The sequence below is a fragment of the Rothia mucilaginosa ATCC 25296 genome, from assembly GCF_000175615.1.
GTDB lineage: Bacteria > Actinomycetota > Actinomycetes > Actinomycetales > Micrococcaceae > Rothia > Rothia mucilaginosa.
On record NZ_ACVO01000003.1, the window covers coordinates 1 to 57671 of the forward strand.

At 59.0% G+C, this 57671-nt stretch carries 37 protein-coding genes, 2 tRNA genes, 1 other RNA gene and 1 riboswitch; of the genes, 16 read left to right on the forward strand and 24 right to left on the reverse strand.

What is annotated here, in order from left to right; translation table 11 throughout:
- The 21 genes from ROTMU0001_RS00285 to ROTMU0001_RS00390 form a co-directional block, all read right to left on the reverse strand.
- On the reverse strand, positions 1–1104 hold a 1104-nt coding region (locus ROTMU0001_RS00285), incomplete at its 3' end, for a hypothetical protein (RefSeq protein WP_005507462.1).
- A 956-nt stretch (positions 1105–2060) separates the two neighbouring features.
- On the reverse strand, positions 2061–2876 hold the full coding sequence (gene trpC, locus ROTMU0001_RS00295; RefSeq protein ID WP_005507463.1) for an indole-3-glycerol phosphate synthase TrpC: 816 nt from the start codon (positions 2874–2876) through the stop codon (positions 2061–2063).
- 14 nt (positions 2877–2890) lie between these two features.
- On the reverse strand, positions 2891–4501 hold the full coding sequence (locus tag ROTMU0001_RS00300) for an anthranilate synthase component I (RefSeq protein ID WP_005507464.1): 1611 nt from the start codon (positions 4499–4501) through the stop codon (positions 2891–2893).
- Positions 4502–4785: 284 nt separating this feature from the next.
- On the reverse strand, positions 4786–5262 hold the full coding sequence (gene ribH / locus ROTMU0001_RS00305) for a 6,7-dimethyl-8-ribityllumazine synthase (RefSeq protein ID WP_005507468.1): 477 nt from the start codon (positions 5260–5262) through the stop codon (positions 4786–4788).
- Positions 5263–5319: 57 nt separating this feature from the next.
- A complete protein-coding gene (locus tag ROTMU0001_RS00310) occupies positions 5320–6105 on the reverse strand; it encodes a GTP cyclohydrolase II (protein WP_005507469.1) in 786 nt (261 codons plus the stop codon).
- Between the two features lie 8 nt (positions 6106–6113).
- Positions 6114–7406, reverse strand: coding sequence for a 3,4-dihydroxy-2-butanone-4-phosphate synthase (gene ribB / locus ROTMU0001_RS00315; protein WP_005507470.1), 1293 nt, complete (start codon positions 7404–7406; stop codon positions 6114–6116).
- Between the two features lie 251 nt (positions 7407–7657).
- Positions 7658–8968 (reverse strand): bifunctional diaminohydroxyphosphoribosylaminopyrimidine deaminase/5-amino-6-(5-phosphoribosylamino)uracil reductase RibD, encoded by a 1311-nt coding sequence (gene ribD, locus ROTMU0001_RS00320; protein WP_005507472.1) that lies wholly within the window; start codon positions 8966–8968, stop codon positions 7658–7660.
- Positions 8969–9700: a nicotinamide riboside transporter PnuC gene (gene pnuC, locus ROTMU0001_RS00325; protein ID WP_005507473.1), complete on the reverse strand. Its 732-nt coding sequence runs from the start codon at positions 9698–9700 to the stop codon at positions 8969–8971. It abuts the gene before it with no gap.
- 403 nt (positions 9701–10103) lie between these two features.
- A riboswitch (FMN riboswitch) is annotated at positions 10104–10302 on the reverse strand.
- 1275 nt (positions 10303–11577) lie between these two features.
- Positions 11578–12849 carry a beta-ketoacyl-ACP synthase II gene (gene fabF / locus ROTMU0001_RS00330; RefSeq protein WP_005507474.1) on the reverse strand — a complete coding sequence of 424 codons (1272 nt, stop codon included), beginning with the start codon at positions 12847–12849 and terminating at the stop codon, positions 11578–11580.
- 219 nt (positions 12850–13068) lie between these two features.
- Positions 13069–13311, reverse strand: coding sequence for an acyl carrier protein (locus ROTMU0001_RS00335; protein WP_005507475.1), 243 nt, complete (start codon positions 13309–13311; stop codon positions 13069–13071).
- A 204-nt stretch (positions 13312–13515) separates the two neighbouring features.
- The gene (locus tag ROTMU0001_RS00340) at positions 13516–14541 is read right to left on the reverse strand and encodes a beta-ketoacyl-ACP synthase III (RefSeq protein WP_005507476.1); all 1026 of its coding nucleotides are present in this window, start codon (positions 14539–14541) and stop codon (positions 13516–13518) included.
- A 116-nt stretch (positions 14542–14657) separates the two neighbouring features.
- Positions 14658–15557 (reverse strand): ACP S-malonyltransferase, encoded by a 900-nt coding sequence (locus ROTMU0001_RS00345; RefSeq protein WP_005507477.1) that lies wholly within the window; start codon positions 15555–15557, stop codon positions 14658–14660.
- 351 nt (positions 15558–15908) lie between these two features.
- Complete coding sequence (locus ROTMU0001_RS00350; protein WP_005507479.1) at positions 15909–16985, reverse strand: tyrosine recombinase XerC; 1077 nt, start codon at positions 16983–16985, stop codon at positions 15909–15911.
- A gap of 254 nt (positions 16986–17239) precedes the next feature.
- Positions 17240–18907, reverse strand: coding sequence for a DNA-processing protein DprA (gene dprA, locus ROTMU0001_RS00355; protein ID WP_245534261.1), 1668 nt, complete (start codon positions 18905–18907; stop codon positions 17240–17242).
- A gap of 178 nt (positions 18908–19085) precedes the next feature.
- Positions 19086–20624, reverse strand: coding sequence for a YifB family Mg chelatase-like AAA ATPase (locus tag ROTMU0001_RS00360; protein ID WP_005507481.1), 1539 nt, complete (start codon positions 20622–20624; stop codon positions 19086–19088).
- A complete protein-coding gene (locus ROTMU0001_RS00365) occupies positions 20624–21109 on the reverse strand; it encodes a YraN family protein (protein WP_005507482.1) in 486 nt (161 codons plus the stop codon). Before ROTMU0001_RS00365 ends, ROTMU0001_RS00360 begins: the two co-directional genes overlap by 1 nt.
- 307 nt (positions 21110–21416) lie before the next feature.
- Positions 21417–21743 (reverse strand): DUF2469 domain-containing protein, encoded by a 327-nt coding sequence (locus tag ROTMU0001_RS00370; protein WP_005506259.1) that lies wholly within the window; start codon positions 21741–21743, stop codon positions 21417–21419.
- Positions 21744–21841: 98 nt separating this feature from the next.
- Entirely contained in the window at positions 21842–22672 is an 831-nt protein-coding gene (locus ROTMU0001_RS00375; protein ID WP_005507483.1) for a ribonuclease HII, read from the reverse strand.
- 6 nt (positions 22673–22678) lie between these two features.
- The gene (gene lepB / locus ROTMU0001_RS00380) at positions 22679–23830 is read right to left on the reverse strand and encodes a signal peptidase I (protein ID WP_005507485.1); all 1152 of its coding nucleotides are present in this window, start codon (positions 23828–23830) and stop codon (positions 22679–22681) included.
- A gap of 209 nt (positions 23831–24039) precedes the next feature.
- The gene (gene rplS / locus ROTMU0001_RS00385) at positions 24040–24387 is read right to left on the reverse strand and encodes a 50S ribosomal protein L19 (protein WP_005507488.1); all 348 of its coding nucleotides are present in this window, start codon (positions 24385–24387) and stop codon (positions 24040–24042) included.
- A 217-nt stretch (positions 24388–24604) separates the two neighbouring features.
- The gene (locus ROTMU0001_RS00390) at positions 24605–25102 is read right to left on the reverse strand and encodes a single-stranded DNA-binding protein (protein ID WP_005507489.1); all 498 of its coding nucleotides are present in this window, start codon (positions 25100–25102) and stop codon (positions 24605–24607) included.
- Positions 25103–25448: 346 nt separating this feature from the next.
- On the opposite strand from ROTMU0001_RS00390, the gene ROTMU0001_RS00395 reads away from it, so the two are divergent.
- The gene (locus ROTMU0001_RS00395; protein ID WP_005507490.1) at positions 25449–26345 is read left to right on the forward strand and encodes an HNH endonuclease family protein; all 897 of its coding nucleotides are present in this window, start codon (positions 25449–25451) and stop codon (positions 26343–26345) included.
- Between the two features lie 95 nt (positions 26346–26440).
- Here ROTMU0001_RS00395 and ROTMU0001_RS00400 read toward each other — a convergent pair.
- A tRNA-Arg gene (locus ROTMU0001_RS00400) sits at positions 26441–26516 on the reverse strand.
- A gap of 110 nt (positions 26517–26626) precedes the next feature.
- Positions 26627–28300, reverse strand: a complete 1674-nt coding sequence (gene mptB / locus ROTMU0001_RS00405) for a polyprenol phosphomannose-dependent alpha 1,6 mannosyltransferase MptB (protein WP_005507491.1) — start codon at positions 28298–28300, stop codon at positions 26627–26629.
- Between the two features lie 238 nt (positions 28301–28538).
- On the opposite strand from mptB, the gene orn reads away from it, so the two are divergent.
- The 3 genes from orn to def all read left to right on the forward strand — a co-directional run bounded on the left by orn (position 28539) and on the right by def (position 30109).
- Positions 28539–29225 (forward strand): oligoribonuclease, encoded by a 687-nt coding sequence (gene orn, locus ROTMU0001_RS00410; RefSeq protein ID WP_005507492.1) that lies wholly within the window; start codon positions 28539–28541, stop codon positions 29223–29225.
- Positions 29226–29331: 106 nt separating this feature from the next.
- Positions 29332–29404 (forward strand) — tRNA-His (locus ROTMU0001_RS00415).
- A gap of 132 nt (positions 29405–29536) precedes the next feature.
- Positions 29537–30109, forward strand: coding sequence for a peptide deformylase (def, locus tag ROTMU0001_RS00420; protein WP_044141710.1), 573 nt, complete (start codon positions 29537–29539; stop codon positions 30107–30109).
- A 132-nt stretch (positions 30110–30241) separates the two neighbouring features.
- Here def and rnpB read toward each other — a convergent pair.
- Positions 30242–30647, reverse strand: an RNA gene (gene rnpB, locus ROTMU0001_RS08925) — RNase P RNA component class A.
- A gap of 160 nt (positions 30648–30807) precedes the next feature.
- Here rnpB and ROTMU0001_RS00425 point away from each other — a divergent pair.
- The 12 genes from ROTMU0001_RS00425 to ROTMU0001_RS00480 all read left to right on the forward strand — a co-directional run bounded on the left by ROTMU0001_RS00425 (position 30808) and on the right by ROTMU0001_RS00480 (position 57479).
- Positions 30808–31599: a YaaA family protein gene (locus ROTMU0001_RS00425; protein ID WP_005507494.1), complete on the forward strand. Its 792-nt coding sequence runs from the start codon at positions 30808–30810 to the stop codon at positions 31597–31599.
- 376 nt (positions 31600–31975) lie between these two features.
- Entirely contained in the window at positions 31976–33046 is a 1071-nt protein-coding gene (locus tag ROTMU0001_RS00430; RefSeq protein ID WP_005507495.1) for an S-layer homology domain-containing protein, read from the forward strand.
- Positions 33047–33529: 483 nt separating this feature from the next.
- On the forward strand, positions 33530–35518 hold the full coding sequence (locus ROTMU0001_RS00435; protein WP_245534262.1) for an S-layer homology domain-containing protein: 1989 nt from the start codon (positions 33530–33532) through the stop codon (positions 35516–35518).
- A gap of 237 nt (positions 35519–35755) precedes the next feature.
- A complete protein-coding gene (locus ROTMU0001_RS00440; RefSeq protein WP_005507499.1) occupies positions 35756–39010 on the forward strand; it encodes a hypothetical protein in 3255 nt (1084 codons plus the stop codon).
- 248 nt (positions 39011–39258) lie between these two features.
- Positions 39259–41361: a hypothetical protein gene (locus tag ROTMU0001_RS00445; RefSeq protein ID WP_005507500.1), complete on the forward strand. Its 2103-nt coding sequence runs from the start codon at positions 39259–39261 to the stop codon at positions 41359–41361.
- Between the two features lie 237 nt (positions 41362–41598).
- Complete coding sequence (locus ROTMU0001_RS00450; RefSeq protein WP_005507501.1) at positions 41599–44931, forward strand: S-layer homology domain-containing protein; 3333 nt, start codon at positions 41599–41601, stop codon at positions 44929–44931.
- A gap of 433 nt (positions 44932–45364) precedes the next feature.
- Entirely contained in the window at positions 45365–47374 is a 2010-nt protein-coding gene (locus ROTMU0001_RS00455) for a peptidase (RefSeq protein ID WP_245534263.1), read from the forward strand.
- Positions 47375–47793: 419 nt separating this feature from the next.
- Positions 47794–49626 carry an S-layer homology domain-containing protein gene (locus ROTMU0001_RS00460; RefSeq protein WP_044141693.1) on the forward strand — a complete coding sequence of 611 codons (1833 nt, stop codon included), beginning with the start codon at positions 47794–47796 and terminating at the stop codon, positions 49624–49626.
- Between the two features lie 473 nt (positions 49627–50099).
- The gene (locus ROTMU0001_RS00465) at positions 50100–50981 is read left to right on the forward strand and encodes an S-layer homology domain-containing protein (RefSeq protein WP_005507505.1); all 882 of its coding nucleotides are present in this window, start codon (positions 50100–50102) and stop codon (positions 50979–50981) included.
- Between the two features lie 370 nt (positions 50982–51351).
- Positions 51352–53298 (forward strand): hypothetical protein, encoded by a 1947-nt coding sequence (locus ROTMU0001_RS00470; protein ID WP_005507507.1) that lies wholly within the window; start codon positions 51352–51354, stop codon positions 53296–53298.
- 317 nt (positions 53299–53615) lie between these two features.
- Positions 53616–55580, forward strand: a complete 1965-nt coding sequence (locus ROTMU0001_RS00475) for a hypothetical protein (protein WP_005507508.1) — start codon at positions 53616–53618, stop codon at positions 55578–55580.
- Positions 55581–55943: 363 nt separating this feature from the next.
- On the forward strand, positions 55944–57479 hold the full coding sequence (locus ROTMU0001_RS00480) for an S-layer homology domain-containing protein (protein WP_005507509.1): 1536 nt from the start codon (positions 55944–55946) through the stop codon (positions 57477–57479).
- Positions 57480–57671: the final 192 nt, after the last annotated feature.

The following is a 57671-nucleotide window of genomic DNA, read 5'->3' on the forward strand; positions in this document are numbered from 1 at the left end:
GGGGTCTCCCCAGAGTAGTAGGACCCAAGGAATAGAAATCAGAATCCCAAATGCCACTAGCGAGGGGCGGTACCATCGGCTCTTCGGCAAATATGCCGCTACCAGCAACGCCAGAGGGAACAGTGGCAACAGAATACGATTCGTAGAAGAAATCGGGAGCCAGAAGACGAAGAGGTATCCCATGTAGCAAGCGGTCCACAGCCAGAGGGCGGGGTGGATGAGGGTGCGGCTGAATTTGCGGGAAATCCAGTAGTAGAAGCCCATCATTGCTACCACAAATAAGATTGCCACAACAATCTTAGGAATCATTCCGCCGAAGTAGTGATAATGCTGGTTGATCCACTGGATAATGTATTGGTGTCCTTCACTGGGTTTACGCTTAGACCAGCCCAGTTCTGTTGCGAAGTAGGCGTCTATACGACCCGTGTATAGGGCGGCATGCAGGGGGTGTACGAACGCGAAGGAACAGACGAGCAGAGCGCCCAGGAGCTGACCGAAACGACCGCGGAACGCAGCCCATGCATCCGATAGTACAGACTGTGAGGGTTCATCGGAGCGGCGGGCAAGATAGTCAGAGACAGTGCACCACAGCCACCACAGGCCGACAAACGCGCCGAGTGGCACACCCAGCGGACGGGATAGCGCCGCCAGAAGAGCTACGGGTAGGAGCAGGATGTAGCGTTCACGCGCCACACACCAGACGCTCAGGGCAAGGAGCAGAGTGGAAAGAGCCTCGGCGTAACCGGTGACGAAGATGGGGCTCGCGGGGCTGAATGCGTACACGGCGAGCGCCCACAGGGCGATGCGGTTTCGGCTTTCGTCGCCGACGAGGGCGCGAGTATCGAAGACACCGCGGTCACGCCAGTTCAGGCTACCGATGAAGAGGCGGTAGAGCACAACGGCCAGGGCGAGGCCTGCGGCGAGGCTGACTCCGACTGCGGCGAGGCGGTATTCGATACCGAAAATGTCAGCGACTTTGCCGCTGATTATTGAGTGGAGGGGCATGAAGGCCCAGGAGTTGAAGGATACGGACCCGTCGGCGCGCAGGGGTAGTTCGGTGGGGTACCACTCTTTATAGATGCCCTGGTACCAGCCGGCGTCCATATGTTGAGGTAGGAGAGGAGGCCGTTGTGGTTTTTGTTTTCGTGGCTGAGGGGGTTCCGCTGGTCTTCGGCGAGCGAGTATGCGAAGGTGCCGAGGTGGGTTGCGCAGGCTAGTGCCCAGATGATGAGGGCGGGGACCCAGGTGCGCCAAGCGGCCAGTTTCTGGGGGTTGGCGGCGGGTTCGGTATTACTCATCTTAGTTTTTGTGGAGGGGCGCTGCGCTTCGAGGGTAGGCACGGGACCGGTAGAGGAGCCGGATGAGAGGTCGCGTTCGATAAAGGACACAGGTTTTCCTGGGGATTGAGCCATAAGTATTCTCGCGAGTGTAGTGTGGACGCATGATGGACATTCTGGCGCCGTATCAGTTGAATCGTGTCTATTAGATGTGGCGGGTGGTGCAGTTTGGTGAAATATCCATGTGTAGACTATCAACGAACTGACTGCGTCTCAATGTGAACGCGCTATTCCTGCTGATTATGACGAAAGAGATGCGTGAAGCCGGTGCCTGCGAGGGAGCAAGCACCGGCTTTATCTCTATGTATCAGGTCTGTATCCGGGAAGTAGATAAAAATCCGACAGGATAAATAACCCCAGAATCAGGTGAGCTGACAGCAACACCCCGACCCCAGACTAGCCTCATATACCCCAACCCTAGGCAAGCTAACTGGAGAAGGCACCCACCCACCAAGCATCTATTTCAACCAACCCAAGGCAAGCCAACCGGAGAAGGTAACCCACCTACCAACCCCTATCTCAACAAACCCGAGGGATAGGCGACCTAGAGGGCGTACCGGACACGCGAAGCGGGGGCTCCGTCCTCAAGGCGCCCCAGCGCCGCAGAGGGGGCACTCCCCCGCGAGCGTTGTCCGATACGCCATCTCAAACAACTAACCCACGGAAGCCTCACTCCCCCGCGAGCGGCGTCCGATACGCCATCTCAAACAACTAACCCACAGGCTAGCGGGTCACCGGCACCTTGGAGAATTCGCGCACGGTACCTTCGGGGTCGCCGGAGCGTACCAGTGCTTCACCGATGAGTACCGCATCCGCACCGGCACCGGCGTAGGCGCGCACGTCCTCGATGCTGGCGACACCGGACTCAGCAACCTTAATAACCGAGTTGGGCAGGTGCGCTGCGAGGGATGCGTAGTGCTCGTTGTTGACTTCGAGGGTCTTGAGGTTACGCACGTTGATGCCCACGATCTTGGCGCCGATGCGCTGGGCGACCTCGATTTCTTCGGGAGTGTGGGTTTCGACGAGGGCGTTCATGCCGAGCGATTCGGTGAGTTCGAGGAACTCGCGCAGGGTCTGCTCGTCGAGGGCTGCAACAATCAGCAGGACCAGGTCGGCGCCGTGTGCGCGTGCTTCCCAGATTTGGTATTCGTCGACGGTGAAGTCCTTGCGGAGTACGGGGATGTTCACGGCGGCGCGTACTGCGTCGAGGTCGGCGAGGGAGCCGTTGAAGCGGCGCTGTTCGGTGAGTACGGAGATTGCTGCGGCGCCGCCTGCTTCGTAGCGTGCGGCGAGCGCGGCGGGGTCGGGGATTTCGCCGAGCGCACCCTTGGAGGGTGAGGAGCGCTTCACCTCGGAGATGATGCGTGCGGTCGTGCCGTTGCCGCCGCCGGGCACTTCACCGCGTAGGGAGGCGAGCGCGTCGCGGGCGGGTGCGGCTGCGAGGGCGCGCTTCTTCATTTCTTCGAGGGGAACCTGCTGTACGCGGGCGGCGAGGTCTTCGCGGACGCCGACGATGATCTCGTCGAGAACGGTGCTCATGGTGTCTCCTTGGGTTACTTGGTGGCGTTGACGGCTGCGTCTGCGTCCAGGGGTGCCAGGCCGGAGGCGGTCAGCACGGCGCGCAACGGGGCGGCGGACTTGTTGACGGTTTCGAGGGTTTCGGAGTCCGGGTTGGAGTCCATGACGAGGCCTGCACCTGCCTGTACGTAGGCGGTGCCTTCCTTGAGGACGGCGGTGCGGATGGCGATTGCCATGTCCATGTTGCCGGCGAAGTCGAAGTAGCCGCATACGCCGCCGTAGACGCCGCGGCGGGTGGGTTCGTATTCGTCGATGAGCTGCATGGCGCGCGGCTTGGGTGCACCGGAGAGGGTGCCTGCCGGGAAGGCGACGCGCAGCACGTCGTAGGCGCTGAACTGCGGGTCGAGTTCGGCGCTGACGGCGGAGGAAATGTGCATGATGTGGCTGAATCGCTCAATGATCATGAACTGGTCGACGGACACGGTGCCGGGCTTGGCGATGCGTGAGAGGTCGTTGCGTGCCAGGTCGACGAGCATGAGGTGTTCGGAGCGTTCCTTTTCGTCGGCGAGCAGTTCCTCGGCGAGTGCGAGGTCTTCTTCGCGGGTTGCGCCGCGCGGGCGGGAACCGGCGATGGGGTGGGTGCTGGCGATGCCGTCCTTGAGGGTGACGAGCGCCTCCGGGGAGGAGCCGACAATGTGGAAGGGGGTGCCGTTGCTGTCTTCGAAGTTGAAGAGGTACATGTACGGCGAGGGGTTGGACTGGCGCAGTACACGGTACACGTCGAGTGCCTTGGCGTTGGTTTCGGCTTCGAATCGGCGTGAGAGCACGATCTGGAAGACGTCGCCGTCGATGATGTTCTTCTTGGAGCGGTCGATGGCGTCCTTGAAGCCCTGTTCGCTCCAGGTGAGGGTGACGTCTTCGCGGACCTTACGGTCTACGTCTGCCACGCCGGAGAGAGTGGAGGTGGTTGCGGTGGCGCCGCGCTGCAGGCGGCGGAGCATGCTGTGCAGGCGCGCGATGGCATCCTCGTAGGCGCCGTCGACGTTTTCGCTGGTGCCGTTGAAGTTGATGGCGTTGGCGACGAGCAGGACGGTGCCGTCCTTGTTGTCGTGGATTGCCATGTCGGAGACCATGTTGAGCGCGAATTCGGGCAGGTTCACGTCGTCGGCGGGCGGGAAGGGCAGGTGCTCCCAGTGGCGCACGACGTCCCAGCCGAGGTAACCAACCAGGCCGGAGGTGAGCGGCGGCAGGGTCGGGTCGGGTTCGGTGTAGAGCATCTGCAGGGTCTTTGCGATGGCTTCTACGGGGTCGCCGTCGACGGGTGCGCCGGCGGGGGTGCGGCCCTGCCAGTAGACTGCGCCGTCAACGGTGGTGAGGGTGGAGCGGGAGGATGCACCGATGAAGGAGTAGCGGTCCCAGGCTGCGGATTCGCCTTCTGCAGAGATTTTGGCGGATTCGAGCAGGAAGGTGCCGTGGGCCGCTTCGACGGGTTCGCCCTGGTCGTTTTGGAGTACGAGGGATCGGTAGATGCCGATGGGGGTGAGTGAGTCGGCGAGGATTTTGATGTGTACGGGAATGACGCGGGTGCCGGCTGCGCGGGCGCGGAATTCTTCGAGGCTGGGGGTGATGGTGCCCAAATCCTGCATTGCTGTACTCCTTGGTGTTGGGTTGGGAGCGCGTCGGTGCGCTGTGTCCCTTAGCTGCCGCGCGGGGTTTTTACCGGTATATGGGGGGGGTACCGGGACATATGTGCCGGCGTGTATCTCTCTGGCGTATACCTGCCAGATCCATAGACGCCCGATAATGCCTGATAAATCCCGGTAAGCCCGGTGCGCGGGTTGTTTCAGTTTAACCGGTGCTGCGGCCCAGTTCCACGGTGAAGATTCAATAGTTCTCTTCGTGAAACTGAGCCGCGTACCGTTCAGCCGCGTTAGTTGCTGAACTGCTTGAGGGTTGCTGCGGTCTGCAGTGCCGCTGCGGTTGCCTCGTAGCCCTTGTCTTCGTTAGAGCCTTCCAGTCCTGCACGGTCGAGTGCCTGCTGCTCGTTGTCGCAGGTGAGCACGCCGAAGCCGATGGGGCGGCCGGTCAGCACGGACACGTCGGTCAGGCCGTTGGTTGCGCCCTGGCAGACGTAGTCGAAGTGGGGGGTGCCGCCGCGGATGACCACGCCGAGCGCGACAATTGCGTCGAACTTCTCAGCGAGGCGGGTTGCTACGACGGGCAGCTCGAAGGTGCCGGGTACGCGCACGAGGGTCGGCTCGATGCCTGCGTCGCGTGCTGCACGCTGCGCGCCGTCGATGAGGCCGTCCATGACCTGGGTGTGCCAGCTTGCCGCTACGATTGCGAGCTTGAAGCCCTTGTAGTCTTCGGGGTTGAGGGTGGTGTCTGCTGCGCCTACGCCGCTCATTGTGTTCTCCTTGTGGGTTTTGGGGTTTTGAAAAATTAGGGGTTTGCAGGGGTGCCGCTACGCGCTTTTGAGCACGTGGCGCATGCGCTCACGCTTAGTCTGCAGGTAGTGTGCGTTCTCGACTCGGGCGGGAATTTCATCCGGGATGAGTTCGGTGACCTGCAGGCCGAGGCTTTCGAGCGCCTCCTGCTTGGCGGGGTTGTTGGTCACGAGCCTCAGCTCGTTCACACCGAGTTCCTGCAGGATCAGTGCCGCCTGCGAGTAGTCGCGCATGTCGCCGTCCAGGCCGAGCGCCAGGTTCGCGTCGAGGGTGTCGAGCCCGGCATCCTGCAGCGCGTAGGCGCGGAGCTTGTTGACAAGGCCGATGCCGCGTCCTTCGTGGTTGCGCACGTAGATGAGGTACCCGCCGGTGCGGCCAATGATGCGCAGGCCGTTCTCCAGCTGGGGGCCGCAATCGCATCGGAAGGAACCGAAGATATCGCCGGTGGCGCATTCGGAGTGGATGCGCACCGCGGGCGCTCCCCCGTCCTCGGCGGGTACGGGGGTGCCGTCACGGTCGAGGGCGCGGGCGCTGATGTGCTCGGCACCGTCTGCGAATCGCCAGGCGCGCAGGCCGAACACACCCTGCGGGGTGGGTACGGCGACCTCTTCGGTGCTTTCGACCAGCAGCGGGCTGGGGTTGGGCACCATGTCGAGGGGGCTGACTCGGTAGCCTTCAGCGAGCTGGGAGGCGATGCGCAGGGATTCGGCGCTGAGCTCTTCAGCCTGCGCCTCAACCGGCTCGACCAAGGTGTCCGCTGCGGGGGTGCCCGGCGTTGCCTGGGTGTTAGGGGTTTCGCTCATGCGTTCTCCTACGCCTTAGCTACGTACTTGATGAGGTCTTCGATAGAGATCATGGGCAGGTCGTGCTCGGTGGCGAAGGCGCGCAGTGCGTCGAAACGCATCATGGAGCCGTCGTCGTGCACGACCTCGGCGATAACGCCCACGCCGGACAGGCCCGCCGCGAGGGAGAGTTCCACTGCGGCTTCGGTGTGGCCGGGGCGCTCCGCCACGCCGCCGTCAACAGCGCGCAGCGGGAAGATGTGGCCGGGGCGGGTGATGTCCGCCGGGGTCGAGGATGCATCCGCGAGGATCTGCACGGTGCGTGCGCGATCTGCCGCGGAGATGCCGGTGCTCACACCAGATGCCGCATCGCAGGAGACGGTGTATGCAGTGCCCTTGGGGTCCTCGTTGTTGGTGACCATGGGCGGCAGGTTCATCTCGTCGGCACGCTTGTTGCTCAGGGGTGCGCAGACCACGCCGGAGGTGTAGCGGATCATGAAGCCCATCAGCTCGGGGGTTGCGTGCTCGGCGGCGAAGATGATGTCGCCTTCGTTTTCGCGGTCTTCGTCGTCGACGACGACCACGGCGCGACCTGCTGCGATAGCGTCCACTGCGGTCTGCACGCTGTCGAGGACGCTTGCGGCGTCGGCGCGACGCGGTGCAACCTGCTCACCGGAGTGCGCAGAGTCAGTCTGGGGCACGCCTGCGAACGCGGTCAGACGCTGCACGTACTTAGCGAGCGCATCGGTCTCAAGGTTCACGCTGTCGCCAACCTTGAGGGCGCCGAGGTTGGTTGCCTTCAGGGTTTCGGGGATCAGGCCGACCTCGAACCATGCGGGGGTTTCGCCGGGCTCAGAAACGGCAGTGACGGTCAGGGACACGCCAGAAACAGCGATGGAGCCCTTCTCAGCGAGCAGGGGTGCCAGTTCGGTGGGCAGGTTGAAACGCAGGGTGCTCCACGCCTCGTGCGCGGTGACGGATGCGAGGGTACCGACCGCATCCACGTGGCCCTGCACGACGTGACCGTCGAGGCGGCCACCGGCAGGCAGGCAGCGCTCCAGGTTGACGGTGTCGCCGGGGTTCAGGTTGCCGAGGTTGGTGCGGCGCAGAGTCTCACCCATCGCGTAGGCGCGGAACTGGCCGGGCTGCAGCTGGTCGAGGTCGATAGCGGTGAGGCATACACCGTTGACGGCGAGGGATCCGCCGTGTTCGAGGTCGGCGACGATGTCACCGGCGTTGAGGGTCAGGTAGGCTGCGTCGCTACCTTCGATGGGGGTGATGGATTCTACGGTGCCGAGGGCGCCAATGATTCCGGTAAACATGTGTGCTTTCCTTTTCTCGCCGTGTCCGCCGGGGCGTCGTCGTTGAGGGCGACGGGCGGCGATGGTTTGTTCGTCGGTATAACTATACGTATTTTTCGAATATTCCCCGTGACGGGGAGCTTTTGTGCCAGCATGCGAACCAGCCGGCACAAACTAGCCGGGCGCCGGCGGGGGTTCCTTGAGGTACTACTCCCCCCGCCCGCACTCAACCCAGGCGGATGCTAGTCCAGCCGCGACTAGTCCAGCCTCGGCTAATCTAATCTCGGTTCGGGCGCGTGGCAGGCGTCCAGCTTCGGCAGGGTACGCCGCTCACCCGGTTCCTGCGCCGTTCCGCGAGGTGCCGGCACCAGATGCGTTGCGGTGTCATTGCCAAGCACGCGCACCGCCGGGAACATGCCCAGGTCGTCCAGTTGCAGGCGCGGCGCCTGCGCGAGGGTGTCCACGAGCAGACGGTACACGGCGCTCTTGCCCTGCCCCATGATCATGGGGGCGCGGTACCAGACCATCTCGTCGATGAGGTCTTCACCGGCGAAGAGGCCGACCATGCCGGGTCCGCCCTCAATCATGAGGTGCCGCACCCCGCGGGCGTACAGTTCGTCGAGCAGTTCACGCGGGTCGTGGGTGAAGACCTGCAGGAAGTTCTGCGGGTCCGCCTCCACGCCTTCGGGCGGGTTGAGGCCGCGCACGCGGTAGTTCTCGGTAATCTCGGTTTTGCCCATGACCACGCGCAGCGGCTGCTTCTCAAAGCGTTCCCCGTTGGCGTCGCGCGCGTCCAGGGTCGGGTCGTCCATGAGGGTGGTTCGGGTGCCGATCATGACGGCGTCGGCGCGGTGACGGATTAGGTGCCCGTCAATGCGCGCGGCGGGGCCGGTAATCCACTTGCTCGTGCCGTCAGCCGCCGCAATGAACCCGTCCAGGGTGGAGGCGCTCTTTGCGGTAATGAAGGGGCGGCGTTCGGCGGCGGCAATGAACCAGCGCTCGTTCAGCAGGTAGGATGCGTTCGCGAACTCCTCCATGGCGTGCACGGTGACGCCCTGTGAGCGCAGGTAGGCGGCGCCTCCGGCTGCGTTTTCGGTGTCGTCGCTGTAGGCGTAGTAGAGTTCGTTGATGCCCGCCTCGGCGACGGCGTGGGAGCAGGGGCCGGTGCGTCCGGTGTGGTTGCAGGGCTCGAGGCTCACGTACATGCGGGCGCCGGTGAGGTCGGTTCCCGCGGCTCGGGCGGCGGCGAGGGCGTCGGCTTCGGCGTGCGGGGTGCCTGCGCCTCGGTGGTAGCCCACGTGCAGCAGGTGCCCGTGCGCGTCAGTGATGACGGCGCCGACGAGGGGGTTCGCGCCGCGGATACCCTGGCGTGCCGCCTGCAGTGCCAGGGTCATGGCCTCCGCGTGGCTGAGCTCCTGCTCGGGGTCGGGCAGCTGGAGGGTGCGTGCGGCGGGCAGACCGGCGAGGTGACCGTACTCCGCGGCGGAGTAGTCCACATCGTTGCGCGGCGAAGATACGCTCGGGGCGGCAGTTACGGGCAGGTGCGCGCTCGCCAGCACCTGCAGCGAGGGGATCTGCGGCATTTATGCACGACCCTTCTTCACGTCGGTTACCTCAACGGTCACGTCGGGGAACTGGGTCTGTACCCGAGTCTTCTGCGCCTCCAGGTTGCGGGTGCGCCACCAGACGAAGAAGCCGACCAGGGTGAAGCATCCGTAGAACACGTACATGAGGGAGGTCGCGTAGTAGCCTGCGCTCCACAGCAGCGGCACGCCGACCAGGTCGACGGCAACCCAGATGAGCCAGAATTCAACCCAGCCGCGCGCCATGCCGTAGGTGGCGAGTAGCGAGCCGGTGAAGATCCAGGCGTCGGACCAGACCGGTTCATAGGAGCCGAGGGCACGGAAGATGGGGGTGAGCAGCAGGGTGCCCGCAACCATGGCGACAACCAGGCCTGCGCGTTCGGTGTTGGTAGCCCACTTGGGAATCACTGCGGCACCTTCGGAGGCGTCACCACCGGCGGCGCGGGTTGCACGCCAACGATGCCAGCCCCAGATGGACACGGCAATGAACATGATCTGGCGGCCTGCCTGGCCGAGCATGGTCACGGGGTGCGGGCTGCCGACGAGGGCGCCCAGGAAGACGGTGAGGAGCAGTAGATTGCCGAGAATGCCGACGGGCCACGCCCATACTTTGCGTCGCATGCCGCCGAGCGCCGATGCCAGGCCGAATGCGTTTCCGAGAACTTCGCGCACGAGGAGGGACTGGTCCCCCACGTGAATTTGTGCGTCGAAGAGCCACCGCAAAATGTCCATGTTTCTTTCCTCTCTGAGTTGGACCGTGTGTCGGATGCGCTGTGTGCGCATCTGCGGCGGCTCCGGGGAGAGGAACAGAAAAGGGCGGCTACCGCGGGCATCTTATGGAGTGCCCGGTATCCGCGGTGAGGCGGGAGCGGCGAATCAGCCAACCGTGACTGAAAACCGCAGCTGAGATCAGCCGGCTGCGGTCGAGGGGAATAACGTACCGGCACCTACGAAAGGTGCCTTTCCCCTGTCTCGCAAAAAGCCGTCTCGCAAAAAACCGCTGTGCTCTCGAGTAACAGCTTTTTCGAGCAACAGTTTTCGTGAGCAACAGTTTTCTCAAGCAATCGCGTCAGTGCACCCTGCATGCTATCCCGGTTTTCGGGAGGCTCGGCAGAGTGCGCTCCTGCCTTTTTCTGCTCGTGCTACCTTCCATCCAGACTGTACTGTCGGCACCGGATTTTCACCGGTTCGGCCTCTCTTGCGGGCGGGCTTCTCTAGCGGAGTCTTGGCGTCCTGTGCGGATGCGAAGATTCGTACGATTTTTACCTGCTTGCGAGAGCGGTTCGCGGGCTGTGACCGCCGGTTCGGAATTTCACCGACCCCGGAGCACGATGTTGATACTGATTATGCCACAGCGCACGCCGGGGGTTTAATTTGTTTTCTATGGGATAACTTCCATGACAAGATGACGTTTTATGACTGTACTCTCAGTGCGTCTTCAAGACCCTCTCAACAAGCCTCGCGGCAGCCACTTGCGGGACCGTTTTGGAACCCGATTCTTCAATTTTCGGGAATGATTTATCACGGTTTCATAACGGTGGAGAGCGCCAAACAGACCAAAGAGTTATGAGGGCCTCCAGGGGGCTACTCAGAGCACATTGAACACCCGTCAATACCTTTATGACAAGGAATTATAACAATAAGGTTAAATTATTGGTTTAAGGTTTACTCCAGGGGTGATTTAAGGTTATTCTTATCTACAGGAGCTCCCATCACCGATAAACCGGTTCCGTTGAGAGCAACATGATTCGGACCATCCGAGCACTCACATCAAACCCTTAAGCTTCTGCCATTTGAAGCTGGAAAACTGGCCCACGGACTGCATTCCTAAGGATGGTTTTCACGCAACATCTGCGCGTACTGGATTGCGCAGTATTGCGGCACACGATGTTGATGTGCTTCACCATCGGGAGGCAACCACACCGAATTGTTTTCTCAACGGAACCGGCGTGGGAGCTCTTCCGAATAAACTTCCGGAAGATCGCATGGCGTGCGCCTTTGTATACCTGTACGAGGGGGCGTTGTGCGTGTCAAACGGTCATAAGCTCCCGTTCTTCTGTCGTCGCCTACCGTGGTGCGCGATGGAGGTTACGGGAACCTTGCGGGATGGTTGATCCCGCGCGCTCTGCATTGTCTTGTGGAGTGTGGTGTGTTTGGGTGGCGTATTCGCAGTGCCGGAGCGAATACGCCACCCGTTTTTAACGTCTAAACCCTGCCCACCCCAAACTCGGGCAAGCTGCGCACGAAACTCAGCCCCAGACCAGCCCTACTCAATCCAAATTTTGGCGAGCTGACCGAATACCCTAACCCCGTACCAAGCATCTATATCTCCTCCCCCGAGGGATAGGCGACCTAGAGGGCGTACCGGACACGCGAAGCGGGGGCTCCGTCCTCGAAGCGCCCCCAGGCGCTGAAGAGGGGGCACTCCCCCGCGAGCGTTGTCTGATACGCCATCTCAAACAACTAACCCCCGGAAACCTTACTCCCCCGCGAGCGGCGTCCGGTATGCCGCTCTCTCGTAAACGCATTCAGAAAACGTAACGCTCCCCCAGCTACACGCGGTAGTTGAGGGAGCGTTATATCTATATAAGGCTAGAAGCCCTGAGGGATTAGTCCTCTACGGAACGGAATGCTACAACCGCGTTGTGGCCGCCGAAACCGAAGGAGTTCGACAGCGCCACAATCTCACCGGCGGGCAGCTCGCGTGCCTCGGTCACCACATCCAGGTCAATCTGGGGGTCCTTGTTGTCCAGGTTGATGGTGCAGGGTGCGGTGCGGTGGTGCAGTGCCAGTACGGTGAGTACGGCTTCGAGTGCGCCCGCGCCGCCGAGCAGGTGGCCGGTCATGGACTTGGTTGCGGAGACAGCAATGTTCTTGGTGTGCTCGCCGAAGGTTTCGTGCATTGCGGTTGCTTCGGGCAGGTCACCGGCGGGGGTGCTGGTGGCGTGCGCATTGATGTGCACGACGGTCTTCGGGTCGATGTTGCCGTCTTCGAGGGCTTCGCGCAGTGCGCGGGTTGCGCCGAGTGCTGCGGGGTCCGGTGCGGTGATGTGGTAGGAGTCGGCGGATACGCCGGTGCCTGCCAGTTCCGCGTAGACGCGTGCGCCGCGTGCCTTGGCGTGCTCTTCGGATTCGAGGATGAGTGCTGCTGCGCCTTCACCCATGACGAAGCCGTCGCGGTCGACGTCGTAGGGGCGGGATGCCTTTTCGGGTTCGTCGTTGCGGGAGGAGAGTGCCTGCATCTTGGCGAATGCTGCCATGGGAAGCGGGTGGATTGCTGCTTCGGCGCCGCCGACGATGACGACGTCTGCCTTGCCGCTGCGGATCATTTCAGCACCGAGCTGCATGGCTTCGGTGGAGGATGCGCATGCGGAGACGACGGTCTGTGCTGCGGCGCGTGCCTTGAGGTTCATGGAGACGGCTGCTGCGTTGCCGTTGGGCATGAGCATGGGAACGGTCATGGGGAGGACGCGGCGGGGGCCCTTTTCGCGGAGGGTGTCCCATGCGTCGAGGAGGGTCCACACGCCGCCGATACCGGTGCCGAAAGCTACGCCGGTGCGCTCGGGGTCGACTTCTTCTGCGGATTCGGCGTCGGGGCCGGAGAATCCTGCGTCTTCCCATGCTTCGCGTGCGGCGATGAGGGCGAGCTGGCCCGAGGGATCCAGGCGCTTTGCTTCTACCTTGGTGAGGCGGCCGGATTCGAGGGCGGGCACGGCGAGCTGGCCTGCAATGTATACGGGCAGGTCGTATTCCTTGACCCAGGGGTGGTCGAGGGTGGATACACCAGATACGCCCTTGGTTGCGTTTTCCCAGGTGGTGGGGACGTCGCCGCCAATGGGGGTGGTCGCGCCGAGGCCGGTCACCAGCACTTTTCGAGACATTGTGGCACTTTCTCTTCGGTGGTCGATTTGGTGGTTTATCCGGTGGTGTGTGGATAAAAACCTGTTGGGCCCGGGGTTTACAGTGGGCGTTTTCACGCCGTGGAGAGTGCAGTCATTGCACCCTGTGTGTTCCCGCGGGTGTGTTGGATTGAAAGCTGAGTGAATAGCGATGCGGCGCGGGCCGGTGAGAGCCCGCGCCGCCTCGTTATTGGTTATAGCTTAGGCAGCGTTCGCGATGAACTCGACTGCGTCGCCAACGGTCTTGAGGTTCTTGACCTCTTCGTCCGGGATGGTCACCTCGAACTTCTCCTCAGCGTTCACGACGATGGTCATCATCGAGATGGAGTCGATGTCCAGGTCCTCGGTGAAGGACTTGTCCAGCTGAACGTCCTCAACCTCAACGCCGGTCTCTTCGTTAACGATCTCTGCCAGACCTGCGAGGATCTCTTCCTTGTTAGCCATTCAGGGGCTCCTTTGTTTTTTCGATGGTCATCGCACCCGCCGGGTGGGGGTACGCGTGCATTACCGAGTTTATCGTGTCTGCGTGGTGTACGCATGCGTCAACTCGGAGTTTGTGGGGATGCTTTCCCGCTTTCTTTTCTTTCTCGCGCACCGGCGCTGTGCCGGTCGTGAGGGGCGGGGAGCATCGGGCTCTGGTGGTTTTCCTTAGGGAAGGACGACTACCTGAGCTGCGAATGCCAGGCCGGCACCGAAACCAATCTGCAGGGCGAGCTTGCCGGAGAGTTCCGGGTTCTCCTTGAGCAGGCGGTGCGCGGCGAGGGGGACCGATGCGGCGGAGGTGTTACCGGCATCGACGATGTCGCGTGCCACTGCCACCGTGTCGGGAAGTTTGAGGGTCTTGACCATCTGGTCAATGATGCGGGCGTTTGCCTGGTGCGGAATGAGCGCGCCGAGCTCGTCGGGGGTAATGCCGGCGGTTTCGAGTGCCTGCTTGGCGACCTTCGCCATTTCCCATACTGCCCAGCGGAAGACGGAGGGGCCGTCCTGACGCAGGGTGGGCCAAATCTTTTCGCCTTCTTCGACGGGGTTTGCGACGAAGTCGCGGTTGCGGATGTCCAGCAGGGAGTGGGTCATGCCGACGGTGCCCCAGCGGGAGCCGTCCGAACCCCATACGGTCGGGGCAATGCCGGGTTCGTCGGATACGCCTACGACTGCTGCGCCTGCGCCGTCGCCGAGCAGGAAGGAGATGGTGCGTTCGGTGTTGTCGATGAAGTCGGAGAGCTTCTCAACGCCGATGACCAGCACGTGCTTTGCGGTACCCGCGCGGACGAGGGCGTCTGCCTGGGCGATACCGTAGCAGAAACCTGCACACGCTGCGGAGATGTCATATGCGGGGCACTTGGAGCCGATTGCGTCGGCGACCAAGGTTGCCAGGGAGGGGGTTGCGTAGGGGTGCGAAATGGTCGAAATGATGACCGCCTCAATGTCCTCACCGGCTACACCGGACGCTTCGAGAGCATCCTTGGCGGCACCGATGGCAAGGTCTGCTACCGACTGGTTTTCGCTGGCGCGGTGGCGGGTTGCGATACCGGTGCGCTGCTTGATCCACTCGTCGGAGGAGTCGATTGCCTCAATGATGTCGTCGTTGGGGACGATGACCTCGCCGCGGGCTGCGCCGTAACCGAGGATGCGGGAGTAGCGGTTGATTTCGTACTGCTTGAGGGTAGTCACGTATTCAATCCTTAGTGCTGATGCTCGCAAGACACTGTGTGCCTCGCAGGTCTAAAGTGCATGTCTAGTATGAAGGGTTCCCAGTGCGGGGAGGGCGGGGTGCTCTCCCCCGGTGTTTAGCCCTTCAGCGAGGCGAGGTCCTCGGGAGTGTTGATGGAGGTGCCGGGCACGCCGCGCATCGCGCGCTTTGCCAGGCCGACCAGAGTGCCTGCGGGGGCGACCTCGATAATGCCGGCGACCTCACGCTCGAGCAGGGTTGCCATGCACAGATCCCAGCGGACGGGGCTGGTGACCTGGGAGACGAGGGTCTTGACGAACTCTTCACCGGATGCCACGGCGGAACCGTCGCGGTTGGTCAGCAGTGCGGAGGTCGGGTCGGAGACCTGCAGGGATGCGGCGAACTCTTCCAGGGCGGGCACGGCGGGTGCCATTGCCTCGGTGTGGAATGCGCCAGCGACCTTCAGGGGGATGACGCGAGCGCGTGCGGGCGGGTTCGCGGCGAATGCCTCGATGGCGGGGATGGGGCCTGCGGCTACGATCTGGCCGCCGCCGTTGGAGTTTGCTGCGACGAGGCCTGCTGCGTCGATGGCTTCGCGGACGTTTTCCTCAACGCCGCCGAGTACTGCAGCCATGCCGGTCGGGGAGGCGGCTGCCGCCTCCGCCATGCCGTTGGCGCGCACGCGCACGAAACGCATTGCGTCTTCGTCACTGAGTACGCCCGCGAGGGCTGCTGCGGTGATTTCGCCGACGGAGTGGCCCGCGAAGATAAGTTCTTCACCGTCGAGTTCGCGCAGTGCGAGGCGGCCGGTGACGATGCCTGCAGCCACGATGAGGGGCTGGGCGATTGCGGTGTCCTTGATGGTTTCTTCTTCGGCTTCGGTGCCGTAGTGAATCAGGTCGATGCCCGCCGCTTCGGAGAGTCGTTCCAGGTGCTCACGCACACCTTCAATCTCGAGCCAGGGGCTCAGGAAGCCCTTCTTCTGGGAGCCCTGTCCGGGGCAAACGAGTGCGCGCATGCGGTGCGACCTTTCTGGTTTTTAGTACTCGTACGCGGCGCCTCCGTAGAGACGGAGACCACGGTTAGTCTGTTACCTATGCTACCTTGTTCAGCCGCCCTGTATAAACATCACTGTGCAGAAACTTTGGGCTGCGCTGGGAGCTTAGACAGAGGTTGAACAGTGTATAGCTTAGAACGATTTCCCCCATTCGTACAGTTCAGCCGCACAAGGTTCAAATAGAGAGACATTAAACGGCGGCGCTCAGCGCACTATTCAAAGCACAGTCCAACCAGCCCCGCACGGCCCAACACGCTCCCCCGCACCGATGTACGACCTTAAGCACACGAACACCCTATGCCCCCGAACGCCCTATGCCCGCGGATGCGCCCGCGCGTACGTCTCCGCCAGACGCTTCATCGACACGTGCGTGTAAATCTGCGTGGTCGCCAACGACGAATGTCCCAACAGCTCCTGCACCGAACGAATATCGGCGCCACCATCCACCAGGTGAGTCGCCGCCGAATGACGCAAAACGTGCGCACCCGACGCCTGAGTATTCTCCACCGTGCGCAGCAGGCGGGTCAGGTCCTCACGAATCTGACGGGCATTCGCACGCCCGCCCCGAGGGCCAATAAACAGCGCCGTCACACCCTGCGCGCCCTCCGGGATCCACTGCGGACGACCATAGGACACCCAACGATTCAACGCCTTAAGCGCCGGGGTACCCAGCGGCACCACGCGCTCCTTATTGCCCTTACCCAGCACGCGTACCGTCTTATTCGCCCGGTCCACACTCTGCAAATCCAGGCCGGTCAGCTCAGAAATACGCATGCCCGAGGCGTACAGAACCTCAACCACAGCTTCCAGACGTAGCAGGCGCGCATCACGAGGATCCTGCGCCCGGCGCTCCTGCAGAGTAGTCAGCAGCTGGTTCATCTGCTCACGGCTCAGCACCGGCGGCAGGTGATTCTCCCGCTTGGGGGTGCGCATACCGCGGGTCGGGTTGGCGTGCACCAGCTCCTCCTCCTGAGCCCAGGTGAAGAACGTGCGCAGGGTCGAACCACGGCGCGCCACCGTAGAACGAGCCGCCTGCCGCAGATGCAACGAACCCAACCACTCACGAATCGGGGACGCATCAATGCTGTCCAGATGGCGCACGCCGCGGCGCGCCATGTAGCCGAAGAAGCCCTCCAAATCGGAGATATACGAGCGGATCGTCTCTTCGGAACGGTGCTTCTCGTAGCGCAGAAAACGCTCAAAACGGTCCAGGACGGGGCGGAACACCTCGCCGGAAACGCCCAGTGCCGATTCGGGCAGAGCAGAGCTCTCTACTTGCTCCGGCGCAAGCGTGCGGGTGTAGGTCACCGGCAGGGTCGTGGAGGGAGCCTCGTCCCGGTATTCTTCCCGGCTTTCAGCTGGGTTTTCGTGCTGGCGGGCGGGGGTCATGCGTCCCTCCTTTCGGGTTTCGGTCTTTCGACATTCTCTCCGCGCGTCTGTCGATAATGCGGCGGCGGGGGTAGGCTCCGCACCAGTACGCGCAAGCCTACCCCCAATTGTAGAGAGGTTCCACGCTCTCTACGTGCTGCCCTGTCATGACCGGCCGCCCCGTCATGACCCACCGCCGCAACCCGCTACTGCCTGGGTGTTCACTACGGGCGTTCAGCCAGGGTTTTCAGCGGGAGTGTTCAACGGGGGATCTTCTACGCCGCGGCAGCCGGGCGGACCTTCCTCCAGCTCGTTCCGCTGCTCTCCGCCAGACCGCAACGACCCAGGTGGAACAGGTCAGCCATCACGTCGCGAGCGCTCAACCCGAGGGCTGCGGCAATCTCATCCACGCCGCGGTAGGAACGCGGGCTCAAATCATCCCAGACCCTACCCTGTCGCTCGGTCAGCTCATCCAGCGCGCTGGAGGAGGCAACCCGATCCCACTCGCTCTCGTGCTCAGTGCCCAGCTCGAAACCCGCGGCGGCATCGTATTCGAGAATGTCGGCGGCCTCGGTGAGTGTTTGCGCTAGTCCATCGCGTAGCAGACGATTCGTGCCCACCGAGTTCGGCGAATTAATCTGCCCCGGAACCGCCCAGAGGGTACGCCCAATCTCCATCGCGTGACGGGCCGTGTTCAGGGCACCGGAACGCCAGCGCGCCTCCACCACAATGGTGTGCCGCGCCAACGCTGCAATCAGGCGGTTACGCTCCAGAAAACGCCAACGCGTCGGGGTGTTGCCCACGCTCACCTCGCTCATAATGAGCCCGCGATCGACAATCATGTTCAGCGCATCCGAGTTCTGCGCCGGGTACAGCCGATCCAGCCCACCCGCCATGAAGGCGATGGTCGGCAGGTCACTACCCTGCTGAGTCAGCGCCGCCCGATGCGCCGCAATATCAATGCCCATCGCACCGCCAGAAATCACCGTGTACCCGCGGCGCGCCAGCTCGGCGGCGAGGTGGGTCGTCGCCTCCGTACCGTAGATACTCGGGTCACGCGAACCGACCAACGCCACGCTCGGGGCAGACGCCACATCCAGCAAGTGCCGCGAATCGCCTCGGCACCACAGCCCGTACGGTCGGGCGGGCCCCAAATCGTTCAGCTGCCGCGGCCACAGCGGATCGGCGGGAGTGACCAGCCACGCCCCGCAGGTTGCCGCCATGTGCGCCTCCGTGTTCAGGGTGCGTTCCATGCGGCGGTTCCAGCGCAGACGGCGGGTCGCGAGCGCCTTGCCGAACTTATCGTGGCTCATCTGATGCTCACCCGGCGTGTAGTAGCCATTCGCGCTACACAACAGGGCGGACTCCCCTTCCGCGGGTGCGCCCACCGAACGCAGAAAATCGCTCAGCTGCGTATCCGGTTCGCCGTGCTCCCACGTGTGCTCATCCGGGATATGCCCGGTCAGCAGGTAGTGCAGGGTCAGCGGGGCGCCCAGGGTGGTGAGGGACTCGACCACGAGCTCATCGGCAGGTTCGGCGTAGCGCATCAGCTGGGCAGTGCAGCAGCGGATGTACTCGCGGCACGCCGCCTCAACCTCCTGAGCGCTGAGGGCGGGGTTAAACAGGGGTGCTGGATTGAGCAGGGGCACGGGGTCAGAACTGCTGGAGGCTGTGCCCGCCGCAGGTTCGGGGCGCTCGCCCTGACGCTCCTGCTGGTTCATCTCTTCCAGGCGCATCTCTTCTAAGTACACCGGGTTCAGGCAGGAGGCGAGGAACCCCGGCAACCGCGCCGCGTTATAGGGGCTCGGCGAGGGTTCCTGCCCCAGCGACAGAATATGCGCCACCCTCTCACGCACCAGGGCGTGCGCATCCAGGGTGCGGCCTGGCAGGCGGATCTGCAGTTCCTCCTGCACAAAATCCTCCGCCACGAGCTCTTCAGGCATGCTCACTTCAAGCACATGCTCTTCCGGCGCTGTTTCTCTCAGCCCATTGTCTTTCAATTCGGCCTCATCAGCTCGTTTTCTGAGCTTCTTCTCACTCATGATGTTCTTCTCCTCTCGTGAGTGATTCGTTCTATAAACCGGCACGCTATGTTCGCTGCCCCCTATTTCAGCTGGCACATTATTTCAATTGCCCCTGCTGCCGCAGAAAAAGCGCCACATCCAGGTGCTCCCGGCTCGGGTAGGCGGCACCCTCCAAATCGGCGAGAGTCCAGGCGATACGCAGCACCCGGTCGTAGCCGCGAGCCGTCAGCGTTCCGCGGTCCACGGCGGCGTTCAGTTCGCCGGTGAGCTTCGCATCCAAACGCAGCGGGCCGCGCAGAATCTTGCCGTTCATCTCCGCATTCGTCTTCAGTCCGTACGGCTCCAGGCGCTCACGCTGAGCCTGCCGCGCCGCCATGACGCGCTCACGAATCTGCGCCGAACTCTCGTTCACCTGACCGCCCGCAAGCTCCGTGGACGACACCTTCGGAACCGTCACATTCACATCAATGCGGTCCACCAGCGGGCCGGACAGACGCCCAAAATAGGCGCGACGCTCACGCGGGGCGCACGTGCACTCCGTACCGGTGCCCACGTTCATGCCGCAGGGGCACGGGTTCGCCGCCAGAATCAGCTGAAAACGCGCCGGGTACGTCGCCGACGCGCTCGAACGGTCCAGGGTCACGGTCCCCGACTCCAGGGGCTGACGGAGCGAATCGAGCACCGTGCGTTTGAACTCCGGCGCCTCGTCCAGAAAGAGCACGCCGCGGTGCGCTTTAGACACGCAGCCCGGGCGGGGAATACCGCTGCCGCCGCCCAGAATCGCCGGCGCGGAGGCGCTATGATGCGGCGCCTCAAACGGCGGCTGACGCACCAGCTCGCTCAGGTGCTCCCCCGCCGAGCAGAGGGAACGGATCGCGGTCACCTCCATCGCGGCATCGTTGTCGAGGGTCGGCAGGATGCTCGGCAGGCGCTCCGCCAGCATGGTTTTACCCGAACCGGGCGGGCCTGTCAGCAGCATGTGGTGACTACCCGCAGCGGCAATTTCCAGGGCGAAACGGCCCTGCGACTGACCGGCAACATCGCTCATATCCGAGGGAATTTCAGCCGGTCTCGCCACCGGTGCACTCGCCTCCGTCTGCGGGGCGGGCGGGTAGGTCAGCTTCTGGCTCTCAGCGCCGAGAGCGGCAAAAACCTCCGCCAGGCAGCGGAAACCGCTCACCTGCACGCCGGGAATGAGCGCCGCCTCCTCAGCATTTTCGGCGGGCACAATCACGCGGTGGTGTCCAGCGTCCACGGCGGCTTTGACCGCAGGCAGGATGCCCGGCACGGGGCGTAGCGTTCCGTCTAGCCCCAGCTCGCCCAGGAAGACGCTATCGCCGCTGGGGCGCAGTTTCTTCTCCGCCTGCAACGCCGCAACCACAATGGCAAGGTCGAACGCCGAGCCTCGTTTGGGCAGGGTCGCGGGGGTCAGGTTCACGGTGAGCCGGTGCTGAGTGAGGGTGATGCCGGTGTTCTTCGCCGCGGAGCGCACACGCTCTTTAGACTCGTTGAGGGCGGTATCGGGCAGACCCAGCAGAACGAAGCCGGGCAGGCCCTGCGAGATGTCAGCCTCGACGTCAACAATATGCCCGCGCAAGCCAACCAGCGCCACGGAATAGGTGCGTGCGAATCCCATTACGCCACCGCCTTCAGATGCTCAAAAGTGAAGGTTTCGCAGGTTCCGGTCACCGCAATAGCATCAATGCGAAAGCGCGGAAAATCCAGGTTCTCGCGCAGCCTGCACCAGAGAATCGCCAGCGAGCGCGTGCGGCGCGCCTTATCGCGGTCAATGGACGCGAACGGGTGCCCGAAGTCTTCGCTGCTGCGGGTCTTGACCTCAACGAAAACCAGTTCGTCCTCGGGGTCAATGGCGATCAGGTCGAGCTCGCCACGGATCTGTTCGTGTTCCAGCCCGGCGGGCGGTCGCCAATTCCTCTCCAGGATGCGGTAGCCGTTCGCTTCCAGGATGCGGGCGGTCAGCTCCTCGCCCCACCTGCCGACGCTGTGGGCGCGGGGCTGGGTTCGCTGGAGCTGGGTTCGCGGAGGCTGGGTGCTCTGGAGCAGAGGTCTGTTGGGTGCGCTTCGGGTTGCGGCGCGGGCTGTTATTCGGGCTGTTGTCATGGGTCTCTCCCCCGGTAGATAGCGGTAGTGCTTCTACTGTGCCCGCCGCGCGCGTGCCCGAACGCGGTTAACGAAAAACTGTGGATAACCTCGGCTCCTAGAAGGAATTAGAGGTTATCCACAGCCATTTATTTGAAATTTTGGGGCATATTTTTTAAAAACGCCGCTCGGGTGCCGATTCGACGCGTCATATTCGCGCGGTTTCATAACGCAGCTTCATCACGCGGTTTCAACACCCAGCTCTGCCGCCCAGCACCGGCGCGCCTACCCGTGCTTACCCCCGGCAAGGCGGTAAATCAGGCGTGAGCTAGGCGTTAAAGTCCGGCATTTCCGGCACGGTGAACTCCTGGTTGGGCAGGCGCTCCTCCACGTTCACGTCACGCACCGAGTAGGCGTGCACCTTCTTCACAAAGCGGTTGGAGCGGAATACATCCCACACCCACACGTCGCTCATGCTCACCTCAAAGTAGAGGGTGCCGTCCTGCACGTGCGGGGTGACGTCCACCTGGTTCGCCAGGTAGAAGCGTCGGTCGGTTTCTACCGCGTAGCTAAAGAGTGACATGACGTCTTTGTATTCGCGGTAGAGCGCCATTTGGGCGTCGGTCTCGTAGTTTTCGAGGTCTTCTGCGCTCACTACTCTTCCTTTCCTGGGCTTTTGTAGTACTGATTCAGCGGTGGCACGTTAGGCTTTCGCAGGCTTCCGAGGCGCGGTTTTCAGGAACACCACACGCTCTAGCCGCGCTGTGCCGCAGCCGCCTCAATCTGCTCGGCGGTCGCCGGAAGCGACCATGACAGTCGATGCTGCGGGCTGGGGCCCTGCACGCTAATCGCTTCGCGGTGCGCGGCAGATCCGTAGCCCTTGTTCTTTGCCCAGCCGTACCCCGGGTAGCGGATATCCAGCTGAACCATCAGCTCGTCACGTTCCACCTTCGCAACCACCGATGCGGCGGCGATGGAGGCGCACTTGTAGTCGCCCTTAATGACCATGGTCACCGGCATCTGCGCGGGCTCACCTGCACCGCCTGCGCCTTCCCACGCCTGGGCGAGCAGTGCGTTGTAGTGTGCCTGCGCCGGGTCCGGTGCCAGCGCACTGAACAGGTCCTCTTGCGGAGGGGTGAACCAGTCGTGCTTACCGTCCAGCAGGGCGGCGTCGGCACGGTATCCGCGGCGCGCCAGCTCGGCGAGCGCACGCTGGGCGGCAAGCCTCAGCGAGAGGGTCATGCCGAGCCGGTCAATATCTGCCGGTTCCACGTGCCCGACCGCCACGGCGCACCACTGGCGGATTTCGGGAACCATGGATTCGCGGCGTGCCGGTGAGAGCGCCTTGGAGTCGATCAGCCCGCCCACCTCGAGGGTGGCGTCCGGGGTGAGGATTGCGACGCCCACGGTGACCGGGCCCGCCATGGAGCCGCGGCCTACCTCGTCGATTCCGGCAACCGTGCGGGCGCCGGAGGCGAAGAGCTGCTGCTCATACTCGAGGTCGGCAGCTGGCGGGGTTGCTTTCGCGGGCTTAGCTTGAGCGGGTTTCGTTGTGCTCTTCTGGGCGCTCACCATCATTGCCACGCTCGCTTATTCGCTCGGGGTGGAGGTCGGTGCGGGAATCGAGGAGAACACCGAGCTCTGATCCTGCAGCAGACCGAAGTGGTTCAGCGGCCACGCCACCACGAACACGTTACCCTGCACGTCGTCCTTGGAGATGAACGCGGTGCCATCGCTAATGTGGTAGCGGGAGTCGGCGGAGTTGCTGCGGTGGTCACCCATGACGAAGTACTTGCCGGCGGGCACGGTCACCTTGAAGGGCATCTCCGAGGGCGGGTTGCCGGGGTACAGGTACGGTTCGGTAATCTCTACGCCGTTGACCTTGATCTTGCCGTTGCCGTCGCTTTCGACCACGTCACCGGGGGTGCCGATAACGCGCTTGACCAGGAAGTTCGAGGAGGTATCCGGCAGAATACCCGCGAAGGACAGGGCGTCCTTGAGCGGGCTGCTGGTCTTCTGGGTGGAGGGAATCCAGCCCTGAGAGTCCTTGAAGACGATGACGTCGCCGCGCTTAGGCTCGCTAAAGTAGGAGCCCGCCACGTTAATGAACACGCGGTCGTTGACCTGCAGGGTCTGCTCCATGGAGCCGGAGGGAATGTAGAAGCCGCGCAGCAGGAAGGTCTTGACCAGGAATGCGATGACCAGCGCGTAGAGGATGACGGTGCCGCCCTCACGTGCCTGCACCCAGAGCCATTCGCCGAGGCGGCCTTCTTTCTGCGCCTGGGAGTAGGTCAGCTCTGCCTGTTCGGCGCGCTTTGCCTTGCGGCGTTCCTTAGGGGTCATTTCGGAGAAGTCCTTGGTGGTTTCCACGTCTGCTGCAGTCTCCTCATCGGTGGTTTCTTCGCGCTTAGTGTTCTTCTCAGCGGAAGAAGTCGCAACGGCGGCATCTGCGGAGGCGGCGCTCGCCTCGGCGCTAGCTACCACCTCGTGATCACGCTCAGATGCACCCTTGGTATCGCTTTCGGTCGCCTCAGTAGCGCCCGCGGATGCCACCCAGGGGGTAGCCTTCTCGGTTGCAACCTTTTCAGCACCATCATTCTCTGCGGCGCTCTTTTCTGCAGCAGCCTTTTCGGCGGCGAGGCGCGCGAAGTATTCTTCCATTTCGCGGCGCTCGCGGCGGCTTTGAGGCTGGTATCCCTCAGGGAAGGGGCTGGTGTTCGCAGTGTTCTTGTCGTCTGCCATGCTGGAGTGAGCCTTTCGTTTGAGAGATACCTAGCTCGAGTGAAACGGTACCTAGCTATTGTATCGAGAGTGTTTGCGCTCTTGGGCTTTTATTTTCTGAGAGCGGCAAGGTTCTCAGAAAGCGAGGTCTCAGAATATGCAAAAACCGCTCCTCTCCCGCGGAATGCGGTTGGGGAGCGGTTTGCAACAGAATTCTGTATCTATAAAGATTAGAACTCGCGCTTCTCGCGGATACGAGCAGCCTTACCGTGGCGGTCGCGCATGTAGTACAGCTTTGCACGACGGACGTCACCGCGGGTCACAACCTCGATCTTCTCGATGGAGGGAGAGTGAACGGGGAAGGTACGCTCAACACCAACGCCGAAGGAAACCTTGCGGACGGTGAAGGTCTCGCGAACGCCTGCACCCTGGCGGCCAACGACGAAGCCCTTGAAGACCTGGATACGGTGGTTCTTACCTTCAACGATCTTAACGTGAACGTTCAGGGTGTCACCGGGGCCGAATGCGGGGACGTCGTCACGGAGGGACTTCTTGTCGAGGAAGTCAAGAGTCTGCATAGTTGTAGATCTCCAGAGTCATCTGCCGCAGGTCAAATAGACTCAGATTGCTCTGCCCCACTGCGGGACAGAAAACTTGATGCTTCGGACAGGATTGGTACCCGAAGGTTGACATCGTTGGTCGCTCTTCCCCCTGCGGCAGGGGCGTGCCCGATGTCAACACAATGCTCCATTATCCCAATGCGCCCGCGTTTATGCAAGCATCCGGGGAGCACTTTTAGAAGGGGGGTTCGTCACTCTGCGCTCCCCCGCTCTGGGATGCGCCGTCCTGTACCGGAGCACCCGGAGCGGTCATGCCCGGCGCCTCCGGGTTCTGCTGGGGTGCGCCTTGCAGGGAGCCTTCATTGACCGTACGCTTCTCCACGGTGCGGGCAAAGATGCTCGTACCGTAGTTCAGGTCGTGGCCAATGCCGAGGGCGTCCACTTCTACCGTGGTGCCCTGCGTGCCGTCTTCGCGGTTCCAGCGGCTAATGCGCTGGCGGCCGCTCACAACCAGCGGCTGCCCCTTCTCAATGGAGGTGGCGATGTTCTGCGCGAGGCGGCGGTAGGCTTTCACGGTGTACCAGTTGGTGGTGCCTTCTTTCCAGGTGCCGGTGGCGTCCTGCCAGCGCGGGGTGCTGGCGAGGCGAAAGTTCACGACGGGCACCCCGTTGGGCAGGGTGCTCAGTGCCGGGTCGGAGGCGGTGAATCCGCGGATCAGGATGGTGTCGCTCATGGTTTCTCCTTAGAAACTAGTGGGTGGGTTCCTTCACCTTGCCAGCGCTGAGCCGACCCCGCATCCGGCGGTTACCGCTTCTGTGGATAACCTCGCGTTTTGCGGTTTTGGGCACCGCCTGTGGATAGAGTTTTTGAACTTTTCACCCCGTTTTTTCAAAAATCGCCCGCGGGCAACATGCTTCCTGCAGAAATATGACGGCTACGCCCCATTCGACGTCGTGATAGGTATCTCAGCGTCGGGGCGGCTATTTTTGCCTTCAAGTTCACTATTTCAGCCCCGTGCCCTCTATCCTTGATGATGCGGTGCACTCAGCCCCGTCCCGTCTACCCGCCTTGGAGAACCCGTGAGCAAAAAGCCCGCGAACAACAACCTGCCCTCCCTGCAGGAACTTCAGCAGATGCAGCGCAACCTGCCCAAGCTGCCCGATTCGATGGACCCGCAGAAGAAGCGCCTCATTTATGGCCTGCTCGCCCTGTTCGCCGTGATCGTGCTGATTATTGGTCTGGTCTACGTGAGTAAGAACGGTGTGGACGGGCTGCTCGGTTCGGATACGACGACCTCCGCCACCGATGAGGAAGAAACCACCGTTGCCACGGAAACCCTCGCCGAGGTCAAGAACCCGTACAAGGCGGTTGATCCCGCGACCGCGCTCGCACCGGATCTGGCGACCGCGAAGAGCGAGCTGGCGTCCCTGCAGGTGAAGGAACGCGCATCGAAGGCTGGCTACTCTCGTGATCAGTTCGGTCCCGCCTGGGATGATGTTGACGGCAACAAGTGCAATACCCGTGACGACATTCTGCGCCGCGACCTGACCAATGTTCGTTTCAAGGTCAGGACCCACGCATGCACCGTGATTAGTGGCACTCTGAACGACCCGTACACCGGCAAGACCATCGAGTTCAAGCGCGGCAAGAAGACCTCCTCGGCTGTGCAGATTGACCACGTGGTGGCTCTTTCGAACGCATGGCAGACCGGCGCGCAGGATTTGACCGCAGAGCAGCGCCGCCAGCTGGCGAACGACCCGGAGAACCTGCTCGCTGCAGACGGCCCGGCAAACCAGCAGAAGTCCGATGCGGACGCCGCCGACTGGCTGCCGAGCAACACCGCCTACCGCTGCACCTACGTGGCACGCCAGGTGCACGTGAAGGCGAAGTACATGCTGTGGGTGACCGCGGACGAGAAGAAGGTTATGGAGCGCGTCCTCAACTCTTGCAAGGACACGAACCCCACTAAGAAGTAGCCCCGACCAAGAAGTAGCTTCCCGGCACGCACGCAAAAAGCATAAAGAAAACCGCCCCGCACCCTGAGTTTAGGGTGCGGGGCGGTTTTTACATGTGGCGCCCCAGGAGGGAATCGAACCCCCGACCAAGAGATTAGAAGGCTCCTGCTCTATCCTCTGAGCTACTGAGGCCTTCCTCTAGGGTACATGAGAATTTATGCTTCTCATGCACAGCACATCTCACGCGGGGGGGGGCTGTTCCACTGAGCTACCCAGCCAGGCTGGCGAACTATGAGTTCGCGCTAGGAGCCTACCTTGGCGGCTTCCCGTTCTGCCTTCTTCACCTCGCGGCGGCGTGCACGGCGGCTTGATGCGCCGGGGAACAGCTGCCACCACAGACGGATGGTGGTGCGGCGAATCTGCGTGGGGTGCAGGCTCACGTACACCAGGCGGCGGGTTGCCAGGTCGAGGGCGACCAGGTAGATGATGTAGCCCAGGCAGATGACCGTCGCGATGAGTCGTCCCATGTCCTGGTTAAAATCGCGCAGGTAGGGTGAGACGTTCAGCTGGTCGCTCACACCATACGCCATGAAGAACAGCGTGGTGATGAAGTACCACATGAGCTGGAAGTGCGAGCGCAGGCCGGTTGCGGCGAGCATCGGGATCGCCCAGAGCAGGTACCAGGGCTGAATCATGGGGCTGCACAGGAGCATGAACAGGATCGCGAGGCCGGCGTGGCGCACGATGTTGCGGTCGCGTCCAACGAATGCCATGGCTACTGCGCCGAGCATGCCGATGCCCTTGCCGACGGTTTCGATGAGCTTGCGGATGACCTCGAAGGCGTCGCCCTGAACGAACAGGGATGCTGCACCAATGACCAGGCCGAAGGGGGTGTACCAGATGTACTGGCCGCCGGTGGTGGACAGTGCCTTAATCCAGCCGAATTCCAGTCCGGTCACCCAGCCCATGAGCGCCATTTCGGCGAGCAGCAGCACACCGGAGAGCGCCCAGAAGATGAACTTGCGCGGCCAGGAGGCGTTCTTACCCGCCCAGAGCAGGCCCACGAAGGGCAGCACCACGAGGGCGAGCGGCTTGACGGCAACACCGAGGGCTACGAAGGTCACGCCGAGCGGGCCGCCCCACCAGGTGTCGCGGTAGCGCTTGGCGTAGTAGAGGCCGCCGAGCATGAACATGGTCATGAGCGAGTCGTTGTGGCCGCTGGCGATGAACGATGCGATGAACAGCGGGTTCGGGCCGATCTGCCAGAGGGCGCGGACCTGGTTGAAGCCGTGTGCCTTGGCGAGTTTTGCCACGTAGAAGAGGATGCCGATGACCGCGAGCACGGAGAGCAGGCGGAAGTAGAAGAGGGAGAGGTCGATGTTTTCCCCCGCCAGGCGCACAATCCACTCTTCGAGCTTGAGGGAGACCGGTCCGTACGGAGGCGGGGATTCCGCCCACATGGGGTCCGCACCGTTCTGCATGAAGTTCGAGATTTCGGAAACGCCATGCTTGTACGGGTTGAGGCCGTGCGCCATGACCATGCCCTGACCGTAGTAGGAGAACATGTCGCGGCTGTAGATGGTGAACGCGAAAATCTGCGGCAGGGACCAACTGGCGGTGACGGCAATCATCCACCGCATGGCGTTGGGTTCGTTCCAGTCGCCCATTTTCTGGTAGATTCGCAGCCATTCACGGCACATGATCATAGCGCCGAGGGCGAGCAGAATAATGCCGGTGATGACCCATGCGGCTTCGAATCGGATGGCTCGAATAATGTCGTAGCGCCAGAAGCTGGAGCTGTCGGCGAGCCAGCCGACGGCGTAGGAGCCGAGGGTGACCATGATGGAGCCGATGGTGCCGATAATCACCGTGCGCAGACGGTGGTTATTGACGTAGTCCAAGAGTTTGGGTGAGAGAGGTGCGTCGTGTGCGCCGGGGGTGGTGAGCCGGTGTGCTAGCTCCTTTGGTGCGCGCATAACTCCCTTTCTGTCTGCATCGTCGTTCTGGTTTTTATCATACCGGAGCCCTTGGATGCACTTACGAGAATCACTGTTGCGAAGGCGGTCGTGGACGTTCCTCAAGGGCACGCAGAGGGGTGCAGTTCTCCCCCATTGCCGCTGTTTGCGCATCCGCCTGTGCCGTCTTGCACCATCTTGTGCCCTTTTGTGACGTGCTGCCCGCCGGGCCGGCGGCATTTGGGGGTAGAGTGGGAGGGTGAGTATTTCTAGTGAACGTATTGTATGGATTGACTGCGAGATGACCGGCCTGGACGTGGAGAATGACGCTCTCGTCGAGGTGGGCGTTCTGGTCACGGATGCCGATTTGAACATTCTGGGTTCTGGCGTTGAGTTCGTCATCAAGCCCGGTGATGAGTCTCCTGCCGGTGCGCTGGAGAACATGAATGACTTTGTGCGGTCGATGCATGAGGCGTCGGGTCTGCTACCCGATATTGAGCACGGTGTGTCGATGGATTACGCGCAGGAGCAGGTGCTTCGTTACATCAAGAAGTATGTTCCGGTGGCGGGCAAGGCGCAGCTGGGCGGCAACTCGGTGGGCATGGATAAGCGTTTCTTGGAGCGCTACATGCCCGAGGTCATGGCGCACCTTCACTACCGCGTGATTGACGTGTCCACCATTAAGGAACTGGCGTCGCGCTGGTACCCGGCGGCTCGTCACAGCGCCCCGGCGAAGACCGGTAACCACCGCGCACTGGGTGATATCAAGGACTCGATTGATGAGTTGAAGTATTACCGTCGCGCTATTTTTGTGCAGCAGGGCCCGGATGCGATTGCGTCGGCGCAGATTGCGCGTGAGGTGGAGGCTGAGCGTGCCGCACGCGAGGCTGCTGAGCGCGAGGCTGAGGCTTCCGTTTCTGAGGCGGCTGAGGCATCCGAGGCGTAAGCACGACATGTAACGAGCATCACGGCTTTTCAACTTGGCAGGTTTCTGAATCTCCTGTACAGTAGTATCCGTTGCATATCGCAAGGGAAACCAAGCGAAGCACATGGTGGTCGTAGCTCAGTTGGCAGAGCGCCTGGTTGTGGTCCAGGAGGTCGCGGGTTCAACCCCCGTCGATCACCCCGATGGAAAGGGTCGTTATGGTTATCCGTAACGGCCCTTTCGCTTACCCTCAATCCGGTTCACCCGCACACGGTGTACCCTGCAAGTTCCCGTTCAACAGTTCCCGTTCAACACAAGCAAAGGATGAAACCGTGGCTATTCGCCCCATCGTTATTCACGGCAACCCCGTTCTGCACCGCCCCGCGGCACCCGTCACCGAGTTTAATGATGAGCTCAAGGAACTCGTGGCTGACATGTACGAAACCATGGACGCATCCAACGGTGTGGGCCTGGCGGCACCGCAGATTGGTGTGGGCCTGCGCATCTTCACCTACAAGATGGAGAATGAGGACGGCGTTCCCCCGCGCGGCTGCATCATCAACCCGGTACTGACCCTGGGCAAGATTTCTACCGCTGACCCGGACCCGTACGAGGAGGAAGAGGGCTGCCTGTCCTTCCCTGGTTACGGCTTCCCCCTCAAGCGCGCCGAGTGGGTGACCGTGAATGGTCTTGACGAGCACGGCAACCCCGTCCACTTTGAGGCGACCGGCTGGTTCGCACGCTGCATGCAGCACGAGACTGACCACCTGGACGGCAAGCTGTACGTGAACCGTCTGAACAAGAAGTGGACCGGCAAGATGAAGAAGGTCGTGAAGAAGGAAGGCTGGACCGTCGACGGTAACTCGTGGATGCCCGGCGTGGATCCGGATCCCTTCGGCCACTAATTACGAGCTCTTCTGAAGGTCAGAGGCCTTTCGAGGAGTTTAAAACGAAGACCGCGAATGCACTCTAAAAGCGCATTCGCGGTCTTCGTTTTCCATCAGCCGCTGATATTTTTCACCGGCTAACGGTAGCGTGAAACGGGTCATCCTATGAGCCGGGTTCTGTCTAAAACGCCGCCCGAAGGGGCGTTTTGAGGCAATCATCTATCTAGAACGTACGTTGCCGCACGTCTCAAGCAGCCTACCCGAATACGCACCCCACCTCCGTGAAGGAAGCTGACGGGGATCGGGCGCACTACCCTACCATGGCGTATTCTGTTTGACCTTGCTCCGAATGGGGTTTACCTAGCCGGGCACGTCACCGCGCCCGCTGGTGGTCTCTTACACCACCCTTTCACCCTTACCGCGGCGAACCGCGGCGGTTTACTTTCTGTGGCACTGGCCTGCGGGTTACCCCGAGTGGATGTTATCCACCATCCTGTGCTGTGGAGCCCGGACTTTCCTCGAAGCACGTGTGCCTCGCGATTGCCCAGACGGCCCGTTTCACCCAACCCATTATACGCACACCCTTGGAGGTGGCTATTTCCCGGGTTCGCTTCGCGGGTACACGGGGGTACACTAGCGACCTCGCGGGCACGCTGACGTCTCGCAACTACACTGCGCCTCGTAGCTACACTGCGTCTCGCGGGTACACTGGAGAGATGCTGATTCTTCTTCCCCCGTCTGAAGGTAAGACCCCCGCCCCGGCTGGCAACGCGCCCGTATGCTTCGCTGACCTCTCGTTCCCTGAGCTGACCGCCGAGCGTGAGAGCGTCCTGGAGGAGCTGGCGGCAGTTAGCTCGGGCCCCGATGCTCTCACGGAGCTCAAGGTGGGTGCATCCCTCGCAGCAGAGGTGGAACGCAATACCCGCTTGCTGACCGAACCGGCACAGCCCGCAATCCGCACCTACACGGGTGTGCTCTTTGAGGCGCTGGATTATGCGAGCTTCTCCCCCGCCGAACGCGATGCCGCGCACTGGTCGCTACTGATTTCTTCGGCACTGTGGGGTATTCTGCGCCCCGAAGACGCAATCCCCGCCTACCGCCTCTCGATGGGCGTGAAGCTGGGATCGGTGGGTGCGCTCGCCTCCTTCTGGAAAGGTGCGCTGGGTACCACACTGGAAGCGACTGCGAGGGACCAGCTGATTCTAGATTGCCGTTCTGCCGCCTACGCAAAGTCGTGGGTGACTCCCCCGTCGCAGACTCTGGCGGTTCGTGTGGAGCGTGTGGCTGCTGATGGTTCGCGTAAGGTCGTCTCGCACATGGCGAAGCATTACCGCGGCCTGTTTGCACGCTACCTGATTCAGTCGGGTTTGGCGGCTCGTCCAATTGATGGCTCTACGGCTGGTATTGCCGAATTTTTGGAAGCGGTCAGCGAGGATTGGTCGGTGGAGTGTACCCTGCCGACGGCGCGTAAGGCGGGTATTTTGACGCTGCTGGTGCATGAGCAGTAGGTTGCCCAACTATTTGTTTCCGCTTATTTTTTGCATCATATTGAAAATTTTTTAACTATTTTTCTAGTGGCTTAAATCTGTATTACCCCTTGTAAAACCACATTTCCCCACATTTTAGGGGTAGCTTTTGATGAGCAGAGAAGGCGGTTAGTGTCCAACTATCCGCCTTCTTTTTGCGAGTAAAAATGTTTATAGTATTAAACGGCTCGCCATTGATGGTGGGTATTTCACTCACAAACACTCATATTCTCAACTCAGCACACATGGAAACACGTCACGCCACGTACGTATAGCAAACGACTAGAGGCTTACCCAATGGTTATTGGTTTGCTAGCGTAGAAGTAACCACTCAGAAACACATCGATGGGACAACGTTATGTCTACTTTTTCCTCTCGTCGCGCCCTCATTAAGGGTGCGGCAGCGCTAACAGTCGCCGGCGCGTTGGGCGCACACCATGCCGGTGAGCAGGGCGCTCAGGCTGCCACCTTGGACGTTAAGACTACTCCGCTGACGTTCAAGATTACTGAGGCGTCGTTTGATATTAGCGGCTTCAACCTCAGCTACGAGATTACCGGCCTGCAGGCCGTGATTGATAGCGGCCTGTACACCCCGTACATTGAGGTTGGCTACTACACCAAGGAGAAGGGCTTCACCCAGTTCTATTTCTTCTCTCTTGAGCCGAAGAAGCGCATCGAGAATGATGTCTACATTAGGCATCACGTCATTGATCCTGAGATCACCGGTGGCCCGAATGCAGACTTTGGTGTTCGCCTGTCTCTTCGTCCGCGCCGTGAGCAGTACACCATTCTGCGCACTCTTGAAGTTCGCCCCAAGATTGACACGGAGTTCGCGTGGGCACCTTTCATTGTGGACATTGATATGGATGGCGAGTACGCCCCCGATATCTACAGGTCATGTAAGGCAAAGGTTCTGCTGCTCGATAAGGAACGTTGCTTCTACCCTAAGCGTGCGGTGACCCGCGGCGACCTGATGGATGCAATCTACCGAGGCGCCCGCTCGCCGAAGGTGAAGCTTCCTGTGCGTTCTCCTTTCCCGGATTTGTCCCCGAAGGATGAGCGTTACCCGGCGTATATTTGGGCGTATCAGAACGGTCTGACTTCCGGCTGGTCTGACGGTAAGATGCACCCGGAGGCGGTGGCTAGCCGCGCTACGATGGCTGCGTTCTTCTACCGTTACTTTATGCTTACCCCCGGTCGTCGTTCTTATTGGTTCCGTCCCACTACCCCGCAGGATATGAAGCCGGGTGCCCCGTTCTACACCGAGTCGGTGTGGCTGCACTCGTCGGTGAATATCGATACGAGATATCACTATAAGAGCAAGGATTTCCGTCCGACCAAGACTGCTACCCGCGAGGAGCTGGCTCGTGTCCTGTCAATGCTCGACATGCTTGACACCATCCCCAACAGCCCCTATATCGATGATTAGGATTCGGCAGGTGCCTTGAACCGTACGGTTGCCCCTGCGTGTTTTAGCTTGGGTTGACTTCTAAGAACAGCAGCTGAAGATAGTGGCTATAGAAGGGGCGGTGAGAGTTTTTCTCTCACCGTCCCTTTTTGTGTGCCCGTTTTCTGGTACTGGCGCTGCTGGGTGCCGTTTTTAGCGTTGGTGATGCTTCCATTTTTGTCTCTCTATTGTGTGGTCTTTTTGGGGTTTGGGCTTTGTATAAAACATGGGCGTAATTTTTGAATTTTTTGTCTTATAACTCTCTTCGACATGTTTTTTCTCGTGTTTTCATTGAATGTTCGAGTCAGGGGTTGGTAGGCTGAGATTGCACTTCAGCATGCTGCCGCTTCGGGTTCTCTACGATATGGATTCGGTGTGGATTCGGTGCGGTGGACTGTCACTCATTTATCCTCTCAACTTCTTTTCTCATTCGTCCTCTTTCATGCAGAAAATTCAGATTGGATAATGATGTCCTCGTTCTTTAAGCCTGCTCGCAGCACGCACCGAAAAGTTGCGGGTGCTTCCCTGGTTTTGGGTTTGAGCCCGCTGCTGGCTTTGACGCCGGTGGCGGCTCAGCCGGCGCCCGCTTCCCCCGCCCAGCAGGCAACTACTCAAGAAACACCGGCCCGTCAGGTGCCTCAAGTGCAGGGTGGCGATCCCGCCTCTGAGCTGGAGAACATTGATTTGAAGGTCACGACGGGTCCCCTCAATATTTCTCAGGGCGGTATCGTGTCGGTGACAACCTCTCCGTTGAGCGCCGAGTTTAGGCAGAAGTACACGTTCCACGAGCTCGCGTTGGTGGAACGTGGTTCCACGTACGTCCATGTCGGGCATCATAATTATGTTCCCCTCACTCAGTACGGTGGTATGGTTAGGGACCTCAAGCAGCAGGGCAATGTGCGAGAGAACCCGGATGGTAGCCTCACTTTCACACTCGTTGTTCCCGCCCAAGTTGTTGAGGCTCAAGAGGGGACTCTCTTCGATACGGTACTGACGTACTACCCGTCGAATGAGTATGCGCCGGATCCGTTGACGTGGTCGAATCGCCGGGTAATCCGCACTCCTACCGAGGTAGTGCAGGACGCTAAACCTACGAAAACCACCTACCTCTTCAGTTCACCTTCTATCGAGCATCCGGAAGAGGATACAACCCTGACGGTTGAGGGTTTCCATATCCTCTCGAAAAGCACCTTTTGGGGTCCTGAAGGCCCGGCGGTCCTGACCCTCTATGAGGTTGATCCGGTGACTGGACAGGGTATTGGTTCGCCTGTGTTTACTCAGAATCTGAATTACACCAGGTGCAATCAGTACTGTGATTCGTTCTTGAACGACCATTTCAGTACGGATATCACGATTCCCGGGGGTACTCTCAAAGCGGGCAGGCTGTACAGGATTGGTTTCTACGGCGGTGGTTATCCTGGTCCGGGTTCCGAGGAATACCCTGGTGCATGGATGACCGATGTAGCAGATTTCATCCCGGTAGGTACCCCGGAGCAAGATGCAGCTCCCACCAGCATCTATGTCTCGGGAGATAAGATGAGCCCTTATCGCGAGAATAATACTTTGAAGGTGACTGTTTTGGGTCTGCCGCCGCTGTCCAAGGGCTACTACCGTTTCTCCTTGCAGCCGATTGATGATCATGGCCGTCCGACCGGGCAGAAGTCTTGGGAGAAAGTGATTCCTGCCGAGAGCATTCAGAAGGGTCGTACAGAGCAGACGCTTTCTCTTCCCGGCTATGCCCTGAATTTTGAGGGGGCCTATAGGCTCTTTGTGGAGAAGGTAACCCCGAATCAGGGTGATGCTGTCGATTCGGTTGAGCAGGTTGCTTCCAAAGATCTGGACTTGGATATCAGTCAGGAACGGGAAATGGAGGCTGCCAGGAAGTGGATTGTGAACCGTCAAATTCTGCCAGGCTACCCCACTGATCGCGATTGGACATCAGTGAATCGCCGTTCTGTGACGGTGGCATTGCACCGGTTAGCGGGCGCGCCGCAGGTTGAGCTTCCGGCAGTCAGCCCTTACACGGATATTACGCCGGATGACCCTGACTATACCGCGATTATTTGGGCTCGTCAGCGGGGTATTACGTTCGGCTGGGTTGATGGTCGCTTCCACCCGAATGAGCCACTTTCGGACCGTTCCACGGCTGCGTTCCTCTACAGGTATCAGCGATTCCAGGGGGAGGCGTCACCAAGCTTACCGACGTCTCCTTCACTGCCGGACTCTAACCCGAAGAAACAGACGCATTTCCCGCTTAGCTCTCATTGGCGGCTTTGGATCAGCCCGGAGACTGCTTTTTCACGTGAGTCTCGCTGGGCTATTGAGCAACGTATCTGGGGTTACATGCCTGATCAAGGTTACTTCTATGAGAGCTTTGGCGGCTTCAAGATGTCGTACCGTCAGGTGGCTGTGATGCTGTACCGTATGGAGCACGGCGGCAGCCACCTCAGGTAACGCCTGGTCGTGGTGAGGGGTAACCGGTGGGCTGGGATGCTCGACGTAGTTCGGCTTTTCAGCCCGCCGGCACCGCCTCGGTTTCCCCCTCTCCAGCGACTTCTCTTGCCTGATACCAGGCTTTACGGGGGCTTCTTCTTCCCTAGTCTGGCTTTTCAGGTTCTATCCGCTCAACTTCTTCACTCACTTCATCTACTCACTCATTTCAATCACCGTATAAATTTTGTAGATGGGATTATGATGTCTTCATTCTTCGCCTCACGAGGTGCCCCGCACCATTCTGAGTCCCCGCGCCATCCGGCGAGCGCCCGCGCGCTCAGCCTTTCCCTGCTGCTGGGTTTGAGCCCGCTTGCGGGTATTGCTCCTGCGGCGCTGGCAGCGCCTCAAGAAACACCCACGCAGAACGCGCCCGTGCAGAACGAACCTGCCCAGAACAAACCTGCCCAGAACAAGCCTGCACAGGGTGATAAGCAGGATGCTTCCCTGCCGACCCTGCGCGTGTCCAGCGGCTCCCTCGACATTCTTCATGGCGGTACCGTGCACGTGGAGGGTACCGGGCTGAGCCCGGAGTTCTTGGCGCACCATGAGTTGCGTAGCCTCACGATTGCCCCGAAGGGTTCTTCGACCTACGCTAACCCCTACCAGAAGGTCGATTACCCCGGCTTTGTCTTTGACGCCCCGAAACCGGCTGCTGACGGCAGTTTCAGTGCCGACCTGACGGTTCCGGCGAATAGTCTGCCGGCAAACCTGGAGTACGAGGTTATTCTGACCTACCGCCCCGTAGATGAGGCGCACCCCTATGCGTGGAACACTGAGGACCGCGTCCGTACGGCGCTGCCGGTGGAGCGCAACCTCCCGGAGGCCGTGCTCCCCTCCATCACCTATGATGTTTCGGCTATTTCTGAGGAGCAGATTGCTTCCGGCCAGCCGATTGAGGTGACGCTGACGGGTACCGGTTTTCAGGATGTCAGCTCCGTGGACTTCACCCTAGCCGAGCATGACGAGCAGGGAAAGGTCACGAACGATAACGTGGCTTCGCTTGGTGAACTGAAAGCACCGGATACGGAAGAGAATCAGCGCATTTTCAAGGGTCTGATTCCTAACGGCTATTTCCAGAAGAAGGTCACTATCCCTGCGGGAATCCTGAAGTCCGGTAAGGGGTATTCCCTGGGTGTTTCCGGTGTAGAAACCGACGGATGGAATAAATGGGATAAGTTGTCGCGTAAGTTCCCCTTCGTTCCTGTGGGCAATAACCCTGCGCGCATGGCATATCAGGATAATTCGTTCAGGAATACCCTGCCGAAGGTATCTGTTGCTGCGCAGGATTTTGATCCCGGTCAGGACCGCGTCTATAAGGTGACTATTTCTAATATTTCCCCCGAGGTGGACCTGGGGTACTACCTTGAGTCTGTGGCGATTTATAACGCTACCTCTGGTGAGAAGGCACCTTTTGCGGTGAATAATGTAGCGGAGCAATACTATAAGCGTGACGAGCTGGTAACCCGCAATGCTGACGGTACTCTGACCGTGGAGGTTGAGTATAAGGTTGACGGTTATTCCAGCTATAGGCCGACTTCTCGCGGTTCAGTGGCTGAAGTGCGTGTGGTGTTCTCGGACTATGAGTATTTGTACGGTCACCATAAGTTCACGGTGAGCACCCAGCTTCCGATGGCGCCTCTTGCCGCTGATGCTTTTGATTGGGTGAACCCGGCAAATGTTCAGTTGAAGGTCGATTCGGGAACCCTCAATATTTCTCAGGGTGGCACGGTGTCGGTGACGACTTCTCCGTTGAGCGCTGAATTCCGTAAGAAGTACACTTTCTACGAGCTGGTTCTGGTGCAGCGCGGATCGTTGTACGCGTATGCGGAACACAATAGTTATGCGCCTCTCGACGAGTACGGCGGGTTTCTCAAGGACTTGAAGCCCCAGGTGCGGGAGAACCCGGACGGTAGCCTCACCTACACGTTTGAGGTTCCCCCGCAGTACATTGAGGCTGCCGACGGTGAGCTCTTCGATGTGGTGATGACGTACTACTGGTCGTCGGATGAAGCTGAGCTGGAACCTTGGAGTTTGGCGGACCGTTTGTATGCTCGCGCCCATATTGATGTGGTTCAGGATGCGCAGCCGACCCGTGGGACCTACACCTTCAGTCAGTCCGCTATCGATGACCCGTGGAAGGATACGACGCTGCGGGTTGAGGGACGCCATATCCTCTCCCAGGCTAGTGAAATGGTTGGTAATGATTGGCCGGTCATCGCTATCTATGAGGCTGACCCTGCAACGGGAAAGATGGTGGGTGAGCCTGTGTTCACTCAGCGGGATGACTACACGTACTACGGGGTTAACACCAGGTGGTTCCGCAATAACTATTTCAGTGCGGAGCTGAAGATTCCTGCGGGTACGTTGAAGCCGGGCAAGCTCTACTTTATTGGTATGTATGGGAACGGGTTGCCTTACCCCGGCATGGAAGATTCTCCGGGTTCTATGCTGAATGATGTTGCGGAGTTCCTGCCGGTGCATTCTCCCGAGCAGGACTCTGCGGGGCCCACGCTGCACCTTGGGTCGGTGGGGCTGAACCCGTACGCGCGGACGAACTTGTTTACGGCGCGCGCTACCGGGCTCTCTGCACCGGGTGAAGGATCGTACCGTCTCTCGGTGCAGCATGTTGATGAGCAGGGGCGTTTGACCGGTCAGACGGTGTTCCAGCAGGCGATTCCCGCTGATCGCATCCAGGATGGCAGGGTGGAGCTGAATCTGACGATTGATCAGCAGCTGAGCTATTCGGGCGCTTATCGTCTGGTCTTGGAGAAGGTCACCCCCGGTAAGGATGGTGCTGGCGAGTCGGTGGAGCAGCTTGCTGTCGAGGATATTCCTCTGAAGCTGACGCGTGAGGATGAGTTGCAGGCTGCTGAGCAGTGGTTTGCTGAGCGTGATATTTTGCCTAATCCTTCGCCGATGTCCTGGCATAGCGGTATGACGCGCCACGATGTGACGGTGTCGCTGTACCGCCTGGCGGGTTCCCCGAAGGTGGAGCTGCCTGCTTTTAGCCCGTACGCGGATGTGGCAACGAACGACCCGGACTACGCCGCGTACATTTGGGCTCGTCAGAAGGGCATTACGTTCGGCTGGGCGGATGGCAAGTTCCACCCGGAGGCGAAGCTTTCGACCCCGTCGACGGTGGCGTTCATGTACAGGTACCAGAAGGCGATGGGTCAGGTCACGCCGAAGGTGCCGACCTCTGCCTCGTTGCCGCGTAGCTCGTCTGTGCCGGGCAACCAGGGTGCGCCTCGGAGTGCTAGCGGTTGGCAGCATAAGGTTCGTCAGGGTAGCGCTTTCTGGCGTGAGGCTCAGTGGGCTGTTGATTACCGCATGTGGGGTTACCGCGTTGATGGGGAATACGTCTATGAGGACTTTGATAGGTCTTTCGTTTCCTCTGGTGATTTTGCGTTGATGCTGTACCGCTTGGCGCACGGCGGTAGCCACCTCAAGTAGCGCCGGGTTGTGGTGAGTGAGGTAACCGGTGGGCTGGGATGTTCGACGTAGTTCGGCTTTTCAGCCCACCGGTGCCGCCCCGGTTTTTCTTCCTTGCCTCTGCGAGTTCTTTTGCCCAGCACCAGGCTTTATGGGGCTACTTCTCCCCTGTTGAGGGTTTTCTTTTCACGCTTTATTTGCTCAACTTTTTCACTTGCTTCATCTACTCACTCACTTCATTCACCGTACAGTTTTTTGTAGATGGGATAATGATGTCTTCATTCTTCACACCACGAGGTGCCCCGCACCATTCTGATACCCCGCGCCACCCGGCGAGCGCCCGTGCGCTCAGCCTATCGTTGCTGCTGGGTTTGAGCCCGCTTGCAGGTATCACTCCGGCGGCGCTGGCAACACCGACCCAGGCAGCACCTGAGCAGCAGGCACAACCGGCACAGGCGACCCCCGCTCAGGCAGACCCGGAACAGGCGACCCCCGCCTCCCCCGCCGCAGCTCAAGAAGATGCTGACGAATCCACGTCTTCGCTTCCGGAGGCGGATGATTCTCGCTATCCTGAAGTGAATGATTCTCGCCATCCTGAAATGGAAGGGTTTAAAGTCTCTCCTGAGACTCTCAACATTTCTCGAGGCGGCACCGTAACGCTGACGACGCCTCCGCTCAGTGCTGAATTCCGCCAGAATTACGAATTCTACGAATTTTCTCTGGTTGATCGCGGTTCTTCGTACTTCAAAGCCGCGTATGCCCGCATTGACGGATATGCCTACTTTGGCTACCTCTTTGACCGTGACCCCAACCCGAAGCAGATGGTAGAAAACCCAGACGGGAGCTACACCTTCTTCCTCAATATTGGGCCGTACATTATTGAGGCTAAAGAAGGCACTCTTTTCGACGTCATTCTGACGTACCACAAGAAGGGCCACCGGAAGGATTTTTGGCCGTCCGAATTCCGTTTTGTGGCGCGTGCACCTATTAATGTTGTGCAGGACCCTAAGCCGACTGAGACGACGTACATTTTCAGTGTGCCCGCGATTGATGACCCGTGGAAGGATACGACTCTGACGCTTGAGGGGTTCCATATTACTACGAGCGGTAGTCGAGAGGGCAAGGACGGTCCGGCGCTTCTGGCCTTTTATGAAGTCGACCCGAAGACCGGAAAGATTGTAGGCGAACCCGAATTCACCACTCGGATTCCGTACCCGGCTTCCCGTAGTGGAGAGCGCGTTTATTTCCTGAATGAGCAATTTAAGACGTCTATTACGATTCCTGGGGGCACGCTTAAGCCGGGTAAGGTCTATAAGATTGGTTTCTACGGTAAAGACCGTCCGGAGGATGAGAAGTACCCCGGTGAGTTGCTGAATGATGTTGCAGATTTCATTCCGGTACGTTCGCTTAATAAGGAATCGGCGAGCCCTGAGATGTTTCTGAAGGCTACGACGGTGAGCCCCTATGATGAGGAAAATATCCTTCAGGTGCGCGCCGTCGGTTTGAAGAAGCAGCCTGGGGTCTCTTACCGTTTCTCGGTGCAATATGTTGACGCGCAGGGACTTCTGGCCGGTCAGAAAACGCTGGTGCAGGAGATTGCTGCTGAGAACATCCATGACGGCACGGTGGATGAGAAGCTGAACGTCCCCGGTGCGCCGCTGAATTATGACGGCTCGTACAGGCTCTTCTTGGAAAAGGTGACTGCCGGCAAGGACGGTACGGTTGAGTCGGTTGAGCAGCTTACTTCGAAGGATCTACAGCTACAGTTTACGAAGAATAAGGAGGTCAACGCCGCCTGGGCATGGTTTAAGCGCCGTCAGGTTCTTCCTGAGTTTTCTTCTTTGAGTGAGGGACGCGATATGACGCGCCGCGATGTGACGGTGGCGCTGTACCGTCTTGCGGGTTCGCCGAAGGTGGAGCTTCCGGCGACGAGTCCTTATGGAGATATCGCTCCGGATGATCCGGACTACGCCGCGTATATTTGGGCTCGTCAGAAGGGCATTACGTTCGGTTGGGCGGATGGGAATTTCCACCCGGAGATGAACATGCACAATTATTCGACGGCGGCGTTCCTGTATAGGTATCAGCGTTCGCGCGGTATGGTGTCTCCCGGCTTGCCGACTGCCGCACCGCAGTCTCGTAACGGTAGCCTGCCGGGGTCGGATGAATCTGAGGTGAGCGCTAACCCATGGGTTCTGGATTTGGAGGAGGGTAGCGCTTTCTGGCGTGAATCTCGGTGGGCTGTTCAGCAACGCATTTGGGGCTACACCGGGGATTGGGAACACGAACGCTTTTTCATGGAGACAACATCCGTCTATGACTTGGCGTTGATGCTGTACCGCATGGAGCACGGCGGTAGCCACCTCAAGTAGCACCCGGTCGTGGTGAGGGGTACCCTGTGGGCTGGAATGTTCGGATTAGTTCGGCTTTTCAGCCCGCCGGTGCAGCCTCTTTCCCCCCTCCCGAGCGACTTCTCTTGCCTGATACCAGGCTTTACGGGGCTTCTTCTACCCTAGCCTTGGCTTTTCAGACTATATCCACTCGACTTTTTCACTTGCTTCATCTACTCACTCGCTTCATTCACCGTACAGTTTTTTGTAGATGGGATTATGATGTCTTCATTCTTCACACCACGAGGCGCCCCGCGCCACCCGGCGAGCGCCCGCGCGCTCAGCCTGTCGTTGCTGCTGGGTTTGAGCCCGCTTGCCGGTATCACCCCGGCGGCGCTGGCAACACCGACTCAGACGGCATCTGACCAGCCAACTCAGGTTGCACCCGCTCAGGCAGACCCGAAACAGGCGACCCCCGCCTCCCCCGCTGCAGCTTTGGTTCAGGAGCAAGCAGACAAACAGCAGATTCCTGCGGCTCAAGGCGAGCAGACCAATTCGCTACCGACTCTGCGCGTCACTAGCGGAGCACTAAGAATTTATGCTGGAGGCACGGTGCATGTTGAGGGCACCGGCTTCACTCCCGAGTTCTTGGCACACAATGAGCTACGTAGCCTCATTATTGCGCCCAAGGGTTCCTCTACCTACGTGGGTCCTCACCAAGAGCCAACATACCAGGGACCGCGTTTTGACGTTCCAACGCCTGCCGCAGACGGGACTTTCAGCGCCGACTTGGAAGTATCCTCCAACGACATCCCTGCGGGCATGGAGTACGAAGTTATTTTGACCTACCGCCCGCTAGATGACGCACACCCCTATCAGTGGAATACTGAGGACCGTATTCGTACGGTGCTCCCTGTAACAAATGATTTTCCGGCATCTGTTCTGCCTTCTATTACCTATGATGTGGATTCTATTTCTGAGGAGCAGATTAATTCCGGAAAACCAATTGAAATCAATATGACGGGTTCGGGTTTTGACGGGATGAATAAGCTAAGTTTTACTCTCGTTGAATACGACCCGACTGCAAATGTTACCCATAAATATCTCAAGGAGCTGGGGTCTTTTGACCCTTCAGATTCTCCGTACTTTAAGCGCGTTTTTCATGGCTTAATTCCTAACGGTCATTTTCAGCATAAAATTACGATTCCTGCCGGTCTTTTGAAATCAGGCAAGGGTTATTACCTGTCGGTACAGGGAGATTCTCCTTCAGGCCCGATTGCTATGAGGCGTGCCTTCCCCTTCGTTCCTGTGGGCAAGAGCCCCATAAAAATGCCTTACCAGAGCAATACGTACCGCAATACTCTTCCGAAGGTTTCATTGTCTCCTCAGACGATTGACCCATACCATGAGGGGAAATATAAAGTCACTATTTCTAATATTTCCCCGGAAGTTGATTTGGGATACTATATTGGATCGATTAGTGTTTATAGTAAAACCGCTCAAAAAACTATTGCCAACCTCAGCGTTAATAGTGACCATTACTATGAACGTGACAAAATTGTGGTTCGTAACCCCGACGGCACTCAAACCGTAGAACTTGAAATTAATGCGGAGGATATTAAAGAGCTACGGGGCGTGTATTTGGGTTCCGAAGCGGAGCTAAGGGTCTATTTCTCAGATAATCCTTACTACGGTTCAGAGAACCATAATTTTACGGTTGCTGCACCAGTTCGGCTGGCGGATTCCCCTACCCCGTTGGCCCCTCCCACCCCTGCGGAGGATAAGAAACCTGACAACCCGGTTGGCATGAAGCTCACCTCGGGCACCCTCAATATTTCTGAAGGCGGCACTGTCTCTGTGACGACTGCACCGCTGAGTGCCGAGTTCCGCGCGAAGTACACGTTCTATGAGTTCGGCATTGTGGAGCGCGGTAAGAATTACCTTCAGTCACATTACGGCGATCCCCTTCCTGAGGCGCAGTACGGTAGCAAGGTTGCCAGCCTCCGTGCTGAGGGTAAGGCCCACGATAATCCTGATGGGAGCGTCACGTTCACTCTTGATATCCCGAAGCAGTGGATGATGGTTCCTGAGGGTACCCTCTTCGATGTGGTGCTGACTTACTACCCGTCTAATCAATCGGAGCCGGACCCCTATTCTCCGTATGATGATCCCCGTAGTACGGCACGAATTCCCTTGCCCACGGTGCGCGACCCTGAGCCTGATCAGCCGACGTACCGCTACAGCATTTCAGCGGTTGATAAGCCGTGGCAAGATACGACTCTGACGGTTGAGGGCTACCATATTCTTCCCCCGAACATCGTAGGCGGGTACGACAGCCAGGCGTACGTCACTCTGTATGAGGCAGACCCGGCTACGGGAAAGATTATGGGACACCCTGTTTTCTCCCATGTTGTTCCGTTGACGGGCAACTGCTTGCATCACTGTACGGGTTTCCGCAATAACTATTTCGGCACGAAGATGACGATTCCGGCGGGTACGTTGAAGCCGGGCAGGCTCTACATGATTGGCATCTACGGTTCTAATCTTCCTCACCCGGGCGAGGAGGACTATAACGGCAGCTTGCTGACCAGTGTTGCGCAGTTCCTTCCGGTGCGGTCGGGGCAGCCGAGCGATAACCAGCCGAACCCTGACCAGCCTGTAGCTCGTCCGGATTTGTACATTCCGTATAAGCGCATCAACCCGTATCAGGAGATGAATACTCTCACCGCCCGTGTCTCGGGTCTTCCGAAACTTACCGAGGGCTATTACCGTTTCTCGGTTCAGGCAACGGATGATTTTGGCAAGCTGACCGGTGAGAAGGCCCTGGAACAGGTTATTCCCGTTGAGCGCATCCACGATGGTGCCGCGGAGGAGAAGCTGAACGTCCCCGGTAGCACGCTGAATTATGAGGGGTCTTACAGGGTTTTTGTGGAGAAGGTAACCCCCGGCAAGAACGGTGCCGCAGATACGGTCGAGCCGGTGGCTTCTGAGAATCTTGACCTCTTGGCGAATACTACGGAGGAGCAGAAGGCCGCTCTTGAATGGGTTAAGCAGCAGGCTCTTTTGGACGAGAGTAAGACCGTTTTGAGTCGCCGCGATGTCACGGTGGCGCTGTACCGTCTGGCGGGTGCGCCTCATGTTGAGCTGCCTGCAACCAGTCCTTACGCGGATGTGGCACCGAGCGACCCGGACTACACCGCGTACATTTGGGCTCGTCAGAAGGGCATTACGTTCGGCTGGGCGGACGGCAAGTTCCACCCGGAGGCGAACCTTTCGGCGCGTTCGACGTTGGCGTTCCTGTACAGGTACCAGCGGATGATTGCTCCGGCTCCTGCGCCGGAGTCGAGCAGTTTGCCGTCTTCGTCTGTGCCCAAGAACAGTAGCGTGCCGGGTGATTCTCCGGTCCGGATTTCGCGTTCGCATTGGTCTGATTATGAGCGTACGGATACTGCATTCTGGCGGGAGTCGCTGTGGGCTACTCAGCAGTTCATCTGGGGTTATAAGGATTATGATCGCCGCTACGCTGAGGATTTCAGCTCGGATACTGTTTCCTCTTCGGAGTTCTCGGTCATGCTGTACCGTATGACGCACGGCGGCAGTCGTCTCAAGTAGTTACCCTGAAGTAGTTATTTGAGAGTCGCCTCCCGCGGCCACGCAGCCTGATGCTGTGTTGCTTTACAATCGGTGATGGCGGGCTGAAATTTTCGGGCTGATTGCCCGGCTTTTCAGCCCGCCAGCACTTTCGCTAAGGCGCCTGGTGCATCCCTTTTTCTACTCAACTTTTCGTTCCTTTCACCGTTCATTTCTCCCCTTCCACTCAACGTTTTCCCTCACTCGCTTCAATCGCCTCGCAGAAAACCACTGTGCAGAAAGCAACTATGTAAAAAGCACAGTGCAGAACATTAGATGGGATAACCGTGTCTTCTTTCTTCCGACCGACCACAACTCAGGGTGCTAAGACGCCCGCCTAAAAGCCCCTACCCAAAATGCCCGCACTCTAAAGACTCAGGGCAAGAAGGCGATCAGCCTCTCCCTGTTGCTGGGCTTGACCCCGGCTCTGGCGGTCACCCCTGCTGTGCATGCTGATGCGGCGCAGGCGAAACCCGCACAGGTGGAGACTACTCAAGCGAATCCGGCGAGCCCTGACTCCCCTGCCGCATCGTTGCAGGCAACCCCCGTAGCTGCCGTCCCCGCCGCCTCAGGTACAGGTGCCGCAGCCACTGGCGCCAGCGATGCTGACAAGATTGATTTGAAGGTCACCACCGGCACTATCAATATTTCTCAGGGCGGCACGGTGTCCGTGACGACTTCCCCGTTGAGCCCCGAGTTCCGTAAGAAGTACAAACTCTTCCAGTTCGGCCTCGTGAACCGTGGTACCGATTACGAGTGGTCTCGCACCGGCGAGGCAACCCAATATCCGCTGCACCGCGGCAAGGTCGATCATCTTCGAGATGACGGTATCGTCCACGACAACCCGGACGGGAGCCTCACCTTCACCTTTGAGGTCAAGAAGCAGACCATCCCGGCTAGCCCTTCGCCTGCCCTTGACGGGGTGCTGACCTACTATCCGGCGGGTGAGCGCGAGCCGAACGCCGATGAGTATGAGGACCCCCGCCTTACTGCCCGCACTCCGCTCAGCCTGACTCAGGACCCTGAGCCGGATCATACTACTTACGTGTACAGCATGCCGGCGATTGATAATCCCTGGGTTGATACGCAGCTGACGATTGAGGGCTACCATATTCTCTCTAAGCAGCTTGTTGAGCCGGGGAGTGCCCCGGCATATCTGATGCTGTATGAGGTTGACCCTGCCACGGGAAAGATGGTGGGCAAGCCTGTTTTCACTCATGCAGTTCGTTATACGGATTGCGGTGAATACTATTGTTGGAGTTTTCTGAACAACTATTTCTCTGCGGATGTAACAATTCCTGCGGGTACTCTGCGACCGGGTAAGTCGTACATGATTGGTGTCTACAGCGGCCTCTTCCCGAATCCGGATGAGGAGAAGGTACCCGGTAGCCTTTTGACGGATGTTGCCCCGTTTATTCCGGTGCGCTCGCCCAACTCGAACACCGAGATGAAGGATGCTGCCCCGGTTCTGCGCGTTGAGCCGCAGCAGATGGACCAATATCGTTCTGATTCACCGCAGGTGAGCCCCTATTGGGAGAAGAACACGTTGCAGGTGCGTGCCGTGAATCTGCCGAACCTCACTGAGGGCCATTACCGCTTCTCGCTGCAGGCTACGGATGCTTCTGGCAATCTGACCGGCCAGAAGGCGCTGGAGCAGGATATTTCGGCTGACCGTATCCAGAGCGGTTACACGGAGGCGACGCTCACTATTCCCGGTGAGGCGCTGAACTATCAGGGCGGTTACAAGCTGGTGGTGGAGAAGGTTCTTCCCGGTCAGGGTGGTGCCGCGGATTCTGTGCAGCAGGTTGTTTCTACTGACCTTGGTTTGGTGGTGAACGCGTTTGAGGAGCGTGAGGCTGCGAAGAGGTGGTACAAGGCTCAGCAGCTTCCCAAGTCAGATTCCTATTCTTCTGAGAATTTGACGCGCCGTGATCTGACGGTGGCTCTCTATATGTTGGCGGGTTCGCCGAAGGTTGAGCTTCCGGCAACCAGTCCGTATCCGGATGTTCAGCCCAACGACCCGGACTATGCCGCGATTGTGTGGGCTCGTCAGCAGAGCATTACGTTCGGTTGGATTGATGGTAATTTCCACCCGGAGGCGAGGGTTTACAATTCTTCGGCGGTGGCGTTCCTGTATAGGTATCAGAGGGCGCAGGGTAAGGTTCCTGCGGCGAAGCCTCGTCCTGTTTCTTCGGCGTCAAAGAAGAGTAGTCTGCCGGGTGGTTCTTCTGAACGCGGGTGGAATACTGTTCTTGGCTGGCATTACTCGTTCCATAAGGAGTCCCAGTGGGCGATTGATCAGCACATTTGGGGTTATGTCAGCGAACAGTCTACCTATGAGTCGTATGCGCTGTCGTTTATTGGGCACACAGAACTCGCTACGATGCTGTACCGTATGGAGCACGGCGGCAGTCGTCTCAGGTAGCGCCTCTCCGTGGTGTTAGCCATTCTGGTTGGCTTTCGTCAAATAGGCGACTTTATGGCTCTGTTTATGTGCCATTTTTATTGTGGGTGACTTTTATGTTGCCTTACCCACCGCATTGTGAATATTCTCAACCTGCAGAGGTTGCATAGGTGCGAATTTTTCGAATGCGGTGGGTTTTTTACGCTTTCTTTTTTGTACAGTGACCAGTGTTTGTGCTTATCAGCACACTATTTAGGCATATTTTCCACGTCATGCACATACTTTTTAAAGCTATACTTCACCTTAAGACATGCGATAAAACACACAGGCATTTTTCGCACTGATGACCTTTCAGGTTCCAGCACGTCTTAACTATTTGCTACGGTGTTTATGCGCACCACACTCGATGCGTGACACCGATAAAAACTGATTGGATAACAATGTCCTCACTTCCCAACCACATGCGCTTTGCGCTACCCAAAAATGTGGCCAAGAGCAGCTGCGCCATCACCCTGGCTGGCGCTATGCTCTTGCCTCTCTCCCCCGCGTTTGCCGCACCTGCTACTCCGGTAGCAACCCAGGCTGTTGAACAGGGCGAGGCTCAGGGTGCTCAGCGTCTGCAGGTTACCTCCGGCACTTTTGATATTCTCAAGGGTGGCAACGTGACGGTTAGCGGCTCTGGTTTCTCCAAGGACTTCGTTGAAGGCAAGTCGTTCCGCCTGTACGTTGTTCCGAAGGGTGAAAGCGTTGCTTTCCCGCCGCACCGCCCGCGTGATTACCCGTTCTATGTTCAGGATGTTCCCGCGTCCGCTTTTGCGGCTGACGGCACCGTGAACCTGACCGCTTCTATCGGCGCTAACTATCTGGAGGCCAATGGCTCGTCCTTCGATGTTGTGCTCGGTTACCGCGATGACGCTGAAGACGGCTGGATTCCCGCGGATGAGGTTCGTGCTGAGCTGAAGGTTGCGGATGTTCCCACCGTTGATTCCCCGACCCTGTCGTACGGCGCTTCGTCGGTGAATGCTTCTGAGAACGCTAAGGTCACCGTGAACGGTGCTGGCTTCCAGAACATTTCGTACAACGGTAGCGAGTCGCTGATTGTTGCGGTTCGTGCGGTTGATCCGGCGACCGGTAAGGCGACCGGCCCCGCGCTGGCTCAGTCGGAGGCTAAGTTCACCTCCTACTCTGCTTTCTTTGGTCAGTACATGGGTTACACCAACGGCCGTTTCTCGAGTGTTCTGGACATCCCAGCGGACACCCTGAAGTCTGGTAGCTCCTATGTTGTGCAGACTTTCGAGTTCAACGTTCCGGAAGATAACGATGAGGCGAACAGCCAGGCGCTGAGCACTCAGGCGTTTGTTCCGGTGAACGGTGAGAACGTTAAGAAGGCGTCTCCTTCGGTTTCTTTGAGCACTGACAAGGTGGATCTGAGCTCTTCGACCACTATCCGTGTGAAGGGTAAGGATTTCGATGTCCCCGCTGGTGCTACCGTGAACGTGCTGTTCTCGGCTGCTGAGGCTGACGGCAACCCGACCGGTGAGGCACTGGAGAGCATCACTCTGAGCGCTGACCGTGTGGCGACCGGCGCGTTTGAGACGACCGTTAACGTTGACGGCACCAAGCTGGATGCTGATAGCCACTACGCTATTTTCGTGACCGTGAACTACGCAGATGGTCAGAGCGAGCGCATCGCGGCTGATTACCTGACTCTGACTGGTGAGTCTGCGAACAAGAAGGCTCGTGAGCGTTTCGCTGATGTTCCGGCTGCTCACGCGAACCACAAGGCTGTTCTGTGGGCTGCTGATCAGAAGCTGATTGATTCTCGTGAGAAGGATTGGTTCGGCGTTAATGATGATGCAACCCGCGGTGAGCTGACTGTTGCACTGTACCGCCTGGCTGGTTCCCCGAAGGTTGATTTGCCGGCTACTAGCCCGTACCCGGATGTGAAGACTGATGACCCGAACTACGCTGCGTACATTTGGGCTCGTCAGAAGGGCATTACTTTCGGCTGGTCTGATGGTAAGTTCCACGCGAATGCGTCTGTTTCTAACGCTACTGTTGCGGCGTTCCTGTACCGTTTCGATGGTAAGAAGCCGGTTGCTGTGACTGAGGCACCGTACACCGATGTGAAGGTCGGTTCTGCGTTCTACCGTGAGATTACTTGGGCTAAGCAGCAGAAGCTGCAGGTCTTCCCGGGTTCTGAGTACCACCCGTCTGCGCTGGTGAGCCGTGGTGAGCTGGCTGGTTTCTTGATGAACTACAAGGTCCGCTAGGGCTCTATAAGGTTCACTAGGGCTTTATAAGCTTCGCTAGGACTAATCTCTAGAGTCTATGGATTATGCCGGGCTGGCGGCGATGAAACATTGGTTTCGTCCCGCCGGCCCGGCTTTTCTGTGCTCTTGCGGGGTGTTTATGAGGTGTCTGCAGGGCATCTGTAGGGGCGCGTGCGGGACTGTCGCCCGGTGCTGTTCCGCGGTTTTTCGAGGTATTTTTGCCGGCTAACACGCTAATGTGGGCTGTACCGCATGTGGGGCGCACCTCATGCGGTACCCGCTATTGGGCGGATTTTTGGGGTGCTCTACTCCCCTTTTTTAAGAATGTTCTGTGGAGTGTAAATTAATATTTTTCAAGCTGTGGTTTATGCTTAGGACTGTTGCGCCCCCTTGGTGCGCGCCCTTATCCGGCTGGGTGCGTAGAACTAGAGGGAGCCCATCACACACCGACACATCAACCACATTGAGGATTTATGTCCCAGGATTTTAAGCAGTCGACTGATACTGCCCATAATTCTTCTGCACCTCTGCTGGCACCGGAGGGCACCCCCGAGGCTTCTTCTCAGGCTGAGTCGAAGAAGCGTAAGCGCCGCCGTATTGAGCTGGCTGTTGGCACTGTGGCGCTGGCGGGTGTTTTGTATCTGCCGTTCTCACCTCTTTTCTCTTTTTATGATCCGTCGGAGGCGCGTCTTTCTTCGGCGGATACTGCTGCGCCGGCGACCGCTTCGGCGATTTCTACTTCTGCTCTGGTGTCGAGTTCTTCGACCCAGGGCCCGAAGATTCTGCGTCCGTCCGTGACCGCGCCGGATGCGAATACTATTTTTGCTGATGCCCCTGAGGATTCTGCGTACTATGCGGGTATCCGTTGGGCTGTTCGTACCCAGACGATGGAGCCGGTTTCTGAGGACCATTTTGGTGCTGAGGATCCGGTGACTCGTGGCGAGTTGATCACCATGTTCTATAAGCTGGCGGGTTCGCCGGCGGTGACCCATCCGGAGCATTCGCCGTATGCGGATGTTGATGAATCTGACCCGAACTATGATGCGTACCTGTGGGCGCGTCAGGAGCGTATTACGCCCGGCTGGGTTGATGGTAAGTTCCATGCGGAGGCGCGCTTGTCGAATGCTTCCGCTGCGGCGCTTCTGTACCGTGCTGATGGTGCGCAGAAGATTCAGATGTCGGGTACTTCCCCGTTTAGCGATGTTTCGTCTGCGACTCCGTTCTACCGTCAGATTGTGTGGGCGTCTCGCCATGGTGTGTCGACGGTGTCTGAGGGTAATGCTTTTGAGCCGACGGCTCAGACCTCTCGTGGTCGTGTTGCGATGATGATGTACCTATACTTCCGCACTTCGTAGTTTTTACACCGCCTAGTTTTTTGCGCTTTGTTCATCGTATCGAGCGGCCCCGTACTTCCTGTTTGGAGTGCGGGGCATCTTATGTTTTGAGGACTGTGCGCGGGGTTGCCTGGGGGTTGGGGCCGCCTGGGTTTGGGGCTATCCGTGCGCGGCATCATGCACGCAGTGAAATATTTTGGAAGGTTCAAGTTTTTCGTGAGCAACGCACTAATTTCTACTTGAAGGTTTGTTAGGGTGAGAGTGTCCCCGAAACCGACGGGGGCACTCAACCACTTCTCGTTGGGCTGGTGCAGATTCCACGGAGATTTCTCACCCCAGAAACCCTATGAACCTGCATCATCCCGGTGGGTACGACCATTAAGGATGATGTATGTCCGCTCTTCCGAATTCTAAGGCTTCACTCCTGTATGCAACCCGCAGCTGCAGTGCACTGGCACTAGCGGGTGCGATTATTCTGCCACTGTCTCCTGCGATTGCTCAGAACGCTACTGCAGATACTCCTGCGGCGGCTGGTTCCCAGTCGAATGATCGCGTCCATGAGAACCCTGTTGCTACTTCTGATGAGTTCGATCCTCACTTGAGCTACAACGCATTGAAGAACACTGATGAGGATCAGGTTCTGGACTTCTGGGGTTGGGGTTTTGAGGGTGATTTTAACTCCCCGAAGGGTGTTCAGGTTGTTGTGCGAGAGGTGGGTTTGAACTCTCCGGTTCTGGTGGTTAGCGACATCGTTGAATATAACCACGAGAAGCTGCCTTTCGCTTACCAGAGCGGCTACATCCACGGTACGGCGAAGATTCCGGCAAACACCCTGGATAAGGAAAAGGATTATGTTATCGAGGTGTGGGGTAACAACGGCTATGAAGATGGCAAGCTCATTACCCCTGTCGTGGGTCAGGCGCCTGAGGGCCGCGGCACTCTGCTTGCTACCCAGGAGCTGAATTTCGAAGGCGCTGACGGCACGACAGCATCGGATATTCCGGGTAAGACCCCGCAGAAGGTTACGTTCAGGTACCGGTACGACGGCGATGATTGGTACCTGTACACCGCTGAGGGCGGCACCATCCACATGAAGGGTTGGGGCTACACCAAGGAGTGGCGTGAGAAGCACGGCAAAGTAGTGTTTTACATTGCTACTTCTCGGGGTGTTCCTGACGACGGTGATTTCCTGCCTGCTAAGGATGTGTTGCTCCGTTTTGAGGAGGGTAAAGACTTCACCATTGCTGAAAACGGCACCCTGAATGCTCAGTTGAGGGTCAAGCCCGGTGAGCTGCAGAACTACTACGAGCCTCGCGTCCCCTTCCCCGGTGCTCCGAGTTACGAGAAGCGTTACGAGGTGAATTATGAGATTGGTATGTTTACCGAGAAACAGGGTCAGCCCCCGCTGACCCTTGATGATCTGCGGGCTGGCAAGAACGTGCTGTTTCATAGTGCGCTGTACACTCAGGCGTTCCGACCCAGCCCGTTTGCTCCCAAGGTGGAGTACAAGGCTCTGGGTGATACTACCGCTGATCAGAACATTTACTTCTTGGGTACCGGCTTCTACGGCAAGTTTAACTTCTCCAGGGGTGTTCAGTATGTGATTCGTGAGAAGGGCTCAAACACCCCGGTTCTGGCGACGAGCGACATTTTTGAGTATAACCACCCTAACCATATTTCTGAGTTCAAGAACGGCAAGGTACGCGGCGTCGTGAAGGTTCCGGCGAATACTCTGGATCCGGCGAAAAAGTACGTGGTGGAGGTTTGGACTAACAACGGCTACAAGAACGGCGAGAATGCCGGCCCTGTGGTGGGCAAGGCACCTGAGGGTCGCAGTGAGCTGTTGGCTTCTCAGGACCTGAACTTCAAGGGGTCTGACGCTGATGAGGGTAAGCAGCCCAGCCTGACTGATGAGCAGCGTAAGGAACGCGCTACCCGCGGCGAGCTGACGGCGGCTCTGTACGCTCAGGCTGGTAGCCCCAAGGTGAACCTCCCGGTAGTCTCCCCCTGGCCGGATGTGAAGACCACCGACCCGAACTTCCCCGCCTACGTGTGGGCTCGCCAGAAGGGTATTACTTTCGGCTGGTCTGACGGTAAGTTCCACGCGGAGGCAAGCATCTCGAACGCTACGGTTGCGGCATTCACCTACCGTGCAGCGGGTTCCCCTACCCTTGATCATGACTGGCACTCGTACACTGATCTGACCCCGGATTCTGCGTTCTTCCGTGAGATTGTGTGGGCTGGTCAGAACAAGGTTGCGCTAAGCACCAGCGGCACGTTTGACCCCAAGCATATGGTGACTCGCGGTGAGCTGGAGATTCTGATGATGGCTTTCTAGGCTCGCTCAGCATAGCCATCTGAATAACCCCGTGTTCCCGAATGGTTTTTCTGTTCGGGAGCACGGGGTTCTGTTTTTCGAAGTTCAGCATGTTGGGTTCTTAGCGGCTGGTCAACCTGGGAAAACCCTCAGAACCTTCAAGCCTCTCTTGAGTGTTTCCTGATATCTGTTCAACCCTTTGCTAGGGTGAGAGTGTCCCCTAAATCGACGGGGATATTCGACCATTTCTCATTGGGTTGGCGCAGATTCGACGAAGATTTCTCACTCCCTTTCAGAAACTGCATTGGCGCGATGGGTTCGACCGATAAGGAATGATTATGTCCGCTCTTCCGAATTTCAAGGCTTCGTCCTTCTTCCGTGTAGCACGGGGTTGCGGTGCATTGGCGTTGGCTGGCGCGATGGTTCTGCCGATGTCTCCTGCGATTGCTCAGAATGTTGTTGCGGATGCTCCTGCGGCGGCTGTTGCTGGTTCCCTGCCGGATGATCGCGTCCGCGAGAATCCTGTTGCCACTTCTGATGAGTTCGCTCCTCATTGGAGCTACAACGCTTTGAAGGATACCGGTAACGATCAGGTTCTGAACTTCTCAGGTTGGGACTTCAACGGCGATATTAACTCCCCGAAGGGTGTTCAGATTGTTGTGCGTGAGAAGGGCTCGAACACCCCCGTCCTGGCTATCAGCGACATCATCGAGTACAACGACCCCGAGTATTCGTCCCAGTACCAGCATGGGCTCCTCAACGGTAACGTTAAGATTCCCGCTAACACCCTGGATTCAGCTAAGCAGTACACCGTCGAGGTGTGGGGCAATAACGGCTACGAGGGTAGCGATAAGCTTGTCACTCCCGTCGTGGGTCAAGCTCCCGAGGGCCGCGGTACCCTGCTCGCTTCCCAGGCGCTGAACTTTAATGGTTCTGATGGTTCGCAGGCTGCGGATGTTCCGGGAGCTAAGCCTATTCAGGAGTCTACCCCGACGTTTGAGGTTCTGTACGACGGCAAGGCTCAGCTGCTGTACACCTCCGAGGGCGGCGCCGTTCACGTGAAGGGTTCGGGTTTCACGAAGGAATGGCGTGAGAAGCACGGCAACGTAGCAGTTTATATTGCCGCTTCTCAGGGCGTTCCCGATGGTAGCCTTCTGCCCGCTGATGGTACGCCGCTCCGTTTTGAGGAGGGTAAGGACTTCACCATTGCCGAGGATGGCACCCTGGATGCTCAGCTGACCGTCAAGCCGGGCGCGCTGCTGAACTACTACGAGCCTCGCAACTACTTCCCCGGTATCCCGCGTTACGAGGTGCGTTACGAGGTTGACCTGGTTGCTGAGAAGCAGGGCGACTCCCAGCTGACGGTTAAGGACCTGTGGGCTGGTAAGAACGTGGTGCAACGTATTGCGGTGCAGACTCAAGCGTACCGCCCTGAGAAGTTTGCTCCCAAGGTGGAGTACAAGGCTCTGGGTGACACCACAGCAGATCAGGATATTTACTTCTCGGGTACCGGCTTCTACGGTGAGATTGCTTCCCCCAAGGGTGTTCAGTATGTAATCCGTGAGAAGGGTTCGAACACCCCGGTTTTGGCAACCAGTGACCTTATTGAGTACAACCACCACGACCGAGCCTTTGAGTTCGTGAACGGTGAGCTGTCCGGTAGCGTCAAGGTCCCGGCGAACACTCTGGATCCGGCGAAGAAGTACGTCGTGGAGGTGTGGGGTAACAACGGTTACGAGGACGGCGAGTTTGTCGCTCCCGTGGTGGGTAAGGCACCCGAGGGCCGCGGTACTCTGCTGGCTTCTCAGGACCTGAATTTTAAGGGTTCTGATGCGTCCAACACTGATGATAAGAAGCCTAGTCTGACCGATGAGCAGCGCAAGGAACGCGCTACCCGCGGCGAGCTGGCGGTGGCTCTGTACCTTCAGGCTGGCGCGCCGGAGGTGAAGCTGCCTGAGACGTCCCCCTGGCCGGATGTGAAGACTGACGACCCGAACTACGCGGCGTACATCTGGGTTCGTGAGAAGGGCATCAGCTACGGCTGGTCGGACGGCAAGTTCCATGCGGACGCTGGTATCTCGAACGCTACCGTTGCGGCGTTCACCTACCGTGCGGCTGGTTCTCCTGCGGTGAAGGGCGATTCTCCCTATGTGGATGTTAAGCCTGGTGCTCCGTTCTATCGTGAGATTCTGTGGGCGAGCCAGAATTTGCCTACTGTGTACGGTGGTCACTATTTCATTCCTAAGCAGTTGCTGACTCGCGGCCATCTGGAGACTGTTCTGACTGCTTTCCAGTCTCGATAAGCTGGCCCGCTAAACTGGCTCTGCTTGTCGACACTAGTCGCACGAATAACCCCGTGTTCCCGAATGGTTTTCTATTCGGGAGCGCGGGGTTCTGTTTTCGGGGTTTAGTTTGCTGAGTTTAGCATGCTGGGTTCAGTTCTTAGTGGCTGGTCAACCTGTGAAAACCATCAGAACCTTCAAGCCTCTCTTGAGTGTTTCCTGACATCTGTTCAACCCTTTGATAGGGTGAAAATGTCCCCGAAACCGATGGGGATATTCGACCACTTTTCTCATTGGGTTGGCGCAGATTCAACGGAGATTTCTCACCCCAGAAACCCTATGAAACCGCATCATCCCGATGGGTACGACCCGTAAGGATGATGTATGTCCTCGCTTCCGAACTCTAAGTCTTCTTTCCTCCGTGCGGCGCAGGGTTGCGGCGCACTGGTGCTGGCTGGAGCTATGGTTCTGCCGATGACTCCGGCACTCGCCCAGGATGCGGCACCTGTGGCTAATGCACCGGCGGCGAATGCTGTAACTCCCAAGCCGGCTGCTCAGGACGCAGCGGCACAGCCGACGTACTCCGCTGATTATGACGGTATTCTGTACACCGGCGAGAGTGGCACAGTGACTCTGAATGGTACCGGTTTCACCAAGCAGTGGCGCGAGCAGCACGGCACCGTTGTCTTCTACATTGCTGCTACGAAGGACCGCCCCGGTAACGCTGAGCCTTCCATGTCAATGCTCCGTTTTGAAGAGGGTAAGGACTTCACCATTGCCGATGATGGCACTTTTGAGGCAAAGCTGACCATCAATGCCAAGGCTCTGGAGAGTTTCTACACTCCCATCGATTATTTCCCGGGTATCACCCTGGACGAGGTGCGTTACGAGACGGGTATTTTGACCGAGGCTAAGGGCCAGCCCCAGTCGAGCATTGAGGATATTTGGGCTCGCAAGAACGTTATCGCCCACAATCCGATGTACACCCGCGCTTACCATCCTGAGGTCATGGCACCTAAGTTGAAGTACGATGCGCTGAAGGACACCACGAAGGATCAGGAGCTACTGGTCCAGGGTGAGGGTTTCGTTGGGGAGGAGTTGCCTGGCCGCGAGGGTGCCATGTACGTGATTCGTGAGAAGGGCACCGGCACGCCCGTCCTGGCGATGAGCGATATGAAGTCTTACTATGAGAGTCCCGATGGCGTAACCCGCCTGGAGGGAGGCACTCTTTACCGCACCATCAAGATCCCCTCAAACACCCTGAATCCTTCTAAGCAGTACGTCGTTGAGGCGTGGAGCGACTACGACTACGACCTCACCAAGAAGGACAGGCCCCTCATCACCCCGATTGTGGGTTACGCGCCGGAGCACCGCGGTGTTCTTATGGCTCGTCAGGATCTGAAGTTTGAGGGCGTTCCGAACTTCACGGATGCTACTGCGCCCACGCGAGAATACAAGACCCTGACCTCGAAGCTCACCTCCCAGGAGCAGCAGCAGCGCGCTACTCGCGGCGAGTTGACTGCGGCGCTGTACGCTCAGGCCGGTAGCCCCAAGGTGAACCTCCCGGCGGTCTCCCCGTGGCCGGATGTGAAGACCACCGACCCGAACTTCCCCGCTTACGTGTGGGCTCGCCAGAAGGGCATTACTTTCGGCTGGTCTGATGGTAAGTTCCACGCGGATGCCGGCATTTCGAACGCTACGGTTGCGGCGTTTACCTACCGTGCAGCGGGTTCCCCGGCTGTTTCTGGTGTTTCTTCGTTCACGGATGTTGATCCGAGTTCCGCTTTCTACCGTGAGATTCTGTGGTCCACTCAGCAGTATGTCATTACTCCGGATTTCGGCGCTTTTAATGCGACGGACCTAGTGAATCGTGGTCAGCTGGAGCAGATGCTGTTCAATTTCCAGAACCGCGCTCAGTAGAACGGTGCCAGATAGAACCGCGCTAAGTAAGGCAGCCTAGTTCTAAGCTGAATACCCCGTGTTCCCGAATGGTTTTTCTATTCGGGAACACGGGGTTTTCTATGCCCGTTTTCTCTGCTTTTTTCTGCACCTATTTTTGGGTGCTCGCGGAATCATTGCGACACAAAAATTCAAAACTTTCAACTATTCCTT

What these genes read in the sequence shown, in the direction of transcription:
- ROTMU0001_RS00365 (WP_005507482.1), bottom strand. Translation starts at nt 21,109, where the DNA reads ATGACAACAGCCCGAATAACAGCCCGCGCCGCAACCCGAAGCGCACCC.
- mptB (WP_005507491.1), bottom strand. Translation starts at nt 28,300, where the DNA reads ATGCGCGCACCAAAGGAGCTAGCACACCGGCTCACCACCCCCGGCGCA.
- trpC (WP_005507463.1), bottom strand. Translation starts at nt 2,876, where the DNA reads ATGAGCACCGTTCTCGACGAGATCATCGTCGGCGTCCGCGAAGACCTC.
- ROTMU0001_RS00300 (WP_005507464.1), bottom strand. Translation starts at nt 4,501, where the DNA reads ATGCAGGATTTGGGCACCATCACCCCCAGCCTCGAAGAATTCCGCGCC.
- ribD (WP_005507472.1), bottom strand. Translation starts at nt 8,968, where the DNA reads ATGCCGCAGATCCCCTCGCTGCAGGTGCTGGCGAGCGCGCACCTGCCC.
- rplS (WP_005507488.1), bottom strand. Translation starts at nt 24,387, where the DNA reads ATGCAGACTCTTGACTTCCTCGACAAGAAGTCCCTCCGTGACGACGTC.
- dprA (WP_245534261.1), bottom strand. Translation starts at nt 18,907, where the DNA reads ATGCCTGAAGAGCTCGTGGCGGAGGATTTTGTGCAGGAGGAACTGCAG.
- ROTMU0001_RS00390 (WP_005507489.1), bottom strand. Translation starts at nt 25,102, where the DNA reads ATGAGCGACACCATCCTGATCCGCGGATTCACCGCCTCCGACCCGGCA.
- ROTMU0001_RS00460 (WP_044141693.1), top strand. Translation starts at nt 47,794, where the DNA reads ATGTCCTCACTTCCCAACCACATGCGCTTTGCGCTACCCAAAAATGTG.
- ROTMU0001_RS00360 (WP_005507481.1), bottom strand. Translation starts at nt 20,624, where the DNA reads ATGGGATTCGCACGCACCTATTCCGTGGCGCTGGTTGGCTTGCGCGGG.
- ROTMU0001_RS00345 (WP_005507477.1), bottom strand. Translation starts at nt 15,557, where the DNA reads ATGCGCGCACTCGTTTGCCCCGGACAGGGCTCCCAGAAGAAGGGCTTC.
- lepB (WP_005507485.1), bottom strand. Translation starts at nt 23,830, where the DNA reads ATGGCAGACGACAAGAACACTGCGAACACCAGCCCCTTCCCTGAGGGA.
- ROTMU0001_RS00335 (WP_005507475.1), bottom strand. Translation starts at nt 13,311, where the DNA reads ATGGCTAACAAGGAAGAGATCCTCGCAGGTCTGGCAGAGATCGTTAAC.
- ROTMU0001_RS00480 (WP_005507509.1), top strand. Translation starts at nt 55,944, where the DNA reads ATGTCCTCGCTTCCGAACTCTAAGTCTTCTTTCCTCCGTGCGGCGCAG.
- ribB (WP_005507470.1), bottom strand. Translation starts at nt 7,406, where the DNA reads ATGTTTACCGGAATCATTGGCGCCCTCGGCACCGTAGAATCCATCACC.
- ROTMU0001_RS00435 (WP_245534262.1), top strand. Translation starts at nt 33,530, where the DNA reads ATGATGTCCTCGTTCTTTAAGCCTGCTCGCAGCACGCACCGAAAAGTT.
- ROTMU0001_RS00430 (WP_005507495.1), top strand. Translation starts at nt 31,976, where the DNA reads ATGTCTACTTTTTCCTCTCGTCGCGCCCTCATTAAGGGTGCGGCAGCG.
- pnuC (WP_005507473.1), bottom strand. Translation starts at nt 9,700, where the DNA reads ATGGACATTTTGCGGTGGCTCTTCGACGCACAAATTCACGTGGGGGAC.
- ROTMU0001_RS00475 (WP_005507508.1), top strand. Translation starts at nt 53,616, where the DNA reads ATGTCCGCTCTTCCGAATTTCAAGGCTTCGTCCTTCTTCCGTGTAGCA.
- ROTMU0001_RS00445 (WP_005507500.1), top strand. Translation starts at nt 39,259, where the DNA reads ATGATGTCTTCATTCTTCACACCACGAGGTGCCCCGCACCATTCTGAT.
- ROTMU0001_RS00425 (WP_005507494.1), top strand. Translation starts at nt 30,808, where the DNA reads ATGCTGATTCTTCTTCCCCCGTCTGAAGGTAAGACCCCCGCCCCGGCT.
- fabF (WP_005507474.1), bottom strand. Translation starts at nt 12,849, where the DNA reads ATGTCTCGAAAAGTGCTGGTGACCGGCCTCGGCGCGACCACCCCCATT.
- ROTMU0001_RS00465 (WP_005507505.1), top strand. Translation starts at nt 50,100, where the DNA reads ATGTCCCAGGATTTTAAGCAGTCGACTGATACTGCCCATAATTCTTCT.
- ribH (WP_005507468.1), bottom strand. Translation starts at nt 5,262, where the DNA reads ATGAGCGGCGTAGGCGCAGCAGACACCACCCTCAACCCCGAAGACTAC.
- ROTMU0001_RS00470 (WP_005507507.1), top strand. Translation starts at nt 51,352, where the DNA reads ATGTCCGCTCTTCCGAATTCTAAGGCTTCACTCCTGTATGCAACCCGC.
- ROTMU0001_RS00350 (WP_005507479.1), bottom strand. Translation starts at nt 16,985, where the DNA reads ATGACCCCCGCCCGCCAGCACGAAAACCCAGCTGAAAGCCGGGAAGAA.
- ROTMU0001_RS00450 (WP_005507501.1), top strand. Translation starts at nt 41,599, where the DNA reads ATGATGTCTTCATTCTTCACACCACGAGGCGCCCCGCGCCACCCGGCG.
- ROTMU0001_RS00440 (WP_005507499.1), top strand. Translation starts at nt 35,756, where the DNA reads ATGATGTCTTCATTCTTCGCCTCACGAGGTGCCCCGCACCATTCTGAG.
- ROTMU0001_RS00310 (WP_005507469.1), bottom strand. Translation starts at nt 6,105, where the DNA reads ATGAGCGAAACCCCTAACACCCAGGCAACGCCGGGCACCCCCGCAGCG.